Genomic DNA, 49,219 nt, shown 5'->3' on the forward strand with positions numbered 1-49,219 from the left:
GTAATTCTGAAGTGACAAGCATAAATTCAAAAAAACTTATCGTTCGCTTAATTTTCAGTCTCAACGCCGAATTTTAGTGCTATTTGCTCACGAGTTGCGCGATTTGTCGGGCAAAATCGGACACTTGCTGCCAGTCGGTATACACCACTTCTTTATTCGTATCCGTTTCCCCGCCGGTCATCTTCATAATAAGACGAATCATAAAGCGGTCGTACCAGCGATAGCGGGGATAACGCAGCGCACCAGCAAACACTTCGCACTGCGTTGGCTGCCACGGCGAGTTCAACAGGAACTTGCGCGTGTAGCTGTTGGTCTGCGGCGTACGCTTCTCCGGTTTGCGGGCAACCAGGTTCACGGTGTAAAAAGCACTGGGTAAGGTATTCAGTACCTGCACGTGCTTTTTCACAAAGCTGTCCAGCGATGAATGGAAGTGGCCGTAACGAATAGAAGCCCCAATCACCACGCGATCGTACTGATTCCACATGATGTTGCCAGCCCGGTGGAGATTCATCACCTCCGCATTGACCCCAAGCTCCTTCAGTTCAGAAGCCAGAAAGGAGGCAATCTCGCGGGTTTGCCCATCGCGGGTTGAGAAAAGAATCAACGTTTTCAACAGATACTCCTGTTATTCGCGCCAGAATGTTGGGGTAAACAGTACCAGCAGCGTAAAGACTTCCAGACGACCGAACAGCATGTTGGCGATAAGGATCCACTTCGCGACCGGATTCATACTAGCAAAGTTATCCGCGACAACCCCAAGCCCAGGCCCGAGGTTGTTCAGCGTCGCTACCACGGAAGCAAAGGCAGAGAAATCATCAACACCTGTGGCGATGATAGCCAGCATGCTGACGATAAAGACCAGCGCATAAGCGGAGAAGAAACCCCACACTGCCTCAAGAATTCGTTCCGGCAGCGCCCGATTACCCAGCTTAATACTATAGACGGCATTCGGGTGAACCAGACGTTTCAGCTCACGGTTTCCCTGCTTGAACAGCAGCAGGATACGAATCACCTTCAGGCCACCGCCCGTCGACCCGGCACACCCACCAATAAAGGCAGAACACAGTAATAGCACCGGCAGGAACAGCGGCCAGCGGGCAATACTGTCTGTCGTAAAGCCCGCCGTAGTCGCCATCGAGACCACCTGGAAGAAAGCCTGGTTGAGCGTCATCAGCGCGGAGCCATATACATTATGGAACCACAGCATCAGGGTACAGATGAGGACCAACGTCAACTGTACACCAATGAACATGCGAAATTCAGGGTCGCGCCAGTACACTTTCAGACTACGCCCGCTCAACAAGGAGAAGTGCAGACCGTAGTTACAGCCAGAGATCAGCAGGAAGACCGCGATGATGGTGTTAATCGTTGGGCTATTAAAGAAGCCGACGCTGGCATCGTGAGTAGAGAACCCACCGATGGCGATGGTCGCGAAGCTATGGCCAATCGCATCGAACGCCGGCATCCCCGCAAACCACAGCGCCAGCGCACAGGCGACTGTCAGCAGTACATAGATGAGCCATAGTGTTTTCGCCGTTTCGGCGATACGTGGGCGCATCTTGTTGTCTTTAAGCGGACCAGGCATCTCTGCACGATACAGCTGCATCCCCCCTACTCCAAGGATAGGCAAAATAGCCACCGCCAGGACGATGATCCCCATCCCGCCAAACCACTGCAGCATCTGACGATAGAAAAGGATAGCGTGGGGTAATGAGTCCAGCCCCACCAGCGTTGTCGCACCGGTGGTGGTCAGGCCGGAGAAAGATTCGAAGAAGGCATCCGTCACCGTCAGGTTTGGCTGCTCGGCAAAGATAAACGGCAGGGCACCAACGCTTCCCAGCACTGTCCAGAACAGGACGACTATCAGGAACCCTTCACGCGATTTCAGTTCGCGCTTTTCCCGACGGTTTGGCCACCACAGCAGTGAACCGATAGCCAGCGCGACAAAAAAGGTTTGTGTAAAGGCACGTCCCGCACCATCGCGATAAATCAGTGCCACCAGTCCAGGAACAATCATCGTTCCCGAGAATAAGATGACCAGTAGTCCAACGATTCGGGTTATGGCGCGAAAATGCATCTCTGGCGCTTCCTTTGATATACAAAAAAGTCTGGTGGGGATTATTCGTCAATCTTGAGTAATTGCAATGAACCACGACTAAAATCAGCCAGCTTCGCGGAAAAGTTCGCCACTTCCGAGGCCGGAAGCGCAACCCGGAGGCTGACATTGACCTGATAATCGCTGTCCGTAATTTTCCCGGAAAACTGGCCCAGCAGCGTTTCAATCCCGCTTAACTGCCCATATTCACACTGCAAAGTATATTCAGTTAACGGCATCTTGCAGAGCGTGGTGAGCTGGCCCAACGCCTGGCTGACGCCACCACCATAGGCTTTCACCAGCCCGCCGGTCCCCAACAGAATACCGCCGTAGTAACGCACCACGACGGCAGTTATCTCCCCCACGCCGCTGCCCATCAGCTGAGCCAGCATGGGTTTTCCCGCCGTTCCCGCCGGTTCACCATCATCTGAAAACCCCAGTTGTTGAGAGTCGTCAGGCGCACCCGCCACCCACGCCACACAATGGTGACGGGCATCAGGGTGCTCAGCCCGAACGGATTCAACAAAGGCTTTCGCCGCTTCAACCCCTTCGGTATGCGCGAGAAGGGTAATAAAGCGGCTCTTTTTAATTTCTTCGACGACAGTCACCGGCGCCGCCGGTATCAACCAACTCTCCATTACGCCAGCTTCAGGTCTCGCGTCATGTTTTCGATGCTGTTTTCATGGATAACCACATTGTCTTCAATGCGGATCCCACCGAACGGCTTCAGAGCATCAATTTTCTGCCAGTTGAAGTGTTTGCTGAACTGTCCTTCACGCCATGGAGCCAGCAGTGATTCAATAAAGTAAATCCCCGGCTCAATAGTCAGGACCATGCGCGGCTCAAGCGTACGGGTACAGCGCAGATAAGGATATTTTGATGGGGCAGCCAGGTGCGTGCCTTTATCATCCTGCATGAAGCCTGCAACATCATGTACCTGCAGCCCCAGCGGGTGACCGATACCGTGCGGCATAAACGGTCCGGTAATGTTGTTTTCGACCATCGCTTCTTCACTCATGCCGGTGATTAGCTGATGTTTACGCAGCAGTTTAGCGATGCGCTGATGGAACTGGATGTGATAATCCACATAGCTGGTACCCGACTTCATCGTGGCAATCAGCGACAGCTGTTCGTCGTTCACATCTTTTATCAGATGCGCAAAGTCGTTATCACCATGGGCCGCCCAGGTACGGGTCAAGTCAGCCGCATAGCCGTTATATTCTGCACCAGCATCCAGCAGGAAGCTGCGCAGCTCTGACGGCGCGCGGTGATCGAGTTTGGTGTAATGCAGCACAGAGGCATGTTCATTCAGCGCCACAATGTTGCTGTACGGCACGTCGGTATCACGATGACCGGTTGCGGTCAGATAGGCGAGGTTAATATCGAACTCGCTCATTCCGGAGAGGAAAGCCTCATGCGCTGCGCGGTGGCCATTAACCGCCGTTTTCTGCGCTTCACGCATACAGACCAGCTCGTAGTCTGTTTTGTAGGCGCGATAGTAGTGCAGGTAGTCAATCACCCCTTTCGGGTTGATTTTATCCGCCGGGATCTCAAGGCCCAGTGCGCGCTCCGGTACCGGACCAATATAGGCAATGTTGCCACGCGCTGCCGGTAACAGGCTGCTGATGCCATCCGCTTTTGGCAGCGCGATCACTTCGACATCTTCAGTCCAGAAAGAGGTTGGTAGCGGTTCGACGTTATGCCAGTAATCCACCGGCAGATAGAACCACAGCTTCGGTTTGTTGACGCCATCCACCAGCAGCCAGCAGTTTGGCACCTGCGTGACCGGAACCCAGGCCTTGAACTGTGGGTTAACTTTGAATGGATAAGGATGGTCGTCGAGGAAAACGTTAACCAGTTCGCCAGAATGAATAAGTAGCGCATCAAGCTTAAAGCGCTCGAGTACGTCGCGGGTCCGTTCCTGCAAGGTAACAATATGATTTTTATAGAGTGCAGCCAATGATTCCATGTTCTACCCTTCTGTTCTTTTGCCCACAAGTCTCCGCATCTTAGCACACCTCATTCTGCCTGCGTGATTTCTGCCGAGCGTGATCAAGCTGGCATTTCTTTAAAGACTAATTTGCATTTTATTAACATAAAATCCACACTCCGTTTCATCTGGTACGACCAGATTACTTTGCTGGATTCAGGAGACTGACATGCTCTACAAAGGCGACACCCTGTACCTCGACTGGCTGGAAGATGGCATTGCCGAACTGGTATTCGATGCCCCCGGCTCGGTCAACAAGCTCGATACCGCAACCGTAGCAAGCCTCGGCAGCGCGCTGGACGTGCTCGAAAAACAACATGACTTAAAAGGTCTGCTGCTGCGTTCTGAGAAAGCGGCGTTTATCGTCGGCGCGGATATCACCGAATTCCTGTCGCTGTTCCTGGTCCCTCAGGAGCAGCTGAGCCAATGGCTGCATTTTGCCAACAGCGTATTTAACCGTCTTGAAGACTTACCGGTACCGACCATCTCCGCCATCAACGGCTATGCGCTGGGTGGGGGCTGCGAATGTGTACTGGCCACCGACTACCGTCTGGCAACGCCAGATCTGCGTATTGGTCTGCCGGAAACCAAACTGGGCATCATGCCTGGCTTCGGGGGCTCTGTTCGCATGCCGCGCCTGCTGGGTGCCGACAGCGCACTGGAAATCATCGCAGCCGGAAAAGACGTTGGTGCTGAACAGGCGCTGAAGATTGGTCTCGTCGATGGCGTGGTCAAAACCGAGAAACTGCGCGATGGTGCCCTTACTATTCTGCGTCAGGCAATTAACGGCGATCTCGACTGGAAAGCGAAACGTCAGCCGAAGCTTGAGCCGCTGAAGCTTAGCAAAATTGAAGCTGCCATGAGCTTCACCATCGCCAAAGGCATGGTGGCGCAAACTGCCGGAAAACATTACCCGGCGCCGATGACCGCAGTGAAAACGATTGAAGCGGCTGCAAAACTGGGGCGTGATGAAGCACTGAAGCTGGAAAACCAGAGCTTCGTTCCTCTGGCCCATACTCCTGAAGCCCGTGCGCTGGTCGGTATTTTCCTCAACGACCAATATGTTAAGGGTCAGGCAAAGCATCTGACCAAAAATATCGAAACCCCGAAACAGGCAGCCGTCCTCGGCGCCGGGATCATGGGTGGCGGTATTGCTTACCAGTCCGCCTGGAAAGGCGTACCGGTGATTATGAAGGATATCAACGACAAATCGCTGACCCTCGGTATGACCGAAGCCGCCAAACTGCTGAATAAACAGCTGGAACGCGGAAAAATCGACGGTCTGAAACTGGCGGGCGTTATCTCTACTATTCATCCAACCCTCGACTACTCTGGTTTTGAGCGTGTCGATGTGGTGGTTGAAGCCGTAGTAGAAAACCCGAAAGTGAAAAAAGCCGTTCTGGCAGAAACCGAAGACAAAGTACGCCCTGACGCGGTACTGGCTTCCAACACCTCGACCATTCCGATTAGCGAACTGGCAAGCGTGCTGAAGCGGCCGGAAAACTTCTGCGGCATGCACTTCTTCAACCCGGTACACCGTATGCCGTTGGTGGAAGTCATCCGCGGCGAGAAAACCGCCGACAGCACCATTGCTAAAGTGGTGGCGTGGGCGAGCAAAATGGGCAAAACCCCTATCGTGGTCAATGATTGCCCAGGCTTCTTCGTCAACCGCGTACTGTTCCCTTACTTCGCTGGTTTCAGCCAGCTGCTGCGCGACGGGGCTGATTTCCGCAAAGTCGACAAAGTGATGGAGAAACAATTCGGCTGGCCGATGGGTCCGGCTTATCTCCTCGACGTGGTCGGTATCGACACGGCGCACCATGCACAGGCCGTGATGGCAGCTGGCTTCCCGCAGCGCATGCAGAAAGATTACCGCGACGCCATTGATGCGCTGTTTGACGCCAGCCGCTACGGGCAGAAAAACGGCCTCGGCTTCTGGCGCTACACCGCAGATAGCAAAGGCAAGCCGAAGAAAGAAGAAGATCCGGCGGTGGATAGCCTGCTGGCTGACGTGAGCAAAGCAAAACGCGACTTCAGCGACGAGGAAATCATCGCCCGGATGATGATCCCGATGGTCAACGAAGTTGTCCGTTGCCTCGAGGAAGGCATTATCGCAAGCCCTGCGGAAGCGGATATGGCGCTGGTGTATGGCTTAGGCTTCCCTCCGTTCCACGGCGGCGCATTCCGCTGGCTGGACACGCTCGGCAGCGCGAAATATCTCGATATGGCGCAGCAGTATGAGCACCTGGGCCCGTTGTATCAGGTTCCGGAAGGTCTGCGTACCAAAGCGCGTCATAACGAAGCGTACTATCCCCCGGTTGAACCTGCCCGCCCGGTGGGTGAGCTGAAAAAGGCTTAAGGAGTCGCAATGGAAAAGGTTGTCATTGTTGATGCAATTCGTACCCCGATGGGCCGTTCAAAGGGCGGTGCTTTCCGTAACGTGCGCGCGGAGGATCTCTCCGCCCACCTGATGCGCAGCCTGCTGGCGCGCAATCCGGCGCTGGACCCTTCTGCGGTTGACGACATCTACTGGGGTTGCGTACAGCAAACCCTTGAACAGGGGTTCAACATCGCCCGCAACGCCTCGTTGCTGGCTGAAATCCCACATTCAGTCCCGGCGGTTACCGTTAACCGCCTGTGTGGTTCTTCCATGCAGGCGCTGCATGATGCGGCACGCATGATCATGACCGGCGATGCGCAAACCTGCCTGATTGGCGGCGTGGAGCATATGGGTCATGTCCCGATGAGCCACGGCGTGGATTTTCACCCGGGCATGAGTCGTAACGTGGCAAAGGCGGCGGGTATGATGGGATTAACTGCAGAGATGCTCTCGCGCCTTCACGGCATTAGCCGTGAAATGCAGGATGCCTTCGCTGCCCGCTCTCACGCTCGCGCCTGGGCTGCCACTCAGTCTGGTGCGTTTAAAAATGAGATCCTGCCGACCGGTGGTCACGACGCCGACGGCGTGGTGAAACAGTTCTATATCGACGAAGTTATCCGTCCGGAGACCACCGTTGAAGCGCTTTCTACCCTGCGCCCGGCGTTCGATCCGGTGACGGGTACCGTGACTGCAGGGACCTCCTCGGCCCTCTCCGACGGTGCTGCTGCCATGCTGGTAATGAGTGAAAGCCGTGCCCGCGAGCTTGGCCTGAAGCCACGTGCTCGTATCCGTTCAATGGCGGTAGTGGGCTGCGACCCGTCAATTATGGGTTACGGCCCGGTTCCAGCCTCTAAGCTGGCGCTGAAAAAAGCAGGCCTGACGGCGAGCGATATCGATCTGTTTGAAATGAATGAAGCCTTTGCCGCACAGATCCTACCGTGCATTAAAGATCTGGGACTGATGGAGCAGATCGATGAAAAGATCAACCTCAACGGTGGCGCTATCGCGCTTGGTCACCCGCTGGGTTGTTCCGGTGCCCGCATCAGCACCACGCTGATTAACCTGATGGAACGTAAAGACGCCCAGTTTGGTCTGGCGACGATGTGTATCGGGCTGGGTCAGGGGATCGCGACGGTCTTTGAAAGAGTGTAATAAAAAGCCGGGCCACGGCCCGGCATCAGTTTAGTTGCCGTTCTTCCCGCCTGTCAGGGGCGGGTTTTTTATTTCTATTTCTAAATAAAGGAGAAAGCGTCGCCAAACAGGCGATCTTCACGCGCATCGCGTTCATTGCAGAACAGATCGCGGGCAATTTTCGCCATCTCGAAGCGGCCAGCGATATAGATATCGTGCTCGGCCAGCGTACCAAAATCCTGCAGAACCGCCGTCAGTACCGTTCCGGTACGTCCGCGCCAGCCCTCTTCCGGCTGCTCCACCACAGGTTCGATGCGCAGATTCGGATGGTTGACCGATAACGCCTCAAGCTCAGAGAGATCGTAGAGATGTTTTTCTTCACGACCGCCCCAGTAGATAACCACGTCGCGGTTCGGATCCTGCGCCAGTGCGGTCAGCAGAATCGAACGCACGTAAGAGAAGCCCGTCCCGCCAGCAATCAGGATCAGCGGACGCTGCTCGTCGTCGCGTAGCCAGGCATCGCCGTGAGGAATATCGACAACCACTTCGCGCTCTTTCAGGATCCTGTCCATCACGGCCATGGCGTACAGGTTGAGCTCAGATGCACCAATATGCAGCTCAATAAATTCCTGTTCAGCAGGCGTGGAGGCCATAGAGAACGGGCGCTTATCGCGCTCATCCATCACCACCATCAGATACTGACCGGCGCGAAACGAAAACGGGGCTTCCGGTACTAAACGTACGCGATAAACAGTGTCGGTGATGGCATCTACCGAGGTCACTTTACAGCTTAAGGTTGTCATGCGCTCCCTCTGTCGGGTCTGTTAGGCAAAACGGTCTCTCAACTTTTACCGTCATTCATGATGGCCAGTTCATCCCAGATGGCGTCGATACGCGCCGTGACGTTGGGATCTTTTTTGATAGGACGTCCCCACTCACGCTGGGTTTCTCCCGGCCATTTGTTTGTGGCATCCAGCCCCATTTTTGAACCCAGGCCGGAAACCGGCGAGGCAAAATCCAGATAATCAATTGGCGTATTTTCAACAAGCACCGTATCACGGGCCGGATCCATACGTGTCGTAATCGCCCAGATAACGTCGTTCCAGTCACGCGCGTTAACGTCATCATCGCAGACGATCACAAATTTAGTGTACATAAACTGGCGCAGAAACGACCAAACGCCCATCATGACGCGTTTTGCATGTCCGGCGTACTGTTTTTTCATCGTCACGACGGCAAGGCGGTATGAACAGCCTTCCGGCGGCAGATAAAAATCGACAATTTCCGGGAACTGCTTTTGCAGAATGGGTACGAAAACTTCATTAAGCGCTACGCCCAGCACCGCCGGTTCATCTGGCGGACGCCCGGTATAGGTAGAGTGATAAATAGCATCTTCGCGCTGCGTGATGTGTGTGACAGTAAAGACCGGGAAACTATCCACTTCATTGTAGTAGCCCGTATGATCGCCATAAGGACCTTCCGGCGCCATCTCGCCCGGCTCAATATAACCTTCAAGGACAATCTCTGCGCTGGCAGGCACCTCAAGATCGTTCGAAATGCATTTCACCACTTCGGTTTTAGTGCCACGCAGCAGTCCGGCAAACGCGTATTCAGACAGCGTGTCCGGTACTGGCGTCACGGCGCCGAGGATGGTTGCCGGGTCGGCCCCCAGCGCAACGGAAACCGGGAAGCGTTCGCCCGGATGCGCTGCACACCACTCCTGATAATCCAGCGCACCGCCACGATGGGACAACCAACGCATGATGAGCTTGTTTTTGCCGATCAGCTGTTGGCGATAAATCCCGAGATTTTGCCGCTCCTTGTGCGGACCACGGGTGACGGTCAGTCCCCAGGTGATGAGCGGTGCAGCATCTTCCGGCCAGCAGGTCATGACAGGAATTCGCGTCAAATCGACTTCGTCGCCAGACATCACTTTTTGCTGGCAAGGTGCGCCACGCAGACGCCTGGTCGGCATGTTCAACACCTGCTTGAACTGCGGCAGCTTATCAAACAGGTCACGGAAACCTTTTGGCGGCTCCGGCTCTTTCAGGAAGGCCAGCAGCTTACCAACCTCACGCAACGCGCTGACGTCTTCCTGCCCCATTCCCATCGCCACACGTTTCGGAGTGCCAAACAGATTGCACAGCACCGGCATGCTGTAACCCTTTGGGTTTTCAAACAGCAGCGCCGGACCACCGGCACGCAGGGTACGATCGGCAATCTCAGTGATTTCGAGGTGGGGGTCAACCGGCAGCGAGATGCGTTTCAGTTCGCCCTGCTGTTCCAGCAATGTCAGAAAGTCGCGTAGGTCGTTGTATTTCATGGAGTACGTTATGGCCTCTTGATAAGCGATTCATTATACGGTGTTCGCCAACGTGATGCTGTATTTTTGTTAAATTAGCGTGAAGTACCACAATTCGGCGAAAACTCGCGGTGATATTCAATTTAGCGATCGTCCCTGGCATTTGTTATGCTTGCCGCGAGTTAACGGGAAAGAGTGATTATGCAAGCCTGGTATTTACTGTACTGCAAACGTGGGCAGCTGTTGCGTGCTCAGGAACATCTGGAGCGCCAGGCCGTGCATTGCCTGACACCGATGATCACCCTGGAGAAAATCGTCCGGGGCAAAAGGACGTCCGTTAACGAACCTCTGTTCCCGAACTATATGTTTGTCGAATTCGACCCTGAGGTTATCCACACCACCACCATCAACGCCACCCGCGGCGTCAGCCACTTCGTTCGCTTTGGCTCTCAGCCTGCGACGGTACCTTCTGCCGTTATTCACCAGCTTTCAGTCAACCCGCCGGAAGGCATCATCGATCCTGATACGCCCTGGCCTGGCGATAGTGTGGTGATTACCGAAGGCGCTTTCGAAGGCCTGCAGGCGATATTCACCGAGCCGGATGGCGAAGCGCGCTCCATGCTGCTGTTGAACCTGCTCAACAAACAGGTGCTGCAGAGCGTTAAAAATACCGATTTCCGTAAAAGCTGAGCCGCAGATCAGAACGCCACGCCAAACAGTTTTCTGGCATTGTCGTCCGTTACCGTTTCCAGCCACTGCGCCTCTTCGCCCCGCCAGTGCGCGATACGCTCCATAATGTGGGCAAGATGCATCGGCTCATTACGCCTTGAGGCAGGCTTCGGCGACAAATCACGCGGGAGCAGGTACGGGGCATCGGTTTCAATCAGCAGGCGTTCTGCCGGAATGTGCGGCAGCATCTCACGCAGTTCCATTCCCCGACGCTCATCGCACACCCATCCGGTGATCCCAATGTACAGACCGTGGTCGACGCATGCCTGCATCTCTTCCCGGCTACCGGTAAAACAGTGTACGACTGCACCTGGCAGTTGACTCAGCCAGGGTTCCAGCAGCGCCAGAAAGCGCACGTGGGCATCACGACAGTGCAGGAACACCGGCATATTAAGTTCGGCCGCCAGCGCCAGCTGCGCGCTGAACGCATATTCCTGCTCCTGCGGCGTCGAAAAGTTACGATTGAAGTCGAGGCCGCATTCACCGATAGCCACCACGCCAGGCTGCTGTGCCAGCTGCCGCAGGGCATCGGCAGTTTGCGGGGTCCAGTGGCTGCTGTCGTGCGGGTGAACTCCAGCCGTAGACCAGCAGCGCGCATAGCGTTGAGTCAGACGCTGCGCTTCGGTGCTTTCGTGCAGATTCGTGCCGGTGAGCAGCATACCGCTGACTCCAGCCTCACGGGCGCGGGCAACCACATCATCCCTGTCTTTGGCGAACTGCGGGCTGGTCAGGTTTATGCCAATATCAAACATGCTAATCCCCATATGACAACCGCCCTGACGGGCGGTTGTTGATTACTCTTCTTTTTCTTCGGCTTCATCCGCCGCGGCGTCTTCATCACGAGACTGCCGTTTACCGGTATAGAAGCGGGCAAAGAACACCCCCACCTCAAACAGACAGTACATCGGTATCGCCAACAGCGTTTGCGAGAATACATCGGGTGGCGTCAGCAACATGCCGACGACAAATGCACCTACCAGCACGTACGGGCGCTTGCTGCGCAGATCGTCCGGCGTCGTAACGCCGACCCAGCACAGCAGAACAATCGCAACCGGCACCTCAAACGACACCCCGAACGCCATAAACAGCGCCATAACGAAGTCGAGGTAACTCTTGATATCCGTCGAGACCAGAACCCCTTCCGGCGCCGTGTGGGTCAGGAAACCAAACGCCAGCGGGAAGACCACGAAGTAGGCGAACGCCATCCCGATATAAAACAGCAGCGTACTGGAAACCAGCAGTGGCACCACCAGCTTGCGTTCGTGTTTGTACAACGCCGGCGCGATAAACGCCCACACCTGATACAGGATGACCGGAGCCGACAGAATAATCGACACCATGAAGGTCAGCTTGATAGGGGTAAAGAACGGCGAGGCCACATCCGTCGCGATCATCGTCGCGCCTTTCGGCATGTGCTGGATCAGCGGGGCAGACACCACCTGATAGATATCATTGGCGAAATAAACCAACGCCAGAAATATGGCAAAAACCGCGATGATGCAGTTAAGCAGACGCTTACGCAGCTCAATCAGATGCGAAATCAGCGGTTGAGTATCTTCTACGCTCATGTTTACGCTTTATCACTTGATGCGGGGGTGGATCCTGAAGCCGGTGCAGCAGCCGCTTTCACCTTCTCGGGCTCAGCAACGGGTGTTACATGCAGGGTTTCCTCTGCCGGGGCCACCGCAGGCTCGGTCTGTGGAGCAGTCGCTTCAACAGCTGCCTGATGTTCAGCAGTAGCAGGCGTAACCCCTTCCCGCTGCGCTTCGGAATCTTTCACCACCGGGTTATGGATGGTGTTAGCTTCGTCGCTGGCTTTCTCAGGATCGTGAATGGTATAGGAGCGTTTCATAGACTCTGCCGCTTCGCGCAGCTCATCCATCGAGGCTTTAAGCTCAGGCGTCAGGTTTTCCATGCTGGCTTTCTCAACCTTCTTCAGGCTGTCCTGGAATTCCTGAAGCTTCAGCTCCTGGGTCAACTCGTTTTGCACGGTGGCCGCCAGCGAACGTAGCGCTCGCACCCAGCCCACCACCGTTTTTACTGCCACAGGTAATCGCTTTGGTCCCAGTACAATCAGGCCAATAACGAAGACCAGCAACAGTTCACTAAAACCAATATCGAACACGAATTACACCTGCTCTTTGTCGTGGCTTTTCGCCCCGTCTTTTTTGGCATCGTCTGGCTTATCAGAGATGGATTTTGCAGTGAAATCTGCATCCTGCGCGGAGTTATCCTTCTTCTCTTCATCATCACCCATGGCTTTTTTGAAGCCTTTGATAGATGCGCCCAGGTCAGATCCCAACGAGCTCAGCTTTTTAGTCCCGAAAAGCAGAACCACAATCACGACGATAATCAGTAACTGCCAAATGCTAATACCACCCATAAATATTCCTCTGTTATAGATGATGAAATAATCAACCTACATTATACCCGTCATACTTCAAGTTGCATGTGCGTTGGCCGCATTCGTTCACCCCGGTCACTTACCTGAGTAAGCTCCTGGGGATTCACTCACTTACCGCCTTCCTGCAACTCGAATTATTTAGGGTATATACGATAGCGATGCAAAACTCAGCGCGTTTTCCGCCAGCCAATCAGCCAGGCAACCAGACCGCCAGCCATAATCCAGGCCGGCATCAGATCCCAGTCAGGACGGTTGATCAGAAGCAGGGTACCGCTCAGAAGTAAAACCGCGCCTATACCAAACAGATAACGTGACTGCCCCTGTCGGGTACGATTAGACGCCATGTCGGTCGCTATCTTATCAATACTACGCTGCAGTTGTTTGCTCTGGCGCAGGCTGTCATAAACCAGTTCAGGGATTTCTGGCATTTTTTCGATCCAGAACGGCGCTTTCTCTTTGAAAGCACGCACCAGCGCCGGGAGCCCCACCTGATCTTTAATCCACGACTCCAGAAACGGCTTCGCCGTCTTCCACAAGTCTAACTGAGGATAGAGCTGGCGACCTACGCCCTCAACGTAAAGTAACGTCTTCTGAAGTAAAACTAATTGAGGCTGCACTTCCATATTGAAGCGCCGCGCGGTGTTGAACAGGTTTAGCAGCACATGGCCAAATGAGATTTCTGCCAGCGGTTTCTCGAAGATTGGCTCGCATACGGTACGAATGGCGAATTCAAACTCTTCGACGTTGGTATCCGACGGTACCCAACCAGAATCGACGTGCAGCTCCGCTACTTTGCGATAATCACGGTTGAAGAAGGCGATAAAGTTCTCCGCCAGATAGCGTTTGTCGTCTTTATTGAGCGAACCAACAATGCCGCAGTCGATCCCGATGTATTGCGGGTCTTCTGGATGATCGTAACTGACAAAAATGTTGCCCGGGTGCATGTCTGCATGGAAGAAGCTATCGCGGAACACCTGGGTAAAGAAGACCTGAACACCGCGCTCGGCCAGCAACTTCATGTTGGTGCCCTGTTTTTCCAGGGTTTCCACGTCCGACACCGGGATGCCGTAAATACGCTCCATCACCAGCATATTCTGGCTACAGTAGTCGGAATACACTTCCGGTACGTACAGCATCGGGCTATTTTCGAAATTGCGGCGCAGCTGAATGGCGTTGGCGGCTTCCCGCAGCAGGTTCAGTTCGTCGATGAGCGTCTTTTCATACTCACGCACCACTTCCATCGGGCGCAGACGACGGCCGTCCGGCAGTAATCGCGGTACCCAGCGTGCAAGGCGGTAAATCAGGCGCATGTCGGCTTTGATCACCGGCAGAATATCGGGACGGATAACTTTGATTACCACATCCTGACCATTTGCCTTCAGGCGGGCAGTATGCACCTGCGCGATGGAGGCAGAGGCCAGCGGTTCGATATCAAAATCATCAAACCAGGTCTCCACCGGGATATCGCCCATCGCCTGTTCGATCTGCTGCTTCGCGAGCTTACCGTCAAACGGGGCAACGCGGTCCTGCAACAGCGCCAGCTGATCGGCAATCTGCGGGGGGAAGAGATCCCGTCGCGTTGACAGCATCTGACCAAACTTGATCCATACCGGACCCAGCTCCTGCAGTGCCAGACGCAGACGTTCGCCTAACGGTTTATTTTTATGGCGGTTAGGCATCCAGAACAGCATACGCCGCCAGATGCGAAGCGGCAGCGTAATGCGTATTTTTGGGATGAGTTCGTCGAGTCCGTAACTTAGAAAGGTGCGGATGATGAAATACAGGCGCCGCATTTCCCCTGGCGTCATTGTCCCTCCAGCTTTTCCAGCCGCTTCATTAATGCATCAACGCTACGCGCAACGGCCGCCGTTTCTTCAGCAAACCATGCCACTTCCAGTGGTCCCGGCGCCAGCTTCCACTCTTCCGTTAACGCCTCGGCGGCATAACGTTGCTGGCGCTGAAAACCGTGACGTAAAAAGGCGGCACCGCCGCGTAACAGTTTGCTGACCCCTTCGGCGGCGATATCGCCGGTATAAGGTGCCAGCAGTTCCGCAGGATCGAACTCGGCCAGATCGGCGAGCGCGACAAAGTTCTGCACCACCTGGAGGTCACCCTGCACTTCGAGATCACCGCTGCGGATAAGCGCCGTTAGCTGTTGACGATTACGCAACTGCGGCAGAACGCTGGCGCGGGTAACAACCGTGCAGTCAGCCTCACCTTCCCATGCCCCCAGCACGTCAATCTGCTGCTCACTAAAAGCCAGAATCAGCGGTGAGGAAAATTCTTTAAGCTCGATGCGCAGCACTTTTCCCATCAGCCGTTGGCGGGCCGGTTTCAGCGCTCGTTCGCGCCAGAGAAAGGTGTTCAGAATCGATTCGATTCCGGCGGTGACTAATGGCTGTAAAGGCATGGTGTCCCTCCTGTCAGAATTTGTAGCCGCGATGCAGCGCCACAATCCCTGCCGTCAGGTTGTAGTAGTCCACGCTTTCAAAGCCTGCGTCCTGCATCATGGATTTCAGAGTGTCCTGATCCGGGTGCATACGGATAGACTCTGCCAGATAGCGATAGCTTTCCGCGTCGTTTGCCACCATTTCGCCAATGCGTGGCAGAATGTGGAATGAATAGGCATCGTAGGCTTTGCTGAGCGGATCGATAATCGGTTTAGAAAACTCGAGCACCAGCAGACGGCCACCCGGCTTCAGCACGCGGAACATAGAACGCAGCGCTTTGTCTTTATCGGTGACGTTACGCAGACCAAAAGAGATGGTAATGCAGTCAAAAGTGTTGTCCGGGAAAGGCAGCGCTTCGGCGTTCGCCTGCACGTATTCCACATTCCCTATCACACCGATATTACGCAGTTTCTCACGGCCCATTTTCAACATGGAGTCGTTGATATCTGCCAGAACAACCCGCCCGGTTTCACCGACCAGACGAGAGAATTTTGCCGTCAGATCGCCGGTGCCTCCGGCCAGATCCAGCACGGTCTGCCCACGACGAACGCCGCTGCAGTCAATGGTGAAGCGCTTCCACAAACGATGAATACCGAATGACATCAGGTCGTTCATCACGTCGTATTTCGCGGCGACAGAGTGAAATACGTGCGCCACCATATCAGCTTTCTGTCCTTTGGCTACGGTCTGGAAGCCAAAGTGCGTCGTGTCTTGTGAATCCTCAGCCATCTTAATGCCTGCTTATCAAAAAAATGTCCTGCGAGTGTAACAGATTGGCTGCATTTCCCCTACGACTCAACCTTCCCGGAAGATGCTGGAACGATCGTTTTCTTCACGCTCCTCTTCACCGTTCTGCGCTTCGCGCAGGCGATATTCTTCATCCTGAGCGCTGGCCTGTTCGACAAGGTCCGGGTTAATTTCGCGTTTAACTTCAACCCCCAACCCCCTGAACGCCTCGGCCTGCACCAACAGATTTCCACGCCCTGATGCGAGTTTTTTCATCGCCTGGCGGTAGTTTTCCTGCGCCCGGTCAAGCCCTTGCCCGACGGAAGTCATGTCATCCACGAAAAGACGCATTTTGTCATACAGACGGCTGGCGCGATCGGCAATTTGTTGGGCATTACGACTCTGGTGCTCGTAGCGCCAGAGGTTAGCAATCGTCCGTAGCGCCACCAGAAGCGTCGTCGGACTAACCAGCATAATGTTATTTTTCAGCGCCTCAGTTATCAGTTCGGGCTGCCGGTCTATTGCCAACAGGAACGCGGGTTCGACGGGAATAAACATCAGCACGTAATCAAGCGACCGCAGCCCTGGAAGCTGCTGGTAATCTTTGCGCCCCAACAGACGAATATGGCTGCGAACAGAGGCGATATGCTCCTGCAACGCGCTTTCTCGGGTGTACTCATCCTCGGCGTTGAAATAGCGCTCGTAGGCGATGAGTGTCATCTTGGCATCGATGACCACATCTTTGCACTGTGGCAGGCGGACAATCACATCAGGCTGCATGCGTGCGCGGTTGTCGGTCTCAATACTGACCTGGGTTTGATACTCATGCCCTTCGCGCAGGCCAGAGGCCTCAAGCACCCGGGTGAGCACGACCTCCCCCCAGTTACCCTGCGTTTTGTTATCACCTTTCAGCGCCCGCGTCAGGTTCACCGCTTCCTGAGCCATCTGTGCATTAAGCTGTTGCAGGTTACGAATCTCATGGGCGAGCGTATGCCGCTCGCGAGCCTCCACGCCAAAGCTGTCCTGCACCTGACGACGAAAACCATCGAGCTGTTCACGCAGCGGGGTCAGCAGGCTTCCCAGACTCTGGCGGTTCTGCTCGTCTACCCGACGATTGCTATGTTCAAAAATACGATTGGCGAGGTTCTCGAACTGTTCGCTCAGGCGCTGCTCGCTGTTAACCATCTGGCGAATTTTATCTTCGGCATGCAGTTGGGTGGATTCCAGACGAGTAGTGACTTCACGCAGATCAGCCTCAAGTGAGGTATTGATTTCCCGCAGGCTGCGTAGCTCGTTGTTCAGCAGTTCACACTCTTCACGCCAGTGTTCGCTTTGCAGCAGCTGCTGTTTGGTTGCACTCAGTTCACCGTACATCTCACGCTGTTCGGCCAGAAGATCGGCCTGCAGCTGTGCCGCGCGAGATCGCTCCGCCAGCCAGCCAATCAGTACGCCTGCCACCAGCGCGACAACCGCGCTCAGTATGATTGAGATATCCACTGTTCCCTCCTGCTTCAACCGCTTACCGCACAAAATAGAATTGTGCTGTATAAACGTCCAGTTTAAAAGGGATTTCCTGCGAGGTGTTACGCAAAAAAAAGGCCGAACAGGTCGGCCTTTTCAAAGAAGGGAAAGTTACAGCAGGCGACGAGCCGCCTCGACCACGATTTTCACCGCGTGGCTTTCGGTCTTTTTCATGGTTTCAGCGTTCGGGATTTCCTGCTGGGTACGGTTGACGATAACACCCGCCACCATCCCGGCACGCAGGCCCTGGCTGGAACACATGGTCAGCAACGTCGCTGACTCCATTTCGTAGTTCATGACGCCCATAGACTGCCATTCTGCCATCGAGCCTTTGTACTGACGCACAACGCGACCAGAGAAGGTGTCATAACGCTCCTGGCCCGGGTAGAAGGTATCAGAAGAGGCGGTAACGCCAATATGGGTCGTCGCCCCGACAGATTTCGCGGCGTCTACCAGTGCGGTAGTACATGCGAAGTCAGCAACCGCCGGGAATTCCAGCGGCGCAAAGTGCAGGCTGGCACCGTCGAGGCGCACGGATGCGGTAGTCACCAGTACGTCGCCAACGTTGATGTGCGGCTGAATAGCGCCGGTGGTACCCACGCGCAGGAAGGTACGAATACCCAGCTGTGCCAGTTCTTCAACTGCGATAGAAGTAGATGGACCGCCGATCCCGGTAGAGCAAACAATCACTGCTTTGCCATCGAGTTCAGCACGCCAGGAAGTGAATTCACGATGCGATGCCAGCTTAACCGGCTTTTCCATCAGCGCGGCGATCTTTTCAACACGCTCCGGATCGCCAGGGACGATGGCAAGCGTAGCCCCTTGTAAATCATTTTTGGTGAGGCCTAAGTGGAAAACATCAGACTTGGACATAAAAAAACTCCTCTGTGGTTCAGATGGTCAGCAGAAGTAAAAAGACACTTTACAGAAGCCCTGCGGGTATTTTCGTGATGGCAGTCACCATGAATGAAAAATATTACATTGAATTCTCATTAATTGGTGATTTGCATCACATTAACAAGCAATGTCGCCGGCCACTGCACAAAAGATAGCCTGTTTACGACATGATGGTTTGTTAACGTGCAGTCTATAGTTATCGATGCGCTAATTATTACAGGGTATGGAGAATGCCATGACAACACAAAAACAACCTGGATTTGCACCTGCTGCTGCGCCGCACGCTTCAACTATCGTACATACATCTGACGACGCTATCACCGCAGGCGATACATCGATTCCTTCCCAGGGCGAAAGCATGCCGGCCTGGTACGCTCGTCCAAAACACGCCGAAGGTCCGCTCCCCGTCGTTATGGTGATACAGGAAATTTTTGGCGTGCACGAACATATTCGCGATCTGTGCCGCCGCCTGGCGCTGGAAGGCTATCTGGCGGTTGCCCCGGAGCTCTATTTCCGCCAGGGCGATCCGAACGACTACGCAGATATCCCGACGCTTTTCAGCGGCCTGGTAAGCAAAGTGCCCGATGCACAGGTGCTGGCTGACCTCGACCACGTTGCCAGCTGGGCTGCCCGCAACGGTGGTGATGCCCATCGCCTGATGGTCACGGGTTTCTGCTGGGGCGGCCGTATTGCCTGGCTGTATGCTGCCCATAACCCGCAGCTCAAAGCGGCCGTTGCCTGGTACGGAAAACTGGTCGGGGATAAAACCCTTAACTCGCCAAAACATCCGGTTGATATTGCGGTGAACCTGAATGCCCCCGTGCTGGGGTTATACGGGGGGCAGGATACCGGTATTCCGCTGGATACCGTCGAAACTATGCGCCATGCGCTGAGAGCCGCGAATGCGAAAGCGGAAATCGTGATTTATCCGGAAGCCGGACACGCGTTTAATGCGGATTATCGCCCGAGCTATCATGCTGAATCGGCGCACGATGGCTGGCAGCGAATGCTGGCGTGGTTTTCGCAGTATGGAAGTAAAAAATAACAACAGGCCCGGTAAGCATAATGCCTCCGGGCCGATTCATTACGCCTGACGCAGGTTCTGCGCCGCTTTAACCATGTTAGCCAGTGCAGCACGGGTTTCCGGCCAGCCGCGGGTCTTCAGGCCGCAGTCCGGGTTTACCCACAGACGCTCCGCCGGAATACGCTGGGCCGCTTTTGCCAGCAGGGCTTCAATCCATTCCACGCTCGGAACGTTCGGAGAGTGGATGTCATACACGCCCGGTCCAATCTCATTCGGATATTCGAACTCTTCAAATGACTCCAGCAGCTCCATGTCAGAGCGCGAGGTTTCAATCGTTATCACGTCGGCATCCAGCGCGGCGATGGAATCCATGATGTCGTTAAACTCGCAATAACACATGTGGGTGTGGATCTGGGTTTCATCCTGCGCGACGGCAGCGTTGATGCGGAAGGCTTCAACGCCCCACTGCAGATACGCATCCCAGTCGCTGCGCTTCAGCGGCAGGCCTTCGCGCAGCGCCGGCTCATCAATCTGGATGATACCGATACCTGCCGCTTCCAGATCGGCCACTTCATCACGCAGGGCAAGGGCAATCTGTTTAGCGATGGTTTCACGGCTGACGTCTTCACGCGGGAAGGACCAGCAGAGAATGGTCACGGGGCCAGTCAGCATGCCTTTTACCGGTTTGTCGGTCAGCGACTGAGCGTACTTCGCCCACTCTACGGTGATAGGTGCCGGGCGGCTGACATCACCAATAACCACCGGCGGTTTCACGCAGCGGGAGCCGTAGCTCTGCACCCAACCGTTCTGGGTAAAGATAAAGCCGTCGAGGTGCTCACCGAAATACTCCACCATGTCATTACGTTCGGCTTCACCGTGTACCAGCACGTCCAGCCCCAGGCGCTCTTGCTCCACAATAGCCTGCTTGATGTGCTCAGCGATACCGGTGCGGTAGTTGTTGGCATCCAGATTTCCCTTTTTGAAATCCAGACGCAGGCCGCGGATCTCAGTGGTCTGCGGGAAAGAACCAATCGTCGTGGTCGGCCACGCTGGCAGGTTAAAGCGCGCACGCTGTGCTTCAGCACGCACCGGGTAGGCATTCTCACGCTGGCTGTCCTGAGCGGTAATCGCTGCCAGACGTTTTTCTACCGCCGCGTTGTGCACACGAGTGGAGTGACGGCGGGCCTGAATCGGGGCGCTCCACGCCACAATTTTGGCGGTATCGCCGCTGTTCAGCGCATCGCGCAGCAGCGCCAGCTCTTCACATTTTTGCAGAGCAAAGGCAAACCAGCTCTTCACCTCCGCATCCAGACGTGTCTCAACGCTGAGATCGATTGGGCTGTGCAGCAGCGAGCAGGAAGAAGCCACCCACAGAGCGCGCAGGCCTACGATATCCTTAATTTGTGCATATTTTTCACTCAGATCGGCGCGCCAGACGTTACGACCGTTCACCAGACCCGCGGAGAGTAGCCAGTCGGCAGGCAGACGGCGATGCAGTTCGGCCACATCATCTTTACCGTGCACCAGGTCAACATGCAGTCCCTGTACCGGCAGCGCGGTGATGGTCTCCAGATTTGGCGTAACGCCTTCAAAATAGGTGGTCAGCAGCAGCTTAACCGGGCCGTTCAACGCGTCATAAGCCGGTTTGAACGCCGCAAGCCACGCCTGCGGCAATTCCAGCACCAGTGCGGGTTCATCAATCTGCACCCACTCGATACCACGCTTTGCCAGCTCCGCCAGAACCTGCTTGTACACCGGCAGAATGTCGTTCAGCAGGCTCAGACGGTCAAACTGCTCGCCCTTCACTTTACCCAGCCACAGATAAGTGACAGGCCCCAGCAGCACTGGTTTTACCTTGTGGCCGAGCGCCAGCGCTTCGTCCACTTCATCCAGCAGTTGGGTCCAGGTCAGTTTGAACTGCTGACCTTTGGTGAACTCCGGCACCATGTAGTGGTAGTTGGTGTTGAACCACTTGGTCATTTCCGCTGCGGCCGCTGGTTCACCAGTAGGTGCTCGACCACGCCCGATACGGAACAGCGTATCGATATCGACTGAGCCGTCGTTGTTCTGATGACGAGCCGGCACATTGCCCAGCAGCAGGCTGGTGGTCAGAACATGGTCGTACCAGGCGAAATCGCCGACCGGCAGCAGATCAACACCAGCCTGCTGTTGCTGTTGCCAATGACGGGCGCGCAGTTCGCGACCGGTCGCCAGCAGTTCTTCACGAGTTGAATTCCCCGCCCAGTAGCTCTCTTGTGCTTTCTTCAGCTCGCGACGCAGGCCAACGCGAGGAAAACCGAGGGTGTGATTAATAATTGTCATGGTATGCCTCTCAGAGAAATTTCAGTATTTAGACGTCTGGATGTTTACACATCTATAATTGGCAGTTACTGTATATTCCTCAAGCGCAATTTGTTCATGCCGAAGTGAAGGACTTTCATGATCGAGATAAAACACCTGAAAACGCTGCAGGCGTTACGGAACACGGGCTCACTCGCTGCCGCTGCGGCGACGCTACACCAGACTCAGTCCGCCCTTTCCCATCAGTTCAGCGATCTGGAACAACGCCTTGGCTTTCGGCTGTTTGTGCGTAAGAGCCAGCCGCTGCGTTTTACACCGCAGGGTGAAATTCTGCTGCAGTTGGCGAGTCAGGTACTGCCGCAAATCAGCCGGGCGCTTCAGTCCTGCAACGAACCACAGCAGACCACCCTGCGAATTGCCATCGAGTGTCATAGCTGTATTCAGTGGCTGACCCCGGCGCTGGAAAACTTCCGCCACCACTGGCCGCAGGTCGAGATGGATTTTAAATCCGGCGTCACCTTCGATCCGCAGCCTGCGCTCCAGCAGGGCGAGCTCGATATCGTACTGACCTCAGATATTCTGCCGCGCAGCGGGCTGCACTACTCGCCGATGTTTGATTACGAAGTACGGCTGATCCTCGCGCCGGAGCATCCGCTGGCCGCAAAGACGCGCATTACGCCTGAAGATCTCGCCAGCGAAACCCTGCTTATCTATCCGGTTCAGCGTGGAAGGCTCGATATCTGGCGTCATTTCCTGCAGCCTGCAGGAGTGAGCCCGTCTCTGAAAAGCGTGGATAACACTCTGCTATTGGTGCAGATGGTAGCCGCCCGCATGGGGATTGCGGCACTGCCGCACTGGGTGGTGGAGAGCTTTGAGCGCCAGGATCTGGTGGTAACCAAAACCCTGGGCGAGGGATTGTGGAGCCGGCTGTACGCCGCCGTGCGCGACGGCGAGCAGCGTCAGCCGGTAACAGAAGCCTTTATTCGTTCAGCGCGGAACCACGCTTGCGATCATCTGCCGTTTGTGAAGAACGCGGAGCGACCCAGCGGCGATGGACCCACAGCGAAGCCAGTATCACCGTTCCACCAATAATGAAGCTCGGCCAGTGGGGCTGAACCTGCCAGATGGCGAGGTTGACCAACAGCCCTGCCGGTACGTGCACGTTATTCATGATACCGAGCGTACCGGCATCCACCTGGGTTGCACCGTAGTTCCACATGAAGTAGCCGAGCCCGGATGCCACCACACCCAGCCACACCAGAATGCCCCATTGCAACGTGGTCGTGGGTAATTTCTGCGGATCCCCCAGCGCAAACCAGGCCACCACCGCCACCAGAAACGCGCCAAGGTAGAACCAGGCAAAGGCGTTATGCTGCGGCATCGGGTGAACTTCCATCAGACGCTTGTAACCCACCATGCCTATCGCAAAGCTGATGTTCGCCAACTGCACCAGCATCAGCCCGGTCCAGAAGTGATCGCTCACTTTGTCATAACGGATAATCGCCGCGCCAACCACCGCCAGCAGTGCACTCAGCGCATAGCCCCAGCGCAGTTTCCGCTTACTCAACAGATCGTAGATAAGCGTGATGTACAGCGGTGTCAGCACAGTGAACAGCAGGAATTCTGACACCGTCAGGTAGAGATAAGCCCGGAAGCTGAACAGGTACATGATGCCCAGCTGTAATGCGCCCACCAGCATATACAGGGCAATGGTTTTCAGCGTTTGCCCACGAGGACGCAGGAACGGCAGGAATACCAGCGCCGCCAGACCAACGCGCATCAGCACGGAAAAATAGCTGTCGACATGTCCGGCGAGGTATTCGCCAATCAGGCTAAAGGAGAAGGCCCACAGGATCGTGGTGATGATGAGTAACGCCACAATGAAAGTCTCTCAGGAAGATGGAGAGATAGTGTAGCGGACATGAAGGTTGACGACTGGTTAATAATAACCCAGTCGTCAGGTTATTTATCAGAGATACATCTTGCGCAGATAATGCGCTACCGCATCATCGGCGTTGGAGCCAATCACTTCCAGCTCCGGGTGCAGGTCTTTCAGACGCTGGTGAGCATTCTGCATAATGCAGCCTTTGCCCGCCATCGACAGCAGCTCAGCATCGTTCATACCATCGCCGAAGGCGATGCAGTTTTTCAGACCATAGCCCATCGCTTTCGCCACGGCTTCCAGCGCGTGGCCTTTTGATACCCCGCCCGCCATCACTTCAAGACAGGTTACGGTAGAGAAACTAACGTTCACGCGATCGCCCCAGCGGGCGTTGATCGCCTGCTCCAGCGGCAGCAGCGTTTCGTGATCCTGACAGGTGAAGAAGACTTTACTGATGCCTTCCGGCTCCAGCAGACCCGGCTCGTAGAGCGAGTAATTGAACACCGCTTCTTTGAAGAAACGCATCTCTTCCGGGCGATGGCGGTTCATGAACCATTCGTCATCGCGATAGACGTTGGTCACGATATCCGGGTTGTTGTGCACTACGCCAAACAGGTCAGCGGCGATATCACGATCCAGGTTGTGAGAGAACACCAGGTTACCGTCGGTATCGTGTACTCGCGCACCGTTGGAGGTGATCATATAGGCTTTGATACCCAGATTATCGCGGATCTGGCCGACGTCGATGTAGTGACGACCGGTGGCGAAGACAAAGTGGATCCCCTTCTGAGTCAGGAGCTTCAGGGTTTCTTTGGTGTAGGGAGACAACATGTGATCGGGATTGAGCAGCGTGCCATCTAAATCAGACGCAACAACCTGGTACATAGGAAAATTTAACCTCTGGAGTAAAACATCATTAATCATGTCGAGAGAAAAAATCGACGATGGCATTGAGCGCGACCGAGCGCATATTGTCCTTTTCGAAAAGGATCTCATGGTACGCGCCTTCGATGACAAACGGTTTACCCCCTTCACAGGGATACCCCGCTTCGGCGCGAATTTCACAAAAACGTTCATGCATACGATTATCCACCACCCGCTCGTCCTCTGCCTGCAACAGCAAAACCGGAGTGGTGTCTTTTGCTGCCCCAGCGAGCACTTGCTCACCGGCCAGCATCCCTTCCCGCACCCAGTGCCAGGTTGGGCCGCCAACGCGCAGCTGCGGGTTGTCGGAATAAAAACGCAGATTTCGTCGATAGCGTTCTTTACTGTGCGTCAGCACGTTCATGCCATACGGCAGTGCCCGCCAGCGCCCGGTACCAATAGCATAACCCTCGCGGATCCGTTGATGCCCTTCCGCCCAGTCGAGCAAATGGCGCACCATCCAGTCCGGGAGGCGAATGATAATGCCGAACATCGGGGCGCTCAGCGCGATGGCATCGCACTGGGGCGCGTGGCGCTGTAAAAACAGCGTGGCAATCGCGCCGCCCATTGAATGCGCCAGAATGAAGCGTTTACGCCAGTGGCCTGGGGCCACTTCCTGGTGCCAGAACGCTGCCAGATCGTCCACGTAGTCGCTAAAGTTGACGACATGCCCGCGGTGAGTATCCGACAGCATTCGCCCGGAACGCCCCTGCCCGCGGTGGTCGATAATCAGCACATCAAAGCCGCTATGGAAGAGATCCCACGCGACTTCGGCATATTTCACGTAGCTTTCGATTCGCCCAGGGCAGACTACAACCACCCGGTCATTTCCCGGCGCGCAAAAACGGACAAAGCGCACCGCAACGTTATCCACTCCGGTGAATTCCGCTTCTTCTCGTTGCTGCCAGAAATCGTTCAGCGGCCCCATGGTGAATGCAGCAAACGCGTTTTCTCTTGTTTCCCAGTCATTTTGCTGACGAAACATCGGGTATCCACTCTCGCTTATCGACGTTTATCATTTTTGTTTCAGTCGATAGTACATCGCTGGAACAAAGCGTATTGTGGCATAAAAATAGTCAATCCGGGAGTTTCTCATGACCTTCGAATGGTGGTTCGCCTATCTGCTGACATCCGTCATTTTTAGTCTGTCACCAGGGTCGGGAGCCATTAACACCATGACGACCGCTCTTAACTACGGCTATCGCGGTGCAGCGGCGTCGATTGCCGGGTTGCAGACCGGCCTTAGCGTGCACATCCTGCTGGTCGGTGTGGGTCTGGGAACCCTGTTCTCACGCTCGGTGTTCGCCTTCGAAGTGTTGAAATGGGCCGGAGCCGCCTATCTTATCTGGCTCGGTATTCAGCAGTGGCGGGCGGCGGGTGCTATCGATTTAAATCAGCTGGCAAAAACGCAGTCTCGCCGCACGCTCTACCGCCGCGCGGTTTTCGTCAATCTGACTAATCCGAAGAGCATTGTGTTTCTTGCCGCACTTTTCCCGCAGTTTGTTATCCCGAATCAGCCCCAGGTTATGCAGTATGTGGTGCTCGGCGTGACGACCGTTGCGGTAGATATTATCGTGATGATTGGCTACGCGACGCTCGCCACGCGGATTGCGACCTGGATCAAGGGCCCTCGTCAAATGAAGGCCCTGAATAAAGCGTTTGGATCGCTGTTTATGCTGGTTGGCGCGCTGCTGGCCACAGCGCGACATGCTTAACGGGAGAGGATCAGGTGGATACCAAAGGCGGTGAACAACGTACCGGCGACGCCATCAATCCACTTCGCCATCAGCTGATAGCCACGGCGCATCGCTGGTAAAGCGAAGAGGCTTGCCACCACGGTGAACCAGGCGAAGGTTTCCACCACAATCATCAGGAAAATACCCCAGCGCTCGGCTCCGCCGATATCGTCACCAACAAACAGTGAGAACACCGAACCGAAATAGATAATCGCCTTCGGGTTTGCCAGATTGGTCAGCAGCCCTTTGATAAAACTCCGGCCACTCTGGGCAAGCTCAACCTGCGGGGCATCGGTAGTGGGTTTCTGCTTTTTCAGCGCCCCGCGCAGCATCTGGTAGCCCATCCAGCACAGGTACAGGCCGCCGCCCACCATAATGATGTTATGCAGCCATGCCATTTTTTCGAGGATTAGGTGCAGGCCCAGCAGCGCGACGCCTGCCCAGACCATCACGCCGGCGGTGATCCCCAGCACGCCCATCATGGCTTCTTTGCGGGAACGGCTCACTGCGGTTTGCGAAACGAAAAAGAAATCCGGCCCCGGGCTCATCAGCGCAATGATGTGCACTAACGCCACGGTCAGAAATAGCATCAACATAAATAACTCGCGGGGAAATAGTTCAGTGAGTCACCATACTGGCACTTTTTTGCCCGGCTGACTACTCTTCGTCGTCACCGTCAACATGCGAGCGGATAAGCGCCATAAACTCTTTACCAAAACGCTCCAGCTTGCGCATCCCGACCCCGTTAACGCTGAGCATGTCGCTCGCCGAAAGCGGCATCTGCTCGGCCATTTCGATAAGCGTTGCGTCGTTGAACACCACGTAAGGCGGAATGTTCTCTTCGTCGGCGATAGCTTTGCGCAGTTTACGCAGCTTGGCGAAGAGCTTGCGATCGTAGTTGCCCACCGCCGCTTTCTGCATCACGCGCGGCTTCAGAGCGATAATACGCGGTACCGCGAGCGCCAATGGGACATCGCCGCGCAGCACCGGCCTCGCGGCTTCGGTCAGCTGCAGAGCGGAATGGAGGGCAATGTTCTGCGTCGCGAAACCGAGATGGATCAGCTGACGGATAACGCTCACCCAGTGTTCGTGGCTTTTTTCACGCCCGATACCGTACACCGGTAGTTTGTCATGGCCCAGCTCGCGAATACGCTGATTGTTTGCCCCGCGCAGCACTTCCACCACGTACCCCATCCCGAAGCGTTGGTTGACGCGATAAATGGTCGACAGCGCCTTGCGCGCATCTTCCAGACCGTCGTACTGCTTTGGTGGATCAAGGCAGATATCGCAGTTGCCGCACGGCTCCTGGCGCCCCTCGCCAAAGTAGTTCAGCAACACCAGACGACGGCAGGTTTGCGCCTCCGCGAAAGCGCCCATCGCATTCAGTTTGTGACGTTCAATATCCAGCAGTTGCCCGGCAGGTTTCTCCTCCAGGCAGCGCCGCAGCCACGCCATATCGGCCGGATCGTAGAACAGCATCGCTTCTGCCGGCAGGCCGTCACGCCCGGCACGGCCGGTTTCCTGATAGTAAGATTCAATATTGCGCGGAATATCGAAGTGCACCACGAAGCGCACGTTGGGCTTGTTGATCCCCATCCCGAACGCCACGGTCGCCACAACAATTTGCAGGTCGTCGCGCTGGAATTTCTCCTGCACCTCGGCACGGATGTGATTTTCAAGCCCGGCATGGTAAGCCCCGGCGCTGATCCCACGGCTTTGCAGGCGGGCAGCGGTATCTTCCACTTTGGCGCGGCTGTTGCAGTAGATAATGCCCGATTTACCGCGCTGCTCCTGCACGTAGCGCATGAGCTGATCCAGCGGTTTAAACTTCTCCATCAGCATATAGCGGATGTTCGGGCGATCGAAGCTGCTTATCTGAATCAGCGGATCGTTGAGCCCCAACAGGCGGACAATATCCAGCCGGGTAGTGTCGTCTGCGGTGGCGGTCAGCGCCATAAACGGCAGCGCCGGGAAGCGCTGGCGTAGCTGGCCGAGTGCGGCATATTCCGGGCGGAAATCATGCCCCCACTGAGAAATACAGTGCGCCTCGTCCACCGCCAGCATCACCGGATTCCAGTGGCTGAGGTTATCGAGGAAGTTATCAAGCATCAGACGCTCGGGTGCAATGTACAGCAGACGAATTTTGCCTGTCCGACATCCGGCCATGACTTCCTGCTGCTGCTCACGGGTCTGAGTCGAGTTGAGGCACGCCGCAGCCACACCGTTGGCCAGTAGCTGATCGACCTGGTCTTTCATCAGCGAAATCAGCGGAGAAACCACTACCGTCAGGCCATCGAGCACCAGTGCTGGGATCTGGTAGCAAAGCGATTTACCGCCCCCGGTGGGCATGACCACCAGACAGTCGCGTCCTTCCAGCACGGTCTCAATAATGGTTTCCTGGCCCGGGCGGAACTGCTGGTAGCCGAAGGTCTCCTGTAAAACCTGCTTCGCCAGCGATTGTTGATTAAATACTTCCGCCTGTGCCACTGTGACCCCATTCCCCGAATTAAAAACAGGCGCTATTTTCATCGCCTACGCGCCAAACTGCAATGCTTTAGAACAGATCGTTTAGCATAACCCCAACGCCGACGCGCGTCTGGTTAAAGTTGTAATCGATAAGAGATTCACCGTAGCCGCTGTAAACCTGGGTATAAACGCGCACGTGTTTGGTCACCGGGTAACTCACGCCCAGCTCGGCGCCGCCGTAGCCGCTGTTCCAGTTGTACTGCCCCTGTGCACTCAGCACGGCATCACCCAGCTGATAGCCAATTTTGAGGCGGTAGTAGCCCATATATTTGGTGATGTCCGGATTATCGGTGGTATTGCCGATAACCATCCAGGGTTTCACTTCCACCAGCCAGTTGCCGTTTTGCGCCATCAGGCGGGTATAGAGTCGATTCCAGCTGCGCGAGGTCGGGTCGGCGCGGCCGTTTGAATCATGGTTATAACCAAACTCCACGTCACGTAGCGTCCACCCGGCAAACTGGTAGTCGGTGGCAAAACCGAGAAACAGCTGCGGCTCGTAGTTGGTTTCACGAAACGGTGCCGATTCTTTGCTGTTAGATAGCTGCCACCAGGATTTTTGGGTATAAGAGGCGCCCAGCACCGAGTTGTCTCCCAGAATGCCGCGCCACAGCGGGAACGCCAGGCTCAGCTGGAATTTCACCTCATCTTTACGCGCATGCTCCGCCCAGTCATAGCTGCGGATGGCCTCTTTATTGAGATCGCTGGTCCAGGTGTAAATCACGTAATTGCTTTCGTAGGGGTAGAGCACGAAAGGGTTGTCGTGCTCCTGAAGCATGTTCGCAATGATGCTGCCGCGCACGGCTGGAGTGTCTTTGACCGTGTTCATGGTGGCTTCCTGCGCCAGCGCCGTCAGCGGCAGTCCGGCAAGAGCAAACCACCATCCCAGAGTTTTCCTCATCAGTATTGTTCTCCTGAACTTAAGATTTTTATCACTATTTTTATTCTGGTTTCATTCTACATCGTTACGCCCTGCTTTCCTGCCCGTCGGTTCTTAAAGTGGAAAACAACAATACATAAGCATAAAATCAACATTTCATTAACCAACGGAAGGCTTGTTATGTCTGCTGAATTAACCGCGGAAGCGGCGTTAAAGATGGTGGGAGAAATTTTCGTCTATCACATGCCCTTCAACCGCGCGCTGGGGCTGGAGCTTGCCCGCTACGAAAAAGAGTACGCCGAGCTCTGCTTTAACAACCAGCCGATGATGGTCGGCAACTGGGCACAGAGCATTTTGCACGGCGGAGTTATAGCGTCAGTGCTGGATGTTGCTGCAGGGCTGGTATGTGTTGGCAGCACGCTGACGCGCCATGACACCATTAACGAGGATGAGCTGCGCCAGCGCCTGTCGCGCATGGGGACTATCGATCTGCGCGTCGATTATCTGCGCCCTGGCCGCGGTAACCGCTTTACCGCCACCAGCAGCCTGCTGCGCGCCGGGAATAAAGTGGCCGTTGCCCGTGTTGAGCTGCACAACGAAGAACAGCTCTATATTGCCAGCGCTACGGCAACGTATATGGTGGGTTGAATCGTCATTATCGAGTAAAATCCCTTCACATTTTTGCAAGGAATTTAACCGATGGATGCTAAACAAACGCGGCTGGGTGTGTTACTCGCACTCGCCGCTTATTTTATTTGGGGTATCGCACCGGCGTACTTCAAGCTGATTTACTACGTTCCCGCCGACGAAATCCTCACCCATCGTGTGATCTGGTCATTTTTCTTTATGGTGGCGCTGATGAGCATCAGCCGCCAGTGGCCGCGGGTGAAGGTCCTGCTGCAAACGCCAAAGAAAATATTCATGCTGGCGCTCTCCGCGGTGCTGATTGGCGGAAACTGGCTGCTTTTCATCTGGGCGGTGAATAACCACCATATGCTCGAAGCGAGCCTTGGCTACTTTATTAACCCGCTGGTGAATATTTTGCTCGGGATGATTTTCCTAGGCGAACGCTTCCGCCGCATGCAGTGGTTAGCGGTGATCCTGGCGGCGTGCGGGGTGCTGGTTCAGCTGTGGACTTTTGGTTCTCTGCCGCTCATCGCCCTGGGGCTGGCCTTCAGCTTCGCCTTCTACGGCCTGGTACGCAAAAAAATCGCCGTGGATGCACAAACCGGAATGCTATTCGAAACCCTGTGGCTGCTGCCAGTTGCTGCTATTTATCTGTTTGGTATCGCCGATAGCAGCACCAGCCATATGGGGCAAAACCCGCTGTCGCTGAATCTGCTGCTGGTTGCCGCAGGCGTGGTGACGACGATCCCGCTGCTGTGCTTTACCGGTGCGGCCACTCGTCTGCGCCTTTCGACGCTGGGATTCTTCCAGTACATTGGCCCTACGCTGATGTTCCTGCTGGCGGTGACGTTTTACGGCGAAGTGCCGGGGGCAGACAAGATGCTGACCTTCGCGTTTATCTGGGTCGCGCTGGCGATTTTCGTGATGGATGCGGTGTATACGTTACGCAGGACGCGTAAAGGGCTGTAGCGTTATCAGGCCTGCAGAATATGTAGGCCTGATAAGCCGTCACTCAGAGCCAGTTACGGCGTTTGAAGTAGAGATATGGCGCAAGCCCGGCGAGGATCATAAAAATAATCGCGCCGGGATAACCAAAGCTCCAGCGCAGCTCCGGCATAAACTCAAAGTTCATCCCATAGCTTGAGGCCACCAGCGTCGGCGGCAGAAACACCACGGATACCACCGAGAAGATCTTGATGATGCGGTTCTGCTCGATGTTGATGAAGCCCATCGCCGCCTGCATCAGGAAGTTCACTTTCTGGAACAGGGATTCGTTGTGCGGCAGCAGGGATTCGATATCGCGCAGGATCTCACGAGCCTGCTCCAGCTGACCCGCCGGCAGACGCGCTTTACGCACCAGGAAGTTCAGTGCGCGTTGGGTATCCATCAGACACAAACGAACCTTCCAGCCGATATCTTCCTGCTCTGCCAGCGTCGAGAGCGCATCGTCATACTCGTCGCCCTGCTGGCCTTCCATAATAACGCGGCTCAGTTTTTCCAGATCGCTGTAAATGTTTTCGATCTCATCCGCCAGCTGTTCAATTTTGGTTTCGAACAGATCCAGCAGCAGCTCATAGGCGTTGCCGTCCACCATCTCCTGGTTACGGGAGCGCATACGGTAGAGCCGAAACGCCGGCAGTTCGCGTTCACGCAGGGTGAACAGACGTCCTTCACGAATGGTAAATGCCACGGTGGAGTTACCGGCGTGGTCTTCAGCATCTTCAAAAAAGAAAAATGAGTGAATGTGCAGACCGTCTTCGTCTTCAAAGAATCGCGCGGAGGCCTCGATGTCTTCCAGTTCAGGACGGGTAGCCAGGTTCTGGCCCAATTCCGTTTGCACACGGCTTCGCTCTTCGTCGTCTGGCTCGACGAGGTCAACCCACACTGAACTTGCCAGGTGTTTGATCTCTTCCGCTTCAAGACGCGTTAAGCGATTGTTTTCCAGTTGAAATGCGCTCAGCATGACCGGGACTCCCAATGCAAAAAATTATCGGACAGTTCGGTGGGCACACAGAAACAAATGGGGTTTCAGACCATTAAGCCTGACTCAGCGCGACGGGAGTAATTCAGGTCGCTGACAACCGCTAAGGCTATCAGCATTCGAGGATAGCCTTAGGAGTTGTTCCTGGTTGACAGGAAATTGAGCCAGCATCTACTGGGTGTGTCCAAGGCGAATGTCCTCTTAGCGTAATCGTGCGCGCATGTTACGCCAGCACTAATGCAGCGTCAACATGCAACGAAACGCCAGCAGGTATAAATTCCCCTCTGGCTTATAAGGCTAGCAGATTATTACAAAATAATGATATTTTTCTGAAAGTTACACGGTTTCGAGGCGGGCATAGGCTGCCACCAGCCATTTGATACCCTGCCCCTGGAACGCCACCTGCAAACGGCTGTGTTCGCCGCTGCCTTCCAGATTCACGATGGTACCTTCACCGAATTTCGAGTGGCGCACGCGCTGGCCGAGCTTGTAGCCGGTATCGTTCTCCGACATCGGTGTACCCATGCGCTGATGGCTGACCGGACGGCTCACCGTCGCGCGCAGGCGTACCTCTTCCACGCAGGCTTCCGGCAGCTCGCCGATAAACCGTGACGGCCGATGATAGACCTCTTTACCGTACAGGCGGCGCGTTTCCGCGTAGGTCAGCGTCAGCTTCTCCATCGCACGGGTGACGCCGACGTAGGCCAGACGACGTTCTTCTTCCAGACGCCCGCCTTCATCGAGCGACATCTGGCTCGGGAACATCCCCTCTTCCATTCCGACGATAAACACCTGCGGGAATTCCAGCCCTTTTGCCGAGTGCAGCGTCATCAGCTGTACCGCGTCCTGCCAGGTATCGGCCTGCCCTTCACCCGCCTCAAGCGCGGCATGAGAGAGAAACGCCTGCAGCGGCAGCAGATCTTCATCTTCGTCGTTATAGCTGAACTGGCGCGTTGCCGTCACCAGCTCCTCTAAGTTTTCGATTCGGGTCTGGCCCTTCTCGCCTTTTTCCTGCTCATACATTGTGCGCAGGCCGGAGTCTTTAATCACCCGGTCAGTCTGCACGTGCAGAGGCATATCGGCAGTTTCATGCGCCAGCGCATCAATCAGTTCCATAAACCGCTGGAGCGCACTGGCGGCGCGGCCTGCAAGCGCTTTCTCCTGCAGTAACTCGCGGCATGCCTGCCACAGGGTAAGCTGGCGGTCACGGGAAGTCTGGCGCACTACGTCAAGGGTACGATCGCCGATCCCACGAGTTGGCGTATTCACCACGCGCTCAAAAGCGGCATCGTCATTGCGATTTGCAATCAGGCGCAGGTAAGAGAGGGCGTCTTTGATTTCCTGGCGTTCGAAGAAGCGCATTCCGCCATAAATACGGTATGGCATGCTCGCCTGTAACAACGCCTCTTCCAGCACGCGCGACTGGGCGTTGCTGCGATAAAGAATGGCGCATTTTTCCAGCGCTCCGCCGTTGTCCTGCCAGGTTTTAATCCGGTTCACCACGAAGCGGGCTTCGTCGAGTTCGTTGAAGGCGCAGTAAAGCGAGATAGGTTCACCGTCGACACCGTCGGTCCACAGTTTTTTCCCCAGCCGCCCGTTGTTGTTTTCAATCAGGGCGTTAGCCGCGCTCAGGATGTTGCTGGTTGAACGGTAGTTCTGTTCGAGACGAATAGTTTCCGCGCCCGGGAAATCGTTCAGGAAGCGCTGGATGTTCTCCACCTGCGCACCACGCCAGCCGTAGATCGACTGGTCATCGTCACCAACGATCATCACTTTGCCGCTGTCACCCGCCAGCAGGCGGATCCAGGCGTACTGAATGTTGTTGGTATCCTGGAATTCGTCGACGAGAATGTTGGTAAAACGCTCGCGGTAGTGCTGAAGAATATGCGGTTTATTGAGCCACAGTTCGTGCGCGCGCAGCAGCAGTTCGGCAAAATCCACCAGCCCTGCGCGATCGCAGGCTTCCTGGTAGGCCTGATAAACCTTCTGCCAGGTCTGTTCGACCGGATTACCGTAGCTCTGAATATGATGCGGACGCAGTCCTTCGTCCTTCTGGCTGTTGATGTACCACATCGCCTGACGCGGTGGCCACTGCTTCTCATCCAGGTTCATCGCCTTGATGAGGCGTTTCAGCAGACGCAGCTGGTCTTCGCTGTCGAGGATCTGGAAATCCTGCGGCAAATTCGCATCCAGATGGTGCGCACGCAGCAGACGATGCGCCAGACCATGGAAGGTCCCCACCCACATTCCGCCCTGGGAAGTGCCCATCAACTGAGAGATACGATGGCGCATTTCCGCCGCCGCTTTGTTGGTAAAGGTCACCGCCATAATGGAGTACGGCGAGCAGTTTTCTACGCTCAGCAACCAGGCGATACGGTGCACCAGCACACGTGTTTTACCGCTGCCCGCCCCGGCGAGGACCAACATATTGGTGCGCGACGCCGCCACGGCTTCACGCTGTTTGTCATTGAGGCTGTCGAGCAGGTAAGAAACGTCCATTGGCACCGCCGGAGAATATCGGGGCTCAGAGAACCCCTGGAAATTTATACAGAGTTACTGGTGATTATATCAGCGTGGTGAGGGATGCCAACCGGGAAATTTCCACGTGCGGCAGCAGACGGCTATCATGAATTTCCATCAACGACCCTTCTCGCAGGTTGATCCAGCAGGCCTGCATCCCGCAGCGGACGGCACCGGCGACGTCGGTGGTGAGGTCATCACCGACGTGCAGAATTTGCTCGATCGGGACTTCCAGTCGTTCCGCCGCCAGATGATACATGTCGGAGAAAGGTTTGGAGCGCCCGTCCGGGCCTGCGCGCAGCACAAAGCGGAAGTAGTCATTGAGACCAAACAGCTCCGGCTGAGCGTTACCGTTAGTGATCGCTACCAGCGGCCATTTTTTCGCAAGCCTGGTGAGCGTGTCATGGGTTTCTTCTGGCACATCAATCCGGCTACGCCATTGGGCAAAATGCAGCATCGCCGCATGCGCGCCAATGCTGGCTTCTGACGGGCTTAATCCCGCGCTGAGCATCGCTTGCTCTACTGCCCGACGTCGCCATTCGGTCACGTCGTGGTAAATTTCCGGCTCGGCCCGGCGCAGCGCCTGGCGTACTTGCAGGAAGTCATTGCTCTCAAAACCCTTCATCGCCGGATGATAGTTCTGCACAAACGCCAGCGACTCTTGTTCCGTGGTGCGGATCACCTGATAGTTATCGTAAAGGGTATCGTCCAGGTCAAACGTCAAAGCCGAAATCTGACCTAATGGGCGGTAAAAACGCATTATTTCCCCCGTTTGGCGCGTGGATGCGCCGCGTCGTACACCGAGGCAAGGTGTTGAAAATCAAGATGGGTATAGATTTGGGTCGTCGACAGGTTAGCATGCCCCAGCAGCTCCTGAACCCCACGCAGATCGCCGCTCGACTCCAGCATATGGGTGGCGAACGAGTGCCGCAATTTATGAGGGTGAACGTGGCTGTTCAGGCCTTGCCTGATGCCCCACTCGGCAAAACGCTTCTGGACGTTTCTCGCCGAGATGCGTTTGCCAAGCTTCGACAAAAACAGCGCTTCGTCATCGCCGCCGAACAGTCCGCGCAGATCGAGCCAGTGCTCAATCCACACCACCGCATTCCGCCCGATGGGTAAACGCCGCTCTTTGCTGCCCTTCCCCATCACCCACACTTCACCGGTCGACAGGTCCAGGTTTTTGATATCGAGGTTAACCAGTTCAGACAGACGCAGCCCGGCCCCGTACATCACTTCCAGCATCGCGCGGTCGCGGACGGCTAACGGATCGTTAAGGTCGATATCCAGCAGGCGGTTGACGTCATCAACGTCGATATTCTTAGGGAGATGGCGCGGTGTTTTCGGGGCAGAAACCGCTTTGGCAGGATTCGCCGACAGCTCCCCCTGGCTTACCAGCCAGTCGAAGAAACTACGCAGGGCGGAAAGCCGCAGCGCAAGACTCGCCGGGCCAAGGCCCTTACGGCGACTGCGGGTTGCAAAGCTACGCACCGTTGCAGCATCACATTGTTGCCAGCTTTTTACGCCGGTTTCCCCGGCAAGCGTAATGACGGCATCAAGCTGACGCTGATAGTTCAGCAGCGTGACCGGGCTGAGCTGACGCTCAACGCCGAGATAACGCAAAAAGCGTGTTACCGGCTCGTGCAGCGGAGAATCGGTCATACGCGTTCAATCCAGCGCTCCAGTAGCCCCGGCATCATCAGCGCGATTTCCTGCAGCAGATGCGTGCCTTGTCCCTGCTGGTAGTGATGCGCGTCGCGGCTGGTGAAAAGGATAATCCCCAAATCGCCATCGCTACCCATCATCGACATTGCCACAGAGCCGATCGCTTTCGCTTCTGGCAGGACCAGCAGCAGCTCAGGGCCGTTCAGCGAGCCGAGATAGTGCCGCTCATGTCCCAGTCGCTGAATACGCAGCGGTTCGAACGCCTGGCGCGAAAGCGCAAGACGGGTGGCGCTGGAAGGCGCACCAATCCGCCAGCGATCAGGGAACAGACGCAGTGTGGCACCGGCTAACCCCAACTCCCGCGCCCAGCGATGGAAGCGATTAAGGAGATCGTCGAGGCTTTCAGCCGCGGCCAGCCGGGTTTGCAGATGCAGCAGGCGATAGAACAAACTTTCGTTCTCCGTCGCCTGTTCCATCAGCATCGACATATTCTCTTCGAGCGCGTTGATGTGATTCCGCGCCCGCGCCATATGCCACTCCACCAGCGAGATGGTCCCGCGCACCGGATGAGGTACCCGCATCTGCTCCACCCAGCGGGCGTTGCGGATAAAAAACTCAGGATGTTGCAACAGGTACTCCACCACGGCGCGATCGTTAAGCGTTGCGATTTCGTCCTGCTGTTCTTCCCCGACTTGTTTCATAAGTGAATAAACCCGTCGTAGACATGTGCCGCCGGGCCAGTCATAAACAACGGTTGACCCGGACCTTTCCAGGCGATATCTAATCGCCCGCCTGGTAATTCCACGCGTACTTCTTCTGCCAGCAACCCCTGCTGAATACCAACAGCAACGGCCGCGCAGGCACCGCTGCCGCAGGCCTGAGTTTCCCCTGCGCCACGTTCATAGACGCGCAGACGAATATGGTCGCGTTTGACGACCTGCATAAATCCGATATTGGCCCGTTCCGGGAAACGCTCGTGGCTTTCCAGCACCGGACCCAACGTTTCGACGGCCGCCGTTTCGACGTCATCAACCTGAATCACACAGTGCGGGTTGCCCATCGACACCACGCCGCACATGATGGTCTGTTCCGCAGCGCGCATGATATAGGTCTTTTCCGCTTTGTTAGCGCGGAATGGCACCTGAGAGGGCTCAAAGTTCGGCTCGCCCATGTTGACACGCACCAGGTCATCGTCGGTAACGCTCAGCACCATGCGACCATTCGCGGTACTGACCCGAATATCACGTTTGTTGGTCAGGCCCTTCAGGCGAACGAAACGCGCAAAGCAGCGCGCCCCGTTACCACACTGGGAAACTTCGCTGCCATCAGCATTAAAAATGCGGTAGTGAAAATCAAGCTCCGGATCGTACGGGGGTTCCACGATCAGCAGTTGATCGAAACCCACGCCAAGGTGCCTGTCCGACAGCCGTCGGATAAGCTCCGGAGAAAAGAACACATTCTGCGTCACCGCATCAACGACCATAAAGTCGTTGCCCAGGCCATGCATTTTAGAGAACTGCATCATTCACCCCACTCACGCAGAAACCGCCTGGAACCGTCAGAGATTGACCTGAGTCGGCCCACCATCAACACCGCGATCGTTACGATCCGGCGAGGTACTCTGAGTTTTGCTGTCGACCGGTTTGGTCGGCGGCGGCGCGGTTTTATCTGCCGGCGGGAAATAGAGAGGCCCCTTCAGGCCGCAGCCGGTCAGGCTGAACATCGTCAGTAATACGGCGAGCGTTCGGTACACGTTTTTCATTCTTAAAGTGCCTGTTGTTCAAACTTTCTGTTTTCTATCATCGCAGGAGAAGACGTAAAAGCAAGCGTTTAGCGCCCGACTGCAACGCATTATGTTTCACGGTATACTGCCGCATCACTAAAAAATGGGAAACGACAATGAACGACAGTGAATTTCATCGCCTGGCAGATACCCTGTGGCTCACCATTGAAGAGCGTCTCGACGACTGGGACGGCGACAGCGATATCGACTGCGAAATTAACGGCGGCGTGCTAACGCTCTCCTTCGAAAACGGTAGCAAAATTATCATCAACCGTCAGGAGCCGCTGCATCAGGTATGGCTCGCAACTAAACAGGGCGGCTACCACTTTTCTCTGCAAGGAGATGAGTGGATCTGCGATCGCAGCGGCGAAGAGTTCTGGAGTTTACTGGAGAAAGCGGCGACTGCGCAGGCAGGTGAGGACGTAAGTTTCCGCTAACAGCATTGCCCGGTAGCGCTAAACGCTTGCCGGGTTTGCGATGGCTCAGGAGAAATACTGCTGCAGCAGCGGCGCCGCGTTTTCCTGGCTCTCGGCGGTAACCGGCCCCACCGTCTGGGTGCGGAACGGGATAACCTGCGCGCGCCCGTCGACCTTCACAATCTGGTAGAACTGCGGCAGGTTGAAGTTGATGAAGCTGGAGCCGTAGGTAAAACGATCGTGCGACGACGAGTAGAAGCGGCTGACGTCACGCACCAGCTCCTCTTTACTGCCTTCGCAGTGGTGATACACCTCTACCCGGTTAGTCTCATCAAGAATGTAAATGTTGAAGCCGTTGTCATCACTGGTGTCTTCAAAGAAGAACTGGATGATCCCTTCACTGGCAAAACCATCGACCACTGACGGCAGTTTGACGTGGTTGGTCTCAACCTGTACCGACAGACCGTGCAGCTTGTTATGAGAAATAGCACCGTAAAACTCGATGGCGTTTTCCAGCTTCTGCACCGACACGTTCAGGCGCTCGAAGAACAGGCCCCAGGTCTGGCCCGACACGCGCAGCGCTTTAAAGCGCCCGGTTTCCTGACGAGTGCTGGAGAGACGCAGCTCAACGCATTCTGACACCAGCTGCTGTACGCGGGTACGGATCAGGCCGCGCAGGTGCTGGCTGTAGCAGAACACCTCAACGCTGTCCGGCGGTGCGGCATCCTGGTGCATTTTGCCGAGAATCGTTTTCAGTGCTTCGATCATCGCCTGTTCGCCGTTGAAGTGCAGCGTACGCACTTCGTTCCACGAGTTTCGGTACAGCAGATCGACGCTGCCTATCAGACAGTTTTGCTCTTCACCAAAGCTGAAGACGTCCAGCTTACGGAAATCGAAATGTACCACCTGGTTGCGGAACGCGGCCGTGGGGTCATATTCGAGGTTAACGATGATCGCCAGATGGCGGATTTCGCAAGGGCTGTAGAGCGCTTTTGGCGTGGGCGCCGGCAGACGCAGCGGGAAGTGGTGCGATACGTCGGCCACCATCTCCTGCAGTTTTGCCAGGTCAACGATGCCGTTGCCCTTAATAAACAGACGGGTACGTGAGGTCAGCAGGCCGTTAAACCAGGCCCAGGCCACCAGCTTATTAAGATAACGGTTATATTCCAGCGGCTGATGACTGACGATCGACTCCATATTCGGCGCACGATTATAGAGATACCAACCGGTACGGTTGGCTCTGCCCGGCGGCACGTGGATGAACGTCAGGTTCGGCTCGGAAAGATCCGGCGAAATTTGCGGGTTCACGAGCGTCACTTTACCCGGCAGCGCTTCGAAAGCGGCATACAGTTTACGGGTCAGTACACCGATATCCTGCGGGCTTGCAGAAACGCTGAGGTTGTTACGGCGCGCGAAGCGGATCAGGTTACGGTAGCTCTGCATCATCGCATCGAGCAGCTCGTTGTGCGCGTTTCGTACTTCGTCAATCTTCCAGTTAGCACGGTTGTCGAGCATCGTCAGGCGGGCGTCGTCCCAGCCCCACTCTTGCACCAGCTGGCTCAGCACTTCACGTCGCCAGCCCACGCAGGCGCGTTCGCGGCTCAGTTTTTCGCAGACTTTGAGGTAGAAACAGCGGCGAACCAGGTCGAGACGGGTTTCGTCTTCGATAGCCTTCAGATACTCAGTGACGCGCTCCAGCATCATGCAGTACGGATCGAGACCAAAGGAGATAATCTCGCCGTCGTGCAGGCGCTGTTTAATGTCTTTCGCCAGCAGGCGGGTATTGGGGTATTCCCAGGAATAGGCTTCCAGCAGCAGCGTTTTCAACACTGCTTTATACGGGGAATCAATACTTTTGTAGAGCTGCCACAGGCTTGCGCCGAAGTACTCTTCCGCCGACAGCGAGCTCATACCGCCGAGATCGAGCCATTCGTTCGGCGTCAGTACGCCCTGGGCGTACAGCGTCATCACGTAGTCGTCGTAATGTTCTTCTTCCGCGCACGGCACCATATTCCACAGAATACGTTTCCCGGCGAGGCGCACCGCGGTGCGATAAAATTCGTCGAGCAGCAAAATGTGCTGCGTTGAACCACAGTCTTCACCACCAAGGCTGCCGCTTTCATTATGGCGGAAGCGGTTTTCGTCAATCAGGAAGAAACTCACTTCAACGCCGAGGGATGCCGCCCAGCTCTCAAGCAGGCTGCATTTACGCTGCAGAAGTTGGCGCTCTTCGTTATCGAGCCAGGCCTGGTGGCAGACCCAGATATCGAGGTCAGACGAACAGCTCTGCCCCACCGAAGAGGTACTGCCCATGGTGTAGACACCGGTGATAGGCAATTCACCCTGCGGCGTGTCCTGACGCGGCATACCGCGGTGCAGTTCGAGTTCGTCTAAGTAGTGGCGTTGGGTTTCATCAGGCGTGTAAAGGCAAATGCCACAGGGAACGTTACCGTCGAGGTAACCCGGCATCAGCGGATGATGATAGTGTAACAATGTCGGCAGTAGACTGTAGACCTGCTGGAAAGCAGGGCCCATGGCAGCAAGCGCGCGATCCACACGCAATTGATTGATGGCATCCAGTCTCTGTTTAAGTGTCTCAATATAGAGGTACAAGACATTTCGCCTGATGTTCAAACCCGGCGTATCAGAAAGCGGGTAAACCGCGGGGGATACGGAGGGTTACAGTAAGTCAAAAAACAACCGTTACCGTTTGTCGTCGTTTTCGTTGTTGTCGCATTGACGAACAAATGGTCTAAAACGTGATCAATTTAACACCTTGCCGGTTGACCGTAAAGAAAGATGCGCTACATACAAGTGTAGCACTGAATAAAACGCGTAAACTCCGCAATACGGTCCGGCGAGTTGTGTCATCCGCAGTGCAATGACGCGACACGTCCGCTTCCCTCTATCCGCAAAAACCGTGAAAACTGACATCCTTAAGGCAACAATGTTAGGATGAACAGTGGACGATAATGACGGTAACAAGCATGTTAGACAAAGTTTTGAGAATTGCCACACGTCAAAGCCCTCTTGCGCTCTGGCAGGCACATTATGTTAAAGACAGCCTGATGGCCTGTCATCCCGGTCTGCAGGTAGAACTGGTGCCGCTTATCACGCGCGGCGACGTCATCCTCGACACGCCGCTGGCCAAGGTGGGCGGTAAAGGGCTTTTTGTCAAAGAGTTAGAGCTGGCGTTGCTTGAGAACCGGGCCGATATCGCCGTCCACTCGATGAAAGATGTGCCGGTTGATTTCCCGGAAGGGCTCGGTCTGGTGACGATTTGCGAGCGTGAAGATCCACGTGACGCTTTTGTCTCTAACCGCTTTGCCTCGCTCGACGACCTGCCCGCCGGCAGCGTCGTCGGCACGTCAAGTTTACGCCGCCAGTGCCAGCTGGCCGCCCAGCGCCCGGACCTGATTATCCGTTCTTTGCGCGGCAACGTCGGCACGCGCCTCAGCAAACTGGATAACAACGACTACGATGCAATTATCCTCGCGGTCGCCGGGCTAAAACGCCTCGGCCTTGAATCACGTGTGCGGATGGCGCTGTCGCCGGAACAATCGCTCCCGGCCGTGGGCCAGGGCGCGGTGGGGATTGAGTGCCGCCTTGACGACGAACAGACCCGCGCTCTGCTGGCACCGCTGAATCATCACGACACCGCCGTTCGCGTTGCCGCTGAACGCGCAATGAATATGCGCCTCGAGGGTGGTTGCCAGGTGCCTATTGGCAGCTATGCTGAACTGAACAACGGCGAACTCTGGCTGCGTGCGCTGGTCGGTGCACCCGACGGTTCACAAACTATTCGCGGCGAGCGTCGCGGCAAACCCGAAACTGCCGAACAAATGGGCATTTCTCTGGCAGATGAATTACTGGATAACGGTGCGCGCAGCATTCTGGCTGCGGTTTACGACGGAGAGTCCCCGGCATGAGTATACTGGTCACCCGCCCGTCTCCTCAGGGAGAAGATTTAGTGAGCCGCCTGCGCACACTGGGGCGAGTGGCCTGGAGCTTTCCTCTCATCGAATTTACCCCCGGACGGGAGCTGGCATCGCTTCCGGCCCGGCTTGCCGCTCTCACCGATACCGATCTCGTTTTTGCCCTCTCACAACATGCGGTCACTTTTGCCAGCGCTGAGCTCAACAAGCACCAGTCCAGCTGGCCGCTTACACCGCACTACTTTGCCATCGGTCGAACGACGGCCCTGGCGCTGCACAAAGAGAGTGGCGCTGAGATTCGTTATCCTCAGGATCGGGAAATCAGTGAAGTCTTGCTACAATTACCTGAATTACAAAACGTTGCTGGCAATAAAGCGCTGATTTTGCGCGGTAACGGCGGCCGCGAGCTTATCGGCGAAACGCTGACGGCACGCGGTGCTGAAGTGACTTTTTGTGAATGTTATCAACGAACAGCGATACACTACGACGGTGCGGAAGAGGCCCTGCGCTGGCACTCCCGCGGCGTGACCACGCTGGTCATCACCAGCGGAGAAATGTTACAACAGATTTGGTCGCTAACCCCGCCGTGGTATCGCGAAAACTGGCTACTCCGCTGTCGGCTTTGGGTTGTCAGCGAACGCCTGGCGCGCCTCGCCAAAGAATTAGGCTGGCATGACGTTCAGGTCGCTGATAGCGCCGACAACGATGCGCTGCTGCGCGCGTTACAATAACTCTCAAAACTGGAAGCCATAATGACGGAACAAAAAAATTCCTCCGCCGTGGTTGAAGAGACCAGGGAGGCCGTGGACACCGCGCCACAGCCAGAAAAAGTCGAACAGCCATCTAAAACCGCAAAGGAAGGCAACGGCAATAAAACCAGCCTGGTGCTGAGCGCTGTCGCTATCGCCATTGCGCTGGCCGCAGGCGTGGGCCTTTACGGTTGGGGAAAACAGCAGGCGGCGTCACAAACGACGGCCAACGATACGCTGGCAAACCAGGTGATTGCGCTGCAAAAGGCGCAGGAAACGCAAAAGAGCGAGCTGGATGGCATCATCAAACAGCAGGCCGATCGGCTGACTGACGCGGCACGTCAGCAGGAAGCGATGGCAAAACAGCTCGACGAACTGCAGCAGAAAGTGATGACTATCTCCGGGAGCGACGCCAAAACCTGGCTGCTGGCTCAGGCCGATTTCCTGGTTAAACTGGCGGGGCGCAAGCTCTGGAGCGATCAGGACGTTACCACCGCTGCGGCGCTGCTGAAAAGCGCCGACGCCAGCCTCGCCGACATGAATGATCCAAGTCTTATCACCGCGCGTCGTGCCATTACCGACGATATCGCCAGCCTGTCCGGCGTGGCGCAGGTCGATTACGACGGCATCATCCTGAAAGTTAACCAACTGGCGAATCAGATAGATAATCTGCGTCTTGCGGATAACAATGATGACTCTTCCCCGATGGATGACGATGGCACAGAGCTCTCCAGCTCGCTCGGCGAGTGGCGGGTGAACCTGCAGAAGAGCTGGCAGAACTTTATGGACAGCTTTATCACTATTCGCCGTCGTGATGAGACCGCCGTACCGCTGCTGGCGCCGAATCAGGATATCTATCTGCGCGAGAACATCCGTTCTCGTCTGCTGGTTGCCGCACAGGCAGTGCCGCGCCATCAGGAAGAGACTTACAAGCAGGCGCTGGATAACGTCTCTACCTGGGTGCGGGCGTACTACGACACCGAAGACGCTACCACCAAGGCCTTCCTGGAAGAGATCGACAGACTCAGCCAGCAAAGCATTACCATGAACGTGCCGGAGACGCTGCAAAGTCAGGCGATCATGGAAAAACTGATGCAGACCCGCGTGCGTAACCTGCTGGCACAGCCGTCAGCACCGGCTAGCGCGGTTCCGCAGGCTGAAGCACCGGCCGCCGCCGCGCCGCAGGGAGAATAATTATGTTGAAAGTATTATTACTCTTTGCACTGCTGATTGCCGGGATCGTACTTGGCCCGATGCTGGCGGGCCATCAGGGTTACGTTCTTATCCAGACGGATACCTACAACATTGAAACCAGCGTCACCGGTTTAGTGATAATCCTGATCCTGACCATGGTGGTGCTGTTCGCTATCGAGTGGATCCTGCGCCGCCTTTTCCGCACCGGGGCGCACACCCGCGGCTGGTTCGTTGGCCGTAAGCGTCGCCGTGCCCGTAAACAAACCGAGCAGGCGCTGCTGAAGCTGGCAGAAGGTGATTATCAGCAGGTTGAGAAGCTGATGAGTAAGAACGCCGATCACGCCGAACAGCCGGTAGTGAACTATCTGTTGGCCGCCGAAGCGGCCCAGCAGCGCGGCGATGAAGCCCGGGCGAATCAGCATCTCGAGCGTGCGGCAGAGCTTGCCGGCAACGACATCATTCCTGTTGAAATTGCCCGCGTACGTCTGCAGCTTGCCCGCCAGGAAAATCACGCCGCGCGTCATGGCGTGGATAAACTGCTGGAAATTACCCCACGCCATCCTGAAGTACTGCGTCTGGCCGAGCAGGCTTATATTCGCACCGGGGCATGGACCTCGCTGCTGGATATCATTCCATCTATGGCGAAAGCCAACGTCGGTGATGAAGAGCATCGTCAGGCGCTTGAGCAGCAGGCATGGATTGGGATCATGGATCAGGCTCGCGCCGACCAGGGTAGCGAAGGTCTGCGCAACTGGTGGAAGAACCAGAGCCGTAAAACCCGCCAGCAGGTGGCGCTACAGGTCGCCATGGCCGAGCACCTCATCGAATGTGATGACCATGACACCGCGCAGCAGATAATCATCGATGGGCTGAAACGCCAGTATGATGACCGCCTGGTCGCGCTTATTCCGCGTCTGAAGACCAACAACCCGGAACAGCTGGAGAAAGTGCTGCGTCAGCAGATCAAAGCGGTAGGCGATCGCCCGCTGCTGTGGAGCACGCTGGGACAATCGTTAATGAAGCACGGTGAGTGGCAGGAAGCGAGCATCGCATTCCGCGCGGCGCTGAAGCAGCGCCCGGATGCCTATGACTACGCCTGGCTTGCCGACACTCTCGATCGTTTACATCAACCAGAAGAAGCGGCCCTGATGCGTCGCGACGGTTTGATGTTAACCCTGCAGAACAACCCGCAGTAATCCTCCCCGTCACCCATAAAAAAACGCCTGCACAACTGTGCAGGCGTTAAAACAGGTCTGTTTGACAACATAAATGGGTGCTTCACTCAACGTTGTGTCCATGGTGTTTGATGAGGCCGAAGCGACATCTGTCTGTGGACGATAAGCACCGTAAACGGCTCTGCGTCATTCCTGAGTTTATGAGGCACTAAGGCGAACATAAGAGGTGGAATGAGCATCTACACGCATATTATTGCACACGCCGTGCCAGATTTGCATCCCCAGAATGCGGGGGTTCACAACCTTTAAGAATTGATGAGATGTCGCTGAACAGCGACGTTAATCGGCTGTTTTTAAAGAATGAATGGAAATCAGAGAATTGCGTGTCGCCGCTCAGCGACAGGGGATTTTGCCTTAACGACAGATGCTTTTGACGATTCACGGAAAACAAAAAACCCCGCCGAAGCGGGGTTCAAAATTGGTCGGCGAGAGAGGATTCGAACCTCCGACCCACTGGTCCCAAACCAGTTGCGCTACCAAGCTGCGCTACTCGCCGATGTACTGCTTTTTGAATTTTTAGTTCAATTCTTTATAAAGTCGTGGTGCGAGGGGGGGGACTTGAACCCCCACGTCCGTAAGAACACTAACACCTGAAGCTAGCGCGTCTACCAATTCCGCCACCTTCGCAATTCACAACTTCTTAATAATGGGGTGGCTAATGGGATTCGAACCCACGACAACTGGAATCACAATCCAGGGCTCTACCAACTGAGCTATAGCCACCACTACAAATCTTTTACGCGGTCTTAAAACCACCGCAGCTCTAGCACCGGGTAAATGGTGCGCCCGACAGGATTCGAACCTGAGACCTCTGCCTCCGGAGGGCAGCGCTCTATCCAGCTGAGCTACGGGCGCTTAGCGCCGTTGCGGGGTCGGATAATACGGACTTCCTACCCCGCTGTCTAGTGCCTTTTTAAAGAAAATTATCGTTTGGTCATGCTTTGCTCATTTTGCTGCTTATTCCCCCACTTTCTCCGCTACGGCATGGCGGTGCAGGCCAAAAACCTTATAAATAAGCGTTACAGCAGCAAGGAAGAGGACTCCGACAAACAGCGACATACGTGTATCTTCATTAAAGCCCATGCCAATCAGCACGCACACCAGGAACGCCATTGTCAGATAGTTTGCCCACGGGAACAGCACGGAGCGGAACGGATGGCTGGCGATCGCCTCTTTATGCGCCTGACGGAAACGCAGCTGGCTAATCAGAATCACAAACCACGGCACCATGCCCGGCAGAACGCTGGCGCTATAGACATAGACAAACACGCGCTGCGGGTTAGGAATAATGTAGTTGAGGCAGGAGCCCAACAACAGAATTGCAATTGAAATTGCCACCCCGGCAACCGGTACACCGCTGCGGGAAACTTTACCCACGGCAGCGGGCAGCTGGCGGTTCTTCGCCAGGGCGTAGAGCATACGTCCGCAGCTGTACATGCCGCTGTTACAGCCGGAAAGTGCCGCCGTCAGCACAACGAAGTTAATGATCCCGGCCGCAGCCGTAATGCCAATCTTAGCAAAGGTCAGGACGAACGGGCTGCCGTTGCTGCCAATTTCGTTCCACGGGAAGATGGTGACAATCACAAAGATAGCGCCCACATAGAAAATCAGGATACGCCACAGCACCTTACTGACCGCGCTGCGCAGCGTGACCTGCGGGTTCTTTGCTTCGCCTGCCGTGATACCGATAAGCTCAACGCCCTGATAGGACGCCACCACGATACATAGCGCCGTCAGGAACCCCTTCCAGCCACCGGCAAAGAAGCCACCGTGCTCGGTCAGGTTTCCGAAACCTACCGAATGCCCACCATTGCCGAAGCCAAAGAAAATGACCCCAAGCCCGACAATAATCATCACGATGATGGTGGTGACTTTGATCATAGCGAACCAGAATTCCAGCTCACCGTACAGTCTGACCGCCGCCAGGTTCGCCAGCGCAACCATCGCCACGGCGATAATCGCCGGGATCCACTGCGGTAGTTCCGGGTACCAGAACTGTACATAAACGCCGATGGCGGTGATTTCCGATATCCCGACCGCCATCCACATAAACCAGTACGACCAGGCGGTCAGGTAGCCGAAGAAGGGACTCATGTAGCGATGCGCGTACACGGCGAAGGAGCCTGCGACAGGCTCAAGGAACAGCATCTCCCCCATCGATCGCATGATGAAGAAAACGAACAGGCCAGCGATGATGTAGGCCAGCAGTACAGACGGGCCAGCCCATTTCAGGGTGCTTGCCGCGCCCATGAACAGGCCAACGCCGATGGTGCCCCCAAGGGCGATTAATTCGATATGACGGGCTTCAAGACCGCGCTGAAGCTCCGGTTTATTCTCTGCCATAGGTCCTCTTGTGTTTGCAATTGCCCGGTCTTTGCCGGTTATTGTTATGGATAACGTGCTCTATCGGATGGTGAAAGGCAGTCAAAAAAACAGGCAGACCGCCCTTCAGGCAGCGAATGGTTTAACAATTTTTACGAAATGGCAAACAAAGTATTAAAAATCTGGAAGCATTGCTCAAAAATAGACCAAAACTTCCAGAAAGTAAGGCGGGATTTACAGCTGGCCGGTGTAATGCCAGCGAAGATAGCGCAGCAGGCGGAGCTGGCGTTTGAAGCGGCTTGGCTGGGAGAGCAGACGGTACAACCACTCAAGTCCCAGGTTTTGCCAGAATGCCGGCGCACGCTTCACGTGACCGGTGAACACATCATAGGTGCCGCCAACGCCCATGTAGAGCGCATTGGGATAGACTTTCCGGCAGTCGCGCATCAGGATTTCCTGCTTCGGTGAGCCCAGCGCCACGGTCACCACCTGTGCCCCGCTATCGCGAATACGCTCAAACAACGCCTGGCGTTGCTCCGGAGCAAAGTATCCGTCCTGGCTGCCAACAATATTCACCTGCCACTGCTGGCGTAGCTTCGCTTCCGTCTGGGCAAGCACTTCCGGTTTACCACCTATCAGAAAAACCGGCGTCCCCTCGGCACCTGCGCGCGCCATCAGCGCTTCCCAGAGATCGGCCCCCGCGACGCGAGATATTTCCGCCTGCGGGTATTTTTTACGCACGGAACGCACCACGCTGATGCCGTCGGCGTATTTGAACTCTGCTGCATCGATCAGTGCGCGAACCTCGGCATCATCTTCCGCAGTCAGCATTTTTTTCGGCGTTAATCGCCACCAGAGTACCCTGCTTCAGGTGCCCATCGGCATAGAGATAATCGA

Annotated in this window: 45 protein-coding genes, 4 tRNA genes and 1 pseudogene; 13 read left to right on the forward strand and 37 right to left on the reverse strand. The window is 55.6% G+C overall.

What is annotated here, in order from left to right:
- Positions 1-79 precede the first annotated feature (79 nt).
- From hemG to pepQ, 4 genes are read right to left on the reverse strand one after another with little or no spacing between them, the layout of a single operon-like run.
- Positions 80-613: a menaquinone-dependent protoporphyrinogen IX dehydrogenase gene (gene hemG, locus GYRE_RS03165; RefSeq protein ID WP_006816572.1), complete on the reverse strand. Its 534-nt coding sequence runs from the start codon at positions 611-613 to the stop codon at positions 80-82.
- A 12-nt stretch (positions 614-625) separates the two neighbouring features.
- Positions 626-2,077, reverse strand: a complete 1,452-nt coding sequence (gene trkH / locus GYRE_RS03170; protein ID WP_006816573.1) for a Trk system potassium transporter TrkH — start codon at positions 2,075-2,077, stop codon at positions 626-628.
- Positions 2,078-2,118: 41 nt separating this feature from the next.
- Positions 2,119-2,733, reverse strand: a complete 615-nt coding sequence (locus GYRE_RS03175; protein ID WP_006816574.1) for an IMPACT family protein — start codon at positions 2,731-2,733, stop codon at positions 2,119-2,121.
- A complete protein-coding gene (gene pepQ, locus GYRE_RS03180; RefSeq protein ID WP_038252943.1) occupies positions 2,733-4,064 on the reverse strand; it encodes a Xaa-Pro dipeptidase in 1,332 nt (443 codons plus the stop codon). Before pepQ ends, GYRE_RS03175 begins: the two co-directional genes overlap by 1 nt.
- 190 nt (positions 4,065-4,254) lie before the next feature.
- On the opposite strand from pepQ, the gene fadB reads away from it, so the two are divergent.
- Positions 4,255-6,444 carry a fatty acid oxidation complex subunit alpha FadB gene (fadB, locus tag GYRE_RS03185; RefSeq protein WP_038252945.1) on the forward strand — a complete coding sequence of 730 codons (2,190 nt, stop codon included), beginning with the start codon at positions 4,255-4,257 and terminating at the stop codon, positions 6,442-6,444.
- Between the two features lie 9 nt (positions 6,445-6,453).
- Complete coding sequence (gene fadA / locus GYRE_RS03190) at positions 6,454-7,617, forward strand: acetyl-CoA C-acyltransferase FadA (RefSeq protein WP_038252946.1); 1,164 nt, start codon at positions 6,454-6,456, stop codon at positions 7,615-7,617.
- 80 nt (positions 7,618-7,697) lie between these two features.
- Here fadA and fre read toward each other — a convergent pair whose 3' ends face one another.
- Both fre and ubiD read right to left on the reverse strand, forming a co-directional pair.
- Entirely contained in the window at positions 7,698-8,399 is a 702-nt protein-coding gene (gene fre / locus GYRE_RS03195) for an NAD(P)H-flavin reductase (protein WP_006816579.1), read from the reverse strand.
- Positions 8,400-8,437: 38 nt separating this feature from the next.
- Positions 8,438-9,919, reverse strand: a complete 1,482-nt coding sequence (gene ubiD / locus GYRE_RS03200; protein ID WP_006816580.1) for a 4-hydroxy-3-polyprenylbenzoate decarboxylase — start codon at positions 9,917-9,919, stop codon at positions 8,438-8,440.
- 180 nt (positions 9,920-10,099) lie between these two features.
- On the opposite strand from ubiD, the gene rfaH reads away from it, so the two are divergent.
- Entirely contained in the window at positions 10,100-10,588 is a 489-nt protein-coding gene (gene rfaH / locus GYRE_RS03205) for a transcription/translation regulatory transformer protein RfaH (protein ID WP_006816581.1), read from the forward strand.
- Between the two features lie 8 nt (positions 10,589-10,596).
- Here the strand turns inward: rfaH and tatD are convergent, their stop codons facing one another.
- The 9 genes from tatD to udp all read right to left on the reverse strand — a co-directional run bounded on the left by tatD (position 10,597) and on the right by udp (position 18,601).
- On the reverse strand, positions 10,597-11,379 hold the full coding sequence (tatD, locus tag GYRE_RS03210) for a 3'-5' ssDNA/RNA exonuclease TatD (protein ID WP_038252948.1): 783 nt from the start codon (positions 11,377-11,379) through the stop codon (positions 10,597-10,599).
- Between the two features lie 42 nt (positions 11,380-11,421).
- Complete coding sequence (gene tatC, locus GYRE_RS03215; protein ID WP_006816583.1) at positions 11,422-12,195, reverse strand: Sec-independent protein translocase subunit TatC; 774 nt, start codon at positions 12,193-12,195, stop codon at positions 11,422-11,424.
- Between the two features lie 2 nt (positions 12,196-12,197).
- Positions 12,198-12,752 (reverse strand): Sec-independent protein translocase protein TatB, encoded by a 555-nt coding sequence (gene tatB / locus GYRE_RS03220; RefSeq protein WP_006816584.1) that lies wholly within the window; start codon positions 12,750-12,752, stop codon positions 12,198-12,200.
- Positions 12,753-12,755: 3 nt separating this feature from the next.
- Positions 12,756-13,010, reverse strand: a complete 255-nt coding sequence (tatA, locus tag GYRE_RS03225; RefSeq protein ID WP_006816585.1) for a Sec-independent protein translocase subunit TatA — start codon at positions 13,008-13,010, stop codon at positions 12,756-12,758.
- Between the two features lie 188 nt (positions 13,011-13,198).
- Positions 13,199-14,839: a ubiquinone biosynthesis regulatory protein kinase UbiB gene (gene ubiB, locus GYRE_RS03230; protein ID WP_006816586.1), complete on the reverse strand. Its 1,641-nt coding sequence runs from the start codon at positions 14,837-14,839 to the stop codon at positions 13,199-13,201.
- Complete coding sequence (gene ubiJ, locus GYRE_RS03235) at positions 14,836-15,441, reverse strand: ubiquinone biosynthesis protein UbiJ (protein WP_006816587.1); 606 nt, start codon at positions 15,439-15,441, stop codon at positions 14,836-14,838. Before ubiJ ends, ubiB begins: the two co-directional genes overlap by 4 nt.
- 13 nt (positions 15,442-15,454) lie before the next feature.
- The gene (gene ubiE / locus GYRE_RS03240) at positions 15,455-16,210 is read right to left on the reverse strand and encodes a bifunctional demethylmenaquinone methyltransferase/2-methoxy-6-polyprenyl-1,4-benzoquinol methylase UbiE (RefSeq protein WP_006816588.1); all 756 of its coding nucleotides are present in this window, start codon (positions 16,208-16,210) and stop codon (positions 15,455-15,457) included.
- 66 nt (positions 16,211-16,276) lie between these two features.
- Entirely contained in the window at positions 16,277-17,704 is a 1,428-nt protein-coding gene (gene rmuC / locus GYRE_RS03245) for a DNA recombination protein RmuC (RefSeq protein ID WP_038252951.1), read from the reverse strand.
- Between the two features lie 135 nt (positions 17,705-17,839).
- Positions 17,840-18,601 carry a uridine phosphorylase gene (udp, locus tag GYRE_RS03250; RefSeq protein WP_006816590.1) on the reverse strand — a complete coding sequence of 254 codons (762 nt, stop codon included), beginning with the start codon at positions 18,599-18,601 and terminating at the stop codon, positions 17,840-17,842.
- A 259-nt stretch (positions 18,602-18,860) separates the two neighbouring features.
- Here udp and GYRE_RS03255 point away from each other — a divergent pair, with 259 nt between their 5' ends.
- On the forward strand, positions 18,861-19,670 hold the full coding sequence (locus GYRE_RS03255; protein WP_038252953.1) for a dienelactone hydrolase family protein: 810 nt from the start codon (positions 18,861-18,863) through the stop codon (positions 19,668-19,670).
- Positions 19,671-19,709: 39 nt separating this feature from the next.
- On the opposite strand, the gene metE is transcribed toward GYRE_RS03255, so the two are convergent.
- Complete coding sequence (metE, locus tag GYRE_RS03260) at positions 19,710-21,971, reverse strand: 5-methyltetrahydropteroyltriglutamate--homocysteine S-methyltransferase (protein WP_038252956.1); 2,262 nt, start codon at positions 21,969-21,971, stop codon at positions 19,710-19,712.
- Positions 21,972-22,088: 117 nt separating this feature from the next.
- Here metE and metR point away from each other — a divergent pair, with 117 nt between their 5' ends.
- Positions 22,089-23,042, forward strand: a complete 954-nt coding sequence (gene metR / locus GYRE_RS23420) for an HTH-type transcriptional regulator MetR (RefSeq protein WP_072009031.1) — start codon at positions 22,089-22,091, stop codon at positions 23,040-23,042.
- On the opposite strand, the gene GYRE_RS03275 is transcribed toward metR, so the two are convergent.
- The 3 genes from GYRE_RS03275 to pldB all read right to left on the reverse strand — a co-directional run bounded on the left by GYRE_RS03275 (position 22,930) and on the right by pldB (position 25,741).
- Positions 22,930-23,829 (reverse strand): carboxylate/amino acid/amine transporter, encoded by a 900-nt coding sequence (locus GYRE_RS03275; protein WP_038252962.1) that lies wholly within the window; start codon positions 23,827-23,829, stop codon positions 22,930-22,932. The two genes, metR and GYRE_RS03275, sit on opposite strands and share 113 nt — an antisense overlap.
- 90 nt (positions 23,830-23,919) lie before the next feature.
- Complete coding sequence (gene yigL / locus GYRE_RS03280; RefSeq protein ID WP_038252964.1) at positions 23,920-24,717, reverse strand: sugar/pyridoxal phosphate phosphatase YigL; 798 nt, start codon at positions 24,715-24,717, stop codon at positions 23,920-23,922.
- A 31-nt stretch (positions 24,718-24,748) separates the two neighbouring features.
- A complete protein-coding gene (gene pldB, locus GYRE_RS03285; RefSeq protein ID WP_038252966.1) occupies positions 24,749-25,741 on the reverse strand; it encodes a lysophospholipase L2 in 993 nt (330 codons plus the stop codon).
- Positions 25,742-25,850: 109 nt separating this feature from the next.
- On the opposite strand from pldB, the gene rhtB reads away from it, so the two are divergent.
- Positions 25,851-26,471, forward strand: a complete 621-nt coding sequence (gene rhtB / locus GYRE_RS03290; protein WP_006816598.1) for a homoserine/homoserine lactone efflux protein — start codon at positions 25,851-25,853, stop codon at positions 26,469-26,471.
- On the opposite strand, the gene rhtC is transcribed toward rhtB, so the two are convergent.
- From rhtC to pldA, 3 genes are all read right to left on the reverse strand, one after another.
- Positions 26,468-27,088: a threonine export protein RhtC gene (rhtC, locus tag GYRE_RS03295; protein WP_038252968.1), complete on the reverse strand. Its 621-nt coding sequence runs from the start codon at positions 27,086-27,088 to the stop codon at positions 26,468-26,470. The two genes, rhtB and rhtC, sit on opposite strands and share 4 nt — an antisense overlap.
- A 61-nt stretch (positions 27,089-27,149) precedes the next feature.
- A complete protein-coding gene (gene recQ / locus GYRE_RS03300) occupies positions 27,150-28,979 on the reverse strand; it encodes an ATP-dependent DNA helicase RecQ (RefSeq protein WP_038252970.1) in 1,830 nt (609 codons plus the stop codon).
- Between the two features lie 67 nt (positions 28,980-29,046).
- Positions 29,047-29,916 (reverse strand): phospholipase A, encoded by an 870-nt coding sequence (pldA, locus tag GYRE_RS03305; RefSeq protein ID WP_038252972.1) that lies wholly within the window; start codon positions 29,914-29,916, stop codon positions 29,047-29,049.
- Between the two features lie 159 nt (positions 29,917-30,075).
- On the opposite strand from pldA, the gene yigI reads away from it, so the two are divergent.
- Both yigI and rarD read left to right on the forward strand, forming a co-directional pair.
- Entirely contained in the window at positions 30,076-30,543 is a 468-nt protein-coding gene (gene yigI / locus GYRE_RS03310) for an acyl-CoA thioesterase YigI (protein ID WP_006816602.1), read from the forward strand.
- Positions 30,544-30,594: 51 nt separating this feature from the next.
- Positions 30,595-31,491, forward strand: coding sequence for an EamA family transporter RarD (gene rarD / locus GYRE_RS03315; RefSeq protein ID WP_006816603.1), 897 nt, complete (start codon positions 30,595-30,597; stop codon positions 31,489-31,491).
- Between the two features lie 43 nt (positions 31,492-31,534).
- On the opposite strand, the gene corA is transcribed toward rarD, so the two are convergent.
- From corA to lptM, 8 genes are all read right to left on the reverse strand, one after another.
- Entirely contained in the window at positions 31,535-32,485 is a 951-nt protein-coding gene (gene corA, locus GYRE_RS03320; protein ID WP_006816604.1) for a magnesium/cobalt transporter CorA, read from the reverse strand.
- A gap of 149 nt (positions 32,486-32,634) precedes the next feature.
- Positions 32,635-32,691, reverse strand: a complete 57-nt coding sequence (ysgD, locus tag GYRE_RS25245; protein WP_350338171.1) for a YsgD/CorL family protein — start codon at positions 32,689-32,691, stop codon at positions 32,635-32,637.
- A gap of 148 nt (positions 32,692-32,839) precedes the next feature.
- Positions 32,840-35,002 carry a DNA helicase II gene (gene uvrD / locus GYRE_RS03325; RefSeq protein WP_038252974.1) on the reverse strand — a complete coding sequence of 721 codons (2,163 nt, stop codon included), beginning with the start codon at positions 35,000-35,002 and terminating at the stop codon, positions 32,840-32,842.
- A gap of 64 nt (positions 35,003-35,066) precedes the next feature.
- Positions 35,067-35,783: a 5-amino-6-(5-phospho-D-ribitylamino)uracil phosphatase YigB gene (yigB, locus tag GYRE_RS03330; protein ID WP_006816606.1), complete on the reverse strand. Its 717-nt coding sequence runs from the start codon at positions 35,781-35,783 to the stop codon at positions 35,067-35,069.
- On the reverse strand, positions 35,783-36,685 hold the full coding sequence (xerC, locus tag GYRE_RS03335; protein WP_038252977.1) for a tyrosine recombinase XerC: 903 nt from the start codon (positions 36,683-36,685) through the stop codon (positions 35,783-35,785). The genes yigB and xerC overlap by 1 nt, the downstream gene beginning before the upstream one ends.
- Positions 36,682-37,389: a DUF484 domain-containing protein gene (locus GYRE_RS03340; RefSeq protein WP_006816608.1), complete on the reverse strand. Its 708-nt coding sequence runs from the start codon at positions 37,387-37,389 to the stop codon at positions 36,682-36,684. The genes xerC and GYRE_RS03340 overlap by 4 nt, the downstream gene beginning before the upstream one ends.
- Positions 37,386-38,210, reverse strand: coding sequence for a diaminopimelate epimerase (gene dapF, locus GYRE_RS03345; RefSeq protein WP_038252992.1), 825 nt, complete (start codon positions 38,208-38,210; stop codon positions 37,386-37,388). Before dapF ends, GYRE_RS03340 begins: the two co-directional genes overlap by 4 nt.
- A gap of 36 nt (positions 38,211-38,246) precedes the next feature.
- Complete coding sequence (lptM, locus tag GYRE_RS03350; protein WP_006816610.1) at positions 38,247-38,450, reverse strand: LPS translocon maturation chaperone LptM; 204 nt, start codon at positions 38,448-38,450, stop codon at positions 38,247-38,249.
- Between the two features lie 137 nt (positions 38,451-38,587).
- Here lptM and cyaY point away from each other — a divergent pair, with 137 nt between their 5' ends.
- The gene (gene cyaY / locus GYRE_RS03355; RefSeq protein WP_006816611.1) at positions 38,588-38,908 is read left to right on the forward strand and encodes an iron donor protein CyaY; all 321 of its coding nucleotides are present in this window, start codon (positions 38,588-38,590) and stop codon (positions 38,906-38,908) included.
- A 45-nt stretch (positions 38,909-38,953) separates the two neighbouring features.
- On the opposite strand, the gene cyaA is transcribed toward cyaY, so the two are convergent.
- Positions 38,954-41,500 carry a class I adenylate cyclase gene (gene cyaA / locus GYRE_RS03360; RefSeq protein ID WP_038252981.1) on the reverse strand — a complete coding sequence of 849 codons (2,547 nt, stop codon included), beginning with the start codon at positions 41,498-41,500 and terminating at the stop codon, positions 38,954-38,956.
- A gap of 374 nt (positions 41,501-41,874) precedes the next feature.
- On the opposite strand from cyaA, the gene hemC reads away from it, so the two are divergent.
- From hemC to hemY, 4 genes are read left to right on the forward strand one after another with little or no spacing between them, the layout of a single operon-like run.
- Positions 41,875-42,816, forward strand: coding sequence for a hydroxymethylbilane synthase (gene hemC / locus GYRE_RS03365; RefSeq protein ID WP_038252984.1), 942 nt, complete (start codon positions 41,875-41,877; stop codon positions 42,814-42,816).
- Positions 42,813-43,553 carry a uroporphyrinogen-III synthase gene (gene hemD / locus GYRE_RS03370; RefSeq protein WP_038252986.1) on the forward strand — a complete coding sequence of 247 codons (741 nt, stop codon included), beginning with the start codon at positions 42,813-42,815 and terminating at the stop codon, positions 43,551-43,553. The genes hemC and hemD overlap by 4 nt, the downstream gene beginning before the upstream one ends.
- 21 nt (positions 43,554-43,574) lie before the next feature.
- Complete coding sequence (gene hemX / locus GYRE_RS03375) at positions 43,575-44,765, forward strand: uroporphyrinogen-III C-methyltransferase (RefSeq protein ID WP_038252988.1); 1,191 nt, start codon at positions 43,575-43,577, stop codon at positions 44,763-44,765.
- Between the two features lie 2 nt (positions 44,766-44,767).
- A complete protein-coding gene (hemY, locus tag GYRE_RS03380) occupies positions 44,768-45,961 on the forward strand; it encodes a protoheme IX biogenesis protein HemY (protein WP_038252990.1) in 1,194 nt (397 codons plus the stop codon).
- 458 nt (positions 45,962-46,419) lie between these two features.
- On the opposite strand, the gene GYRE_RS03385 is transcribed toward hemY, so the two are convergent.
- The 6 genes and pseudogenes from GYRE_RS03385 to wecG all read right to left on the reverse strand — a co-directional run.
- Positions 46,420-46,496, reverse strand: a tRNA-Pro gene (locus tag GYRE_RS03385).
- 44 nt (positions 46,497-46,540) lie between these two features.
- Positions 46,541-46,627: transfer RNA gene (locus tag GYRE_RS03390), tRNA-Leu, on the reverse strand.
- A 20-nt stretch (positions 46,628-46,647) separates the two neighbouring features.
- A tRNA-His gene (locus tag GYRE_RS03395) sits at positions 46,648-46,723 on the reverse strand.
- A gap of 55 nt (positions 46,724-46,778) precedes the next feature.
- A tRNA-Arg gene (locus GYRE_RS03400) sits at positions 46,779-46,855 on the reverse strand.
- A gap of 102 nt (positions 46,856-46,957) precedes the next feature.
- On the reverse strand, positions 46,958-48,343 hold the full coding sequence (gene thrP / locus GYRE_RS03405) for a bifunctional threonine/serine APC transporter ThrP (protein ID WP_006816618.1): 1,386 nt from the start codon (positions 48,341-48,343) through the stop codon (positions 46,958-46,960).
- Positions 48,344-48,556: 213 nt separating this feature from the next.
- Positions 48,557-49,219 (reverse strand): annotated as a pseudogene (gene wecG / locus GYRE_RS03410) (lipopolysaccharide N-acetylmannosaminouronosyltransferase); the annotation flags it as partial.

The sequence above is a fragment of the Yokenella regensburgei ATCC 49455 genome (assembly GCF_000735455.1).
In the GTDB taxonomy this organism is placed as follows: Bacteria; Pseudomonadota; Gammaproteobacteria; order Enterobacterales; family Enterobacteriaceae; genus Yokenella; species Yokenella regensburgei.

Bases quoted from the DNA above. Each gene is read 5' to 3' on its own strand.
- trkH (WP_006816573.1), bottom strand. From the start codon at position 2,077: ATGCATTTTCGCGCCATAACCCGAATCGTTGGACTACTGGTCATCTTA.
- GYRE_RS03175 (WP_006816574.1), bottom strand. From the start codon at position 2,733: ATGGAGAGTTGGTTGATACCGGCGGCGCCGGTGACTGTCGTCGAAGAA.
- pepQ (WP_038252943.1), bottom strand. From the start codon at position 4,064: ATGGAATCATTGGCTGCACTCTATAAAAATCATATTGTTACCTTGCAG.
- fadB (WP_038252945.1), top strand. From the start codon at position 4,255: ATGCTCTACAAAGGCGACACCCTGTACCTCGACTGGCTGGAAGATGGC.
- fadA (WP_038252946.1), top strand. From the start codon at position 6,454: ATGGAAAAGGTTGTCATTGTTGATGCAATTCGTACCCCGATGGGCCGT.
- fre (WP_006816579.1), bottom strand. From the start codon at position 8,399: ATGACAACCTTAAGCTGTAAAGTGACCTCGGTAGATGCCATCACCGAC.
- ubiD (WP_006816580.1), bottom strand. From the start codon at position 9,919: ATGAAATACAACGACCTACGCGACTTTCTGACATTGCTGGAACAGCAG.
- rfaH (WP_006816581.1), top strand. From the start codon at position 10,100: ATGCAAGCCTGGTATTTACTGTACTGCAAACGTGGGCAGCTGTTGCGT.
- tatD (WP_038252948.1), bottom strand. From the start codon at position 11,379: ATGTTTGATATTGGCATAAACCTGACCAGCCCGCAGTTCGCCAAAGAC.
- tatC (WP_006816583.1), bottom strand. From the start codon at position 12,195: ATGAGCGTAGAAGATACTCAACCGCTGATTTCGCATCTGATTGAGCTG.
- tatA (WP_006816585.1), bottom strand. From the start codon at position 13,010: ATGGGTGGTATTAGCATTTGGCAGTTACTGATTATCGTCGTGATTGTG.
- ubiB (WP_006816586.1), bottom strand. From the start codon at position 14,839: ATGACGCCAGGGGAAATGCGGCGCCTGTATTTCATCATCCGCACCTTT.
- ubiJ (WP_006816587.1), bottom strand. From the start codon at position 15,441: ATGCCTTTACAGCCATTAGTCACCGCCGGAATCGAATCGATTCTGAAC.
- ubiE (WP_006816588.1), bottom strand. From the start codon at position 16,210: ATGGCTGAGGATTCACAAGACACGACGCACTTTGGCTTCCAGACCGTA.
- udp (WP_006816590.1), bottom strand. From the start codon at position 18,601: ATGTCCAAGTCTGATGTTTTCCACTTAGGCCTCACCAAAAATGATTTA.
- GYRE_RS03255 (WP_038252953.1), top strand. From the start codon at position 18,861: ATGACAACACAAAAACAACCTGGATTTGCACCTGCTGCTGCGCCGCAC.
- metE (WP_038252956.1), bottom strand. From the start codon at position 21,971: ATGACAATTATTAATCACACCCTCGGTTTTCCTCGCGTTGGCCTGCGT.
- metR (WP_072009031.1), top strand. From the start codon at position 22,089: ATGATCGAGATAAAACACCTGAAAACGCTGCAGGCGTTACGGAACACG.
- yigL (WP_038252964.1), bottom strand. From the start codon at position 24,717: ATGTACCAGGTTGTTGCGTCTGATTTAGATGGCACGCTGCTCAATCCC.
- pldB (WP_038252966.1), bottom strand. From the start codon at position 25,741: ATGTTTCGTCAGCAAAATGACTGGGAAACAAGAGAAAACGCGTTTGCT.
- rhtB (WP_006816598.1), top strand. From the start codon at position 25,851: ATGACCTTCGAATGGTGGTTCGCCTATCTGCTGACATCCGTCATTTTT.
- rhtC (WP_038252968.1), bottom strand. From the start codon at position 27,088: ATGTTGATGCTATTTCTGACCGTGGCGTTAGTGCACATCATTGCGCTG.
- pldA (WP_038252972.1), bottom strand. From the start codon at position 29,916: ATGAGGAAAACTCTGGGATGGTGGTTTGCTCTTGCCGGACTGCCGCTG.
- yigI (WP_006816602.1), top strand. From the start codon at position 30,076: ATGTCTGCTGAATTAACCGCGGAAGCGGCGTTAAAGATGGTGGGAGAA.
- rarD (WP_006816603.1), top strand. From the start codon at position 30,595: ATGGATGCTAAACAAACGCGGCTGGGTGTGTTACTCGCACTCGCCGCT.
- corA (WP_006816604.1), bottom strand. From the start codon at position 32,485: ATGCTGAGCGCATTTCAACTGGAAAACAATCGCTTAACGCGTCTTGAA.
- uvrD (WP_038252974.1), bottom strand. From the start codon at position 35,002: ATGGACGTTTCTTACCTGCTCGACAGCCTCAATGACAAACAGCGTGAA.
- yigB (WP_006816606.1), bottom strand. From the start codon at position 35,783: ATGCGTTTTTACCGCCCATTAGGTCAGATTTCGGCTTTGACGTTTGAC.
- xerC (WP_038252977.1), bottom strand. From the start codon at position 36,685: ATGACCGATTCTCCGCTGCACGAGCCGGTAACACGCTTTTTGCGTTAT.
- GYRE_RS03340 (WP_006816608.1), bottom strand. From the start codon at position 37,389: ATGAAACAAGTCGGGGAAGAACAGCAGGACGAAATCGCAACGCTTAAC.
- dapF (WP_038252992.1), bottom strand. From the start codon at position 38,210: ATGCAGTTCTCTAAAATGCATGGCCTGGGCAACGACTTTATGGTCGTT.
- lptM (WP_006816610.1), bottom strand. From the start codon at position 38,450: ATGAAAAACGTGTACCGAACGCTCGCCGTATTACTGACGATGTTCAGC.
- cyaY (WP_006816611.1), top strand. From the start codon at position 38,588: ATGAACGACAGTGAATTTCATCGCCTGGCAGATACCCTGTGGCTCACC.
- hemC (WP_038252984.1), top strand. From the start codon at position 41,875: ATGTTAGACAAAGTTTTGAGAATTGCCACACGTCAAAGCCCTCTTGCG.
- hemD (WP_038252986.1), top strand. From the start codon at position 42,813: ATGAGTATACTGGTCACCCGCCCGTCTCCTCAGGGAGAAGATTTAGTG.
- hemX (WP_038252988.1), top strand. From the start codon at position 43,575: ATGACGGAACAAAAAAATTCCTCCGCCGTGGTTGAAGAGACCAGGGAG.
- hemY (WP_038252990.1), top strand. From the start codon at position 44,768: ATGTTGAAAGTATTATTACTCTTTGCACTGCTGATTGCCGGGATCGTA.
- thrP (WP_006816618.1), bottom strand. From the start codon at position 48,343: ATGGCAGAGAATAAACCGGAGCTTCAGCGCGGTCTTGAAGCCCGTCAT.